Annotated in this window: 30 protein-coding genes; 12 read left to right on the forward strand and 18 right to left on the reverse strand. The window is 55.8% G+C overall.

All coding sequences use genetic code 11. The annotated features are described in order from the left end of the window. Positions 1 to 785, reverse strand: a 785-nt coding sequence (locus tag H7A81_RS08330; RefSeq protein WP_182057223.1) for a BadF/BadG/BcrA/BcrD ATPase family protein, incomplete at its 3' end; no start/stop codon positions are given. Between the two features lie 267 nt (positions 786 to 1,052). Here H7A81_RS08330 and H7A81_RS08335 point away from each other — a divergent pair. Beyond that, the gene (locus H7A81_RS08335; RefSeq protein ID WP_034826793.1) at positions 1,053 to 2,213 is read left to right on the forward strand and encodes a Gfo/Idh/MocA family protein; all 1,161 of its coding nucleotides are present in this window, start codon (positions 1,053 to 1,055) and stop codon (positions 2,211 to 2,213) included. A 101-nt stretch (positions 2,214 to 2,314) separates the two neighbouring features. Here H7A81_RS08335 and H7A81_RS08340 read toward each other — a convergent pair whose 3' ends face one another. After that, positions 2,315 to 3,553, reverse strand: a complete 1,239-nt coding sequence (locus H7A81_RS08340; protein ID WP_182057224.1) for an MFS transporter — start codon at positions 3,551 to 3,553, stop codon at positions 2,315 to 2,317. Positions 3,554 to 3,970: 417 nt separating this feature from the next. On the opposite strand from H7A81_RS08340, the gene H7A81_RS08345 reads away from it, so the two are divergent. After that, on the forward strand, positions 3,971 to 4,570 hold the full coding sequence (locus tag H7A81_RS08345; protein WP_182057225.1) for a hypothetical protein: 600 nt from the start codon (positions 3,971 to 3,973) through the stop codon (positions 4,568 to 4,570). A gap of 283 nt (positions 4,571 to 4,853) precedes the next feature. Continuing rightward, the gene (locus tag H7A81_RS08350; RefSeq protein WP_182057226.1) at positions 4,854 to 7,244 is read left to right on the forward strand and encodes a glucose/quinate/shikimate family membrane-bound PQQ-dependent dehydrogenase; all 2,391 of its coding nucleotides are present in this window, start codon (positions 4,854 to 4,856) and stop codon (positions 7,242 to 7,244) included. Between the two features lie 129 nt (positions 7,245 to 7,373). On the opposite strand, the gene H7A81_RS08355 is transcribed toward H7A81_RS08350, so the two are convergent. The 3 genes from H7A81_RS08355 to H7A81_RS08365 all read right to left on the reverse strand — a co-directional run bounded on the left by H7A81_RS08355 (position 7,374) and on the right by H7A81_RS08365 (position 10,134). Then, a complete protein-coding gene (locus H7A81_RS08355) occupies positions 7,374 to 8,585 on the reverse strand; it encodes an MFS transporter (RefSeq protein WP_182057227.1) in 1,212 nt (403 codons plus the stop codon). Between the two features lie 110 nt (positions 8,586 to 8,695). Beyond that, on the reverse strand, positions 8,696 to 9,586 hold the full coding sequence (locus H7A81_RS08360) for a LysR family transcriptional regulator (RefSeq protein WP_034826801.1): 891 nt from the start codon (positions 9,584 to 9,586) through the stop codon (positions 8,696 to 8,698). Between the two features lie 179 nt (positions 9,587 to 9,765). Beyond that, complete coding sequence (locus H7A81_RS08365; RefSeq protein WP_034826803.1) at positions 9,766 to 10,134, reverse strand: helix-turn-helix domain-containing protein; 369 nt, start codon at positions 10,132 to 10,134, stop codon at positions 9,766 to 9,768. A 291-nt stretch (positions 10,135 to 10,425) separates the two neighbouring features. Between H7A81_RS08365 and H7A81_RS08370 the strand changes: the two genes are divergently transcribed. From H7A81_RS08370 to H7A81_RS08380, 3 genes are all read left to right on the forward strand, one after another. Beyond that, the gene (locus H7A81_RS08370) at positions 10,426 to 11,085 is read left to right on the forward strand and encodes a response regulator (RefSeq protein ID WP_034826805.1); all 660 of its coding nucleotides are present in this window, start codon (positions 10,426 to 10,428) and stop codon (positions 11,083 to 11,085) included. Then, positions 11,082 to 12,440, forward strand: a complete 1,359-nt coding sequence (locus H7A81_RS08375) for a HAMP domain-containing sensor histidine kinase (RefSeq protein ID WP_034826807.1) — start codon at positions 11,082 to 11,084, stop codon at positions 12,438 to 12,440. The genes H7A81_RS08370 and H7A81_RS08375 overlap by 4 nt, the downstream gene beginning before the upstream one ends. Before the next feature lie 444 nt (positions 12,441 to 12,884). Next, positions 12,885 to 13,751, forward strand: a complete 867-nt coding sequence (locus H7A81_RS08380) for a nucleoside-specific channel-forming protein Tsx (RefSeq protein WP_034826809.1) — start codon at positions 12,885 to 12,887, stop codon at positions 13,749 to 13,751. Between the two features lie 115 nt (positions 13,752 to 13,866). On the opposite strand, the gene yjdN is transcribed toward H7A81_RS08380, so the two are convergent. Together yjdN and H7A81_RS08390 are read right to left on the reverse strand one after the other, a co-directional pair. Further along, a complete protein-coding gene (gene yjdN, locus H7A81_RS08385; RefSeq protein WP_034826811.1) occupies positions 13,867 to 14,298 on the reverse strand; it encodes a VOC family metalloprotein YjdN in 432 nt (143 codons plus the stop codon). Between the two features lie 78 nt (positions 14,299 to 14,376). After that, positions 14,377 to 15,279: a LysR family transcriptional regulator gene (locus H7A81_RS08390; protein WP_182057228.1), complete on the reverse strand. Its 903-nt coding sequence runs from the start codon at positions 15,277 to 15,279 to the stop codon at positions 14,377 to 14,379. Positions 15,280 to 15,393: 114 nt separating this feature from the next. Between H7A81_RS08390 and H7A81_RS08395 the strand changes: the two genes are divergently transcribed. The 4 genes from H7A81_RS08395 to H7A81_RS08410 all read left to right on the forward strand — a co-directional run bounded on the left by H7A81_RS08395 (position 15,394) and on the right by H7A81_RS08410 (position 21,486). Beyond that, positions 15,394 to 16,707: an amidohydrolase gene (locus H7A81_RS08395; RefSeq protein ID WP_182057229.1), complete on the forward strand. Its 1,314-nt coding sequence runs from the start codon at positions 15,394 to 15,396 to the stop codon at positions 16,705 to 16,707. Then, positions 16,704 to 18,143: a M20 family metallopeptidase gene (locus H7A81_RS08400; protein ID WP_182057230.1), complete on the forward strand. Its 1,440-nt coding sequence runs from the start codon at positions 16,704 to 16,706 to the stop codon at positions 18,141 to 18,143. Before H7A81_RS08395 ends, H7A81_RS08400 begins: the two co-directional genes overlap by 4 nt. Positions 18,144 to 18,367: 224 nt before the next feature. Then, entirely contained in the window at positions 18,368 to 19,888 is a 1,521-nt protein-coding gene (abgT, locus tag H7A81_RS08405) for a p-aminobenzoyl-glutamate transporter (RefSeq protein WP_182057231.1), read from the forward strand. Positions 19,889 to 20,076: 188 nt separating this feature from the next. After that, positions 20,077 to 21,486, forward strand: coding sequence for an MFS transporter (locus H7A81_RS08410; protein WP_182057232.1), 1,410 nt, complete (start codon positions 20,077 to 20,079; stop codon positions 21,484 to 21,486). 37 nt (positions 21,487 to 21,523) lie between these two features. Here the strand turns inward: H7A81_RS08410 and H7A81_RS08415 are convergent, their stop codons facing one another. The 5 genes from H7A81_RS08415 to H7A81_RS08435 form a co-directional block, all read right to left on the reverse strand. Further along, entirely contained in the window at positions 21,524 to 22,009 is a 486-nt protein-coding gene (locus H7A81_RS08415) for a PIN domain-containing protein (protein ID WP_182057233.1), read from the reverse strand. Further along, on the reverse strand, positions 21,990 to 23,057 hold the full coding sequence (locus tag H7A81_RS08420) for an XRE family transcriptional regulator (RefSeq protein ID WP_034826827.1): 1,068 nt from the start codon (positions 23,055 to 23,057) through the stop codon (positions 21,990 to 21,992). The genes H7A81_RS08415 and H7A81_RS08420 overlap by 20 nt, the downstream gene beginning before the upstream one ends. Before the next feature lie 353 nt (positions 23,058 to 23,410). Continuing rightward, positions 23,411 to 24,730: a cytochrome c gene (locus H7A81_RS08425; RefSeq protein WP_182057234.1), complete on the reverse strand. Its 1,320-nt coding sequence runs from the start codon at positions 24,728 to 24,730 to the stop codon at positions 23,411 to 23,413. 11 nt (positions 24,731 to 24,741) lie between these two features. Next, positions 24,742 to 26,526, reverse strand: coding sequence for a GMC family oxidoreductase (locus H7A81_RS08430; protein WP_058962217.1), 1,785 nt, complete (start codon positions 26,524 to 26,526; stop codon positions 24,742 to 24,744). 2 nt (positions 26,527 to 26,528) lie between these two features. Further along, positions 26,529 to 27,263, reverse strand: coding sequence for a gluconate 2-dehydrogenase subunit 3 family protein (locus tag H7A81_RS08435; protein WP_058962216.1), 735 nt, complete (start codon positions 27,261 to 27,263; stop codon positions 26,529 to 26,531). A 295-nt stretch (positions 27,264 to 27,558) separates the two neighbouring features. Here H7A81_RS08435 and sbmA point away from each other — a divergent pair, with 295 nt between their 5' ends. Then, positions 27,559 to 28,794, forward strand: coding sequence for a peptide antibiotic transporter SbmA (gene sbmA, locus H7A81_RS08440; RefSeq protein ID WP_182057235.1), 1,236 nt, complete (start codon positions 27,559 to 27,561; stop codon positions 28,792 to 28,794). Between the two features lie 103 nt (positions 28,795 to 28,897). Here the strand turns inward: sbmA and H7A81_RS08445 are convergent, their stop codons facing one another. The 4 genes from H7A81_RS08445 to H7A81_RS08460 all read right to left on the reverse strand — a co-directional run bounded on the left by H7A81_RS08445 (position 28,898) and on the right by H7A81_RS08460 (position 33,630). Then, on the reverse strand, positions 28,898 to 30,538 hold the full coding sequence (locus H7A81_RS08445; RefSeq protein ID WP_182057236.1) for a dihydroxyacetone kinase subunit DhaK: 1,641 nt from the start codon (positions 30,536 to 30,538) through the stop codon (positions 28,898 to 28,900). Positions 30,539 to 30,661: 123 nt separating this feature from the next. Continuing rightward, positions 30,662 to 31,711 (reverse strand): YncE family protein, encoded by a 1,050-nt coding sequence (locus tag H7A81_RS08450; protein ID WP_166933880.1) that lies wholly within the window; start codon positions 31,709 to 31,711, stop codon positions 30,662 to 30,664. A 215-nt stretch (positions 31,712 to 31,926) separates the two neighbouring features. Continuing rightward, positions 31,927 to 32,136: a DUF1471 domain-containing protein gene (locus tag H7A81_RS08455; protein WP_034826853.1), complete on the reverse strand. Its 210-nt coding sequence runs from the start codon at positions 32,134 to 32,136 to the stop codon at positions 31,927 to 31,929. A gap of 306 nt (positions 32,137 to 32,442) precedes the next feature. After that, positions 32,443 to 33,630, reverse strand: a complete 1,188-nt coding sequence (locus H7A81_RS08460; RefSeq protein ID WP_182057237.1) for an MFS transporter — start codon at positions 33,628 to 33,630, stop codon at positions 32,443 to 32,445. A 103-nt stretch (positions 33,631 to 33,733) separates the two neighbouring features. On the opposite strand from H7A81_RS08460, the gene H7A81_RS08465 reads away from it, so the two are divergent. Next, entirely contained in the window at positions 33,734 to 34,684 is a 951-nt protein-coding gene (locus H7A81_RS08465; RefSeq protein ID WP_097118970.1) for an AraC family transcriptional regulator, read from the forward strand. Here H7A81_RS08465 and H7A81_RS08470 read toward each other — a convergent pair. Both H7A81_RS08470 and H7A81_RS08475 read right to left on the reverse strand, forming a co-directional pair. Beyond that, positions 34,681 to 36,225 (reverse strand): PAS domain-containing methyl-accepting chemotaxis protein, encoded by a 1,545-nt coding sequence (locus H7A81_RS08470; RefSeq protein ID WP_182057238.1) that lies wholly within the window; start codon positions 36,223 to 36,225, stop codon positions 34,681 to 34,683. The genes H7A81_RS08465 and H7A81_RS08470 overlap by 4 nt on opposite strands. Positions 36,226 to 36,597: 372 nt before the next feature. After that, a partial coding sequence (locus H7A81_RS08475; protein ID WP_182057239.1) for an autotransporter outer membrane beta-barrel domain-containing protein occupies positions 36,598 to 40,863 on the reverse strand: 4,266 nt, incomplete at its 5' end.

The following is a 40,863-nucleotide window of genomic DNA, read 5'->3' on the forward strand; positions in this document are numbered from 1 at the left end:
CGCGTGCGCGGGGCGTCCACCCTGTCCCTCAACGACGCGCTTCCGAGCTGTTTGCCGTGACTGCGTGACAGCAAGGGTTGCACCATCTGCACGATATCGGCAGCGGCCTGCTGCACCAGCGCAATACCATGGGGATCGCCCTGCTGTGCAGCGGCAAAGACTTCAGGTACCACGCTGCCCCACTCGGCGGGTGTTGCCTGCTGTGACCAGAGTAACATCTGTTCCGGACTGTGTTGATGCAACGCCATAATACGTTCAGTCAGCGCCGAAGCAGGCACGATAGCTTCGTGCGCCAGCAACGCTAAGCGCCGTGCACGGCGTCCAAGGATGGCGCCTGAACCGGCATCTGACAGGGCAAAACCCCAGCCACCCAGCAGGGTAAACTGCGCGCCGTCCCAGGCTGCGCCCTGGCTGCCCGTCCCGACAATCAGCACCGCGCCTGGTGCACCATCGTGCGCACCCGCGCAGGCGATCTCGACATCGGTAAACAGATAACGCGCCTGACAACGAGGCTGCCAGCTTTGCAGCCGTGAATGCACCGATGCCACATTGGCACCCGCCAAACCCGCCACCAGCAGGGTGCGGTCACGCGCATCAGCAGCCAGCCCCGCTTGTTGAAAGAGCGTGTCGATGACCGATTCAATGGCGTTGATGGCGGCATCATACTGCGACCAGACATTGGCGGGCCCGCCCGTTGCTTCCGCCAGCACGTGGCCAGCGTGGTCCGTCAGGCGCCCGCGACAGTGTGTACCACCGCCATCAATACCCAGCAAAAGTGATTGCACGCGCTTCCTCCTGCCTGCCACGAACGGCATGATGCTTATAGATGTGCGAAAGATAGGGGAAAAAAACTTAAATCGCAATCATAAATAAATACGCATTCCGTATAGTTAATTAATATTCATTTAAAACATAAAGATAACAAAAAGTACCAATTTGAGATCGGCGTTACGGATTGACATTAGTTTTTCTGCCGTAATAAGTTAATGGTCAGATTATCAGCAGCCTGATGGGTCGGGCAGCTAACAAGCAACGGGCTTCAGGGGTACAACATGAAAGTGGGCATTATTGGTCTGGGCTTTCGTCTTTCTCATGTGGTGAAAGAGTTCAACAAAGCTGACGCAGAGTTCTCCGTGGTGGGTTACGTCGATCCGGCTCCCGCTGGCTTGCCAAATCTTCACACCTTCGGCATTGATGCCGGGCAGGCGTTCGACAGCGTGGATGCGCTACTCCAGCACGGTGGTTTCGATCTGTTGCTGGTAGGGTCACCCAACTTTATGCATCTTGAGCATATTCGGCAGGGGCTGGCAGCCGGTTACACCGTGTTTACCGAGAAACCGGTGGTGATCAATGAAGAACAAACCATGGCGATGGCACAACTGGTACAACAATATGGGCATGAGCGCATTCTGGTCGGCTTGGTTCTGCGTTACTCACCGCTGTATCACGATCTGTTGAGCGCACGCGATGAAAATCGTCTCGGTGAAATCACCTCAATCGAAGCCACTGAACACATCAAGCCTTATCACGGCGCCTTCTTCCAGCGCGACTGGCGACGTCTGGAAAAATACGCCGGCCCTTATATTCTGGAAAAATGTTGCCACGACATCGATCTCTATCAGGGATTGGTCGGTGAACGCCCGGTGCGCGTTGCCAGCTTTGGTGGACGTAAGAACTTCACCCCGCAGCATGCACCCACCGGGGCTGTCACGCCGCAATCAGAGGTGTATCACGTGAAGCCCAGCGGCTGGTCGAGCACGGATGCGGTGTTTGACGGCGACGCCGATATCGTCGATTACCAGACGGCGCTGATCGAATACGCCAATGGCGCAACTCTCGCCTTCCACGCCAACCTCAACGTGCCGGATGAATTTCGTCGTTTCTGCGTGATGGGCACCGACGGCATGGCCGAGGGCGACTTTGTGCGTAACTACTTCCGCGTACACAACGCCCGTACCGGCGAGCGCGAAGTCGATACCACCTACAGCGGCAATGCTTATGACGGTCACTATGGTGCCGATGCGTTGATGGCTGAAGAGATCGTCAAACACATTAAACAGGGAACGCCACTGAAAGTATCCGTGGTGGATGCACTGGAAGCGGGTCTGACCGCGATCAAAATCGATGAAGCACGAAAATCGAAAACCGTGGTGGATATGACAGACAGCTGGAAACAATTTGACGCCAGCCTGGGGAAAACCGCGACCGTATAAGGTCAACCTCCCCGCGCAGATCCCCCTTTGCGCGGGGCTTTTCATGGCAGTGCAGAGTGGTGACATCATTAACCGGCCCGCGAGCCGGTTTTTGTTGGCACTTAACCTGCGTTTTCATTCTCCAGCTTCTGCCGTTTGCGCAGATGCGGGAAAATCGTCATCCACACCGCCACCACCACCAGCGTGCCGATACCGCCAAGTGCTGCGGCAGGCACCGCCCCCATCCACGCCGCCAGCAAGCCTGACTCAAACTCGCCCAGCTGATTTGAGGTGTTAATAAAGATGGCGTTGACCGCATTCACGCGACCGCGCATATCATCCGGCGTATCCAGCTGTACCAGCGCACCGCGAATCACCATGCTCACCATATCGAACCCGCCCAGCGCGGCCAGCGCCAGCAGAGAGAGCCACAATTGCGTAGAGAGCGCGAACACCAGCGTGGCGACCCCAAAGCCTGCCACCGAACCAAACATAATCATGCCGACGTGTTTTTCCAGCTTGTGACGGCTGAGCCACACGCCAACAATGAGCGCCCCTACAGAAGGTGCACCGCGCAGCATGCCCAATCCCCAGGGGCCGGTATGCAGAATATCCTGCGCGAAGATCGGCAACAGCGCGGTAGCACCTCCCAGCAGCACGGCGAACAGATCGAGAGAGATCACACCCAACACATCTTTGCGCTCACGAATAAAACGCACGCCCGCAAACATGGTGGTGAGATTCATCGGCATCCGCGTTTGAGGTGGACGTTCATAGCGAAGGCGGCTAACCAGCACCAGAGAGAAGAGATAAAACAGGGCTGAGACGCCGTAAACCACCTCGGGACCGGCCACATACAGCAGGCCACCCAGGGTTGGGCCGACGATCACCGCTGCCTGACCGCCCACGGAACTCGCCGCCATGGCACGCGCGAGAATCGGTGGAGGCACCAGCGCAGGCAACATCGACGTGATCGACGGCCACTCCAGCGCTTTGGCCACGGAGATCAGAAACACCAGTCCCCAAATTTCAATTTTATCCGCCCAGTGCATCAGCGTCAGTGCCACCAGGCCAAGCAGAGCTAGCCATTCAATCAATTGCCCGACCAGCACAATGCGGCGGCGATCAAACTGGTCGGCAAGATGGCCGGCCGGCAGAGCCAGTAACACCGAAGGCAGGAACTGCATCAGGCCAATCATCCCCAACGCCATCGCGCTGTGCGTAAGGGCGTAGATTTGCCAGCTAACCGCCACGGAGAACATCTGGAAACCAAACGATGAACAGGTGCGCGCCAGCCAGAAGGCGACAAACGACCTGTGCCGCAACAGAGAGTCTTCTGCTGCGGATAACAGTGAAGCCATATTTTATCCCATCCTAAATCATCTTCCGGCCAGCATCATTGCACCAGCCTGGTGAAAAGCCGTTTACCGACTCTCATTATCATTTTGCGGCCACAGAGTGCGACATCTGACGCTGGCAAGCAATGGCTAGCCGTGCGCTTTAAAAACAGTTGCTTATCTAAAATTTAACTAAGCATAGAGTTCTGAATATTAGCAGGCTGATTGTTTTCACCTGAAAATATCTGAATCATTCCAGAAATTCCAATAACTCAATATTAAATACATCTTTTAGCCGCCATATCTCTCTATCAGAGACAGCTAAAAAAGGTGACCTTAACAAACAATTCGGTCTATATTGGAAGCGTAAAGATCACAGCAACCTTGCCGTCCTTATAATAATTAAGACGTTCCAGTTAATTAATTTATTCATAGAGATAAATGGAAAACAGTTCATACAATCCTTATGTTACTGAGCGTATCCGTCGCCTCGACGGGGCACTGATGGGCGTGTGTTATTCAGCACCCTTTATGCATTGTGAACAGGAAAGCACAGCATTACTTAACGGAAGCAACATAATTTCACTGCACAATCAGTTGCCCGATGCGCCCGAACGAATAATTATCCCTTTAGTGGGAAATAGTCTTGCGCGCTTTTTACAGGCGCCAGAAAATTATCCCAGCCTGCAAATGGAAAATGTCTCCCTTGCTATCAATTATGCCAGTTTAGTTAAGCATGAAGCGGCATTGCGAGAAGCCGCACAGCATCACGCATTCTGGCTTTATGATTTGGCTCCGCCAGGAACGTGCTGGAAGAATATTGCCTCTTTTCCCTTCAGGGGAATTGTTCTGAACGACGAATTCTTCCAGGATAATTATCTCAAGTTCAGCTTTCCATTTTTGCTTGGCTCCTGCCGTGAAAGAGAAGCAGAGGTGATATTACGCACTCCGCAATTAACTCTGCCGTTGTCAGTCTATGAAGACCTGCAACTTTCTGGCTGGCAGGAACAACGCACCAGCAACACCCTGTTTGAAGTGTAAACGCTTACACGAAATGCCGCCTCTTGCCGTTATGTCCCGATCTCTTCGGGCATAACGTTGGAATCTCCTCATAAAATGTCGCACTACTACCATTCCACAAGCGCAAAGCACTAAAAAAATCAAACCCGTTAACGTTTTTAAGATAAAATTTAACGCAAAGGGATCATCTGGCGTAACGGAAGCGCTGCGATCGAACATTTTAAGTCACTTCGTACTCTATGTCGGGAAACAACCTAATGCGTTGTTTCCTTTTAAGTTTATGGCAAAGAAAGAGGTTAATATTATGGGGAAAGCTTCCTCATCTTTTGGCGTGATTCGCTTTTTGACGGTGCTGTTCGCACTGCTCACAGGCGCATTTATGCTGGTAGGCGGTGTATGGCTAGCCGCAATTGGTGGTTCCTGGTACTACGTTATTGGCGGTGTGATTATGTTGATCACCGCTGTCCTGCTGTGGCGCCGTAGCGGCGCAGCGATCATGCTGTATGCACTGTTGCTGTTGGCAACGCTGGTGTGGGGCGTTTGGGAAGTCGGTTTCGACTTCTGGGCACTGGCACCTCGTACCGATGTGCTGGTGATCTTCGGCATCTGGCTGATTCTGCCGTTTGTGTATCGCGGTCTGAATCATGCAGGCAAAGGCGCACTGGGTCTGATGGCCGTTGCGCTGATTGCCAGCGTGCTGGTGCTGGCGTGGGCAGTGTTCCACGATCCGCAGGAGCTGAACGGTGAAATCCCAGCGGCGGCAGATAATGCCCCGCAAGCGCAGCCGCTGAGCAACATCAAGGATGCTGACTGGCCTGCGTACGCGCGTGACCAGCAAGGCACGCGCTTCTCTCCACTGAAGCAAATCAACACCGGTAATGTGAAAGAGTTGCAGGTAGCCTGGCAGTTCCAGACGGGCGATCTGAAAACCCCGAACGACCCAGGTGAAATCACCGACGAAGTGACGCCGATTAAAATCCGCGACACCTTGTATCTCTGCTCACCGCACCAGATTCTGTTCGCGCTGGATGCAAAAACCGGTAAGCAGAAGTGGAAATTTGATCCGGGCTTAAAACCGAATCCAACCTTCCAGCATGTGACCTGTCGTGGTGTCTCTTACCATGAAATGCCAGCAGCAGCGGATGCGTCTAACACCCAGCCTGCGCTGTGTTCACGTCGCATTTATCTGCCAGTGAACGACGGTCGTCTGTTCGCGCTGGATGCCGAAACCGGTGAGCGTTGTGCCGCGTTTGGTAACAACGGTGAGCTGGATCTGCAGCACAAACAGCCGGTACTGACCCCAGGCCAGTATGAGCCGACTTCACCACCGATCATCACGGATACCACTATCGTGATCGCCGGTGCGGTCACCGATAACTACTCAACCCGTGAACCGTCAGGCGCTATTCGTGGCTTTGATGTGAATACCGGTAAACTGCTGTGGGTGTTTGATCCGGGCGCGAAAGATCCCAACGCGATTCCAGATGATGAACATACCTTCACCATGAACTCGCCGAACTCCTGGGCACCGGCAGTATACGATCCAAAACTGGATACCGTATTCCTGCCAATGGGCGTGACCACACCAGACATCTGGGGTGGTAACCGTACGCCTGACCAGGAACGTTTCGCGAGCAGCGTACTGGCACTGAACGCCACCACCGGCAAGCTGATGTGGTCGTATCAGACCGTGCATCACGATCTGTGGGATATGGACCTGCCGTCACAACCGACGCTGGCCGATATCACCGACAAAGATGGCAACACCGTTCCGGTGATTTATGCCCCGGCCAAAACCGGTAACATCTTTGTCCTGGATCGTCGTACCGGTAAGCCGGTTGTCCCCGCACCGGAAACCCCAGTGCCACAGGGCGCCGCGAAAGGTGACCACGTTTCTCCGACTCAGCCGTACTCCGAACTGACCTTCCGTCCGAAGAACAATCTGACGGACAAGGACATGTGGGGCGCGACCATGTTCGACCAACTGGTGTGCCGCGTGATCTTCAAGCGTCTGCGCTACGAAGGTCCGTTCACGCCGCCGTCTGAGCAAGGTACGCTGGTGTTCCCAGGTAACCTCGGTATGTTCGAGTGGGGCGGTATCGCGGTGGATCCTCATCGTCAGATCGCGATTGCTAACCCAATGGCGCTGCCGTTTGTCTCTAAACTGGTGCCACGCGGTCCGGGCAACCCGATCGAGCCACCAGCCGATGACAAAGGCGGTTCAGGTACTGAAACCGGTATCCAGCCACAGTACGGTGTACCGTACGGCGTTGAGCTGAATCCGTTCCTGTCTCCGTTGGGTCTGCCATGTAAACAACCGGCCTGGGGCTATGTCTCAGCGGTTGACCTGAAAACCAACGAAACCGTGTGGAAAAAACGTATTGGTACCGTTCGCGACAGCGCGCCGGTTCCGGTTCCGTTCAAAATGGGTATGCCAATGCTGGGCGGCCCAATTACCACGGCCGGTAACGTGTTCTTCATTGGTGCGACTGCCGATAACTATCTGCGCGCGTTCGACACCAACACCGGGGAAATGCTGTGGCAGGCACGTCTGCCAGCCGGTGGCCAGGCAACGCCGATGACCTATGAAGTGGATGGCAAGCAGTACGTTGTCATTGCTGCAGGTGGTCACGGTTCGTTTGGTACTAAGCTGGGCGATTACGTCATTGCCTACGCACTGCCAGATGCTAAATAAGTTTCTGGTTTGATGTGACAAAGGCGGGCTGCGAAGCCCGCCTTTTTTATTGTCTCACTGCCTGCGCTCTGGCGTATCGCGTCATTATGAAGAAGCTAAAGGTTGTTCGAATCGCAATGACTGTCGCCGTTACGGCTTCTTTAACACCCGCGTATTTAACAGCGCGCACAGCGCCATGATCACACAGGTCGCCAGAAACACTGGCCGCATGCCGAAAGCACCACCGACAAACCCGCCAAATAACGGACCTGAGACCTGACCGACATACTGGGCCGAGGTCGAATACCCCAACATTTTCCCCACCTGCCCTTGCGGCACATTGTGGCGAATCAGCGCCGTCACGCACGGCATCAAACCGCCCAACGCCATGCCCATCAGGAAACGCAGCAGCACCAGTTGCCAGGCTTGGGTGATAAACGCCTGCGGGATCAACAACAGCGCACAAACGACCAGGCCGTAAACCAGCACGCGGCCATGCCCTACCCGATCCGCCAGGCGCCCCAAACGCGGCGCAGAGAGAATACTGCCCAGTGCAGCCGCCGCCATCACCACGCCCGCCGTCACCGTAATCGCATGATCGCCCTGCACGAACTGACCGATATACAGCGTGATGATCGGTTCAATCGACATATTGGCAAAAATCAGCAGCATGCCTGACAGCCACATCAGTCGCACCAGTGGCAGATTGACCGGCTTCTCACTCTCATCATGAGTTTGCACCGTCTTTTTACCCGGCTGACGCGGCGCTTCTTTTAATAAAAAGGTGGTGGCAAGGAAGGCGAGGAAAATCACGGCGCCGGTCAGCCAGAAGGTATGGCGAATGCCAATCAGCGGTGGCAACCCCCCGCCCAGCAGTGGCCCCACCACGTTGCCCGCCATAATGCCGGAAGACAACACGCCCAGCGCCCAACCCGTCTGCTCTTTTGGCGTTTGCGCCGCGACCATGATGGTTGAACCCGATGCGTAGCCCCCCAACAATCCCGCCAGCAAACGCAAGGCAACCAGTTGCCACGGCGCCGTCGCCATGCCAATCAGCGACATGGCAATCGCCATTCCGAGGCTGGCACGAATCAACATCAGTTTGCGGCCATAGCGATCCGCCAGTTTGCCCCACAACGGCGCGGTTAACGCGGCGCTGAGGAAAGTGGCACCATACGCAGCCCCCGACCAGCGCGCAATCGCGGCAGGTTCCTGCACACCAAGCTGCTGCACATACAGCGGCAGAAACGGCAGCAGCAACGTCATCGCCACAATGGTGCTGAACGAACCCAGCACGCAGACAAACAAATTACGTTTCCAGTGTTGCTGCTCAGGCGCTAACACTGTTGATGATTGCGACATAGTCATTCCCTGTTTTTGCTTTTTTAGCAGGCTAACAGCGGAGCACGACATAAAACAGGGAGAGAGAGATATTTGCCAACCAGCGTAATATTGTTGTCAGGCAACAACAATTAACTGCCGCTCAAGGCATTAATTAACGCATCACACAGCAACGTCACGGGGGATGAAGGTTGCGGCTGCTCTTTGAGCAGCAGATAACTGTGTAAACGATCCATTTGCCACTCAGGCAACACCTGTTGGATCTCGCCGCGCCCCAGCGCCTCTTGCGTCATATACGCTGGCAAATAAGCGATGCCGGTGCCGGCCAGCGCCGCATTCAGCAGCGCCATGCTGTTATTGGCGCGGAAACGGCTATGCACATCCAGCGCCAGCCGCTGTTTATCGCGGCGAAACGGCAGTGCGGCCGTATGCGCGGGTCCGTGGAACAGTAACAAATCGTGACGTGTCAGGCGCTCTGGATGGTCGATAGCGGGATGCGCTGCCAGATAATCCGGCGTGGCATAGAGTCCCCACTCGATGGTGCTCAGTTCGCGATAATTAGCGACTTCCGGCGCACGCGCACGAATCACTATCGCCACATCTGCGCTGGGCTGTGGATCGTCACTGGTGGTGAGGTCGAGATCGACGTTGATATGAATGTGGCGGCGGATAAAGTCATTCAGAGTGGGGACGACACACTGGCAGCCATAGGTGATTGGCGCCTGTAAGCGCACATTACCCGCGGGCAGTTGATGAACCTGCTGCACAAACGCATCGGCGCGGTGCATCTCTTCCAGCATGCGGGTACAAAACGGATAGTAAGCCTGACCCAGCTCGGTCAACGCCACTTTCCGCGTGGTGCGCTGCAGCAGTTTGATGCCGAGTCGCACTTCCAGCCGCGCGATTTCGCGACTGACATGCGATTTAGAGACACCTAAGGTTCGCGCGGCTTCGCTAAAGCTTTGCCGCTCAACGACGCGCGCAAACAGCATCATGGCGGTGAGATTATCGCTGTTGTCCATGTTCTCTGGTGGGTAACAAACGGAGAACAGCAGCTTAAAAGTAAAAGCCGCAATAAGCACCGAATTTAATCAGCGAACGGGGTGGAGCGGCGTAATTTATCGCGCAATCCCTTCGCGATTTACTGCGCAATAAATTGCGCCGCTACGTCTACTTTGCAGATCAATTTCAGCGTCATCAATCAACTGGCCACCGCCAGCGGGAACAACAAACGTTCCTGTTCAACGCGGCGCTGACGACGCAATTGACCCGGCGTGACGCTGAAGTAGTTCTTAAAGGTGCGGGTATACGCCTGCTGCGTATCAAACCCGTAGCTCATCGCCACCTGCAGAATCGCTTCATCGCTGTTGATCAGCGTGAGCGCGGACTCAGTCAACCGGCGCTGACGGATGTACTCTGCCAGAGAAAAACCAGTGTGCTGACGGAACAGACGTTGCAGATGCCAGCGGGAGTATCCCGAGCGGCGTGCTACTTCATCCAGATGCAAATCGTGCCCTAAGTTGTCTTCAATCCAGTCCAGCAAACTACGGATAAATTCGCGCTGATTCATGGGAACCTCCTGCTTCGACAATATGTCCAGTGCAGTCACTGTAGCGCGTTAAATTTATCCCTTAATTAGCAGAAAATTAGCGCAGAATTAGCAAGGGGGGAAATGGGTGCTCCGCCTAAATAAGTTCAGCGGCAGAAAGGCAGCAAGAGCGTGAATCCTCAGGCGCTTACATAAGTCAGTAACGGGGGTGAACGCTCACAGCTCACGCCTCTGCAGCGGGAAGTATGACGGAGGGTAATTCTGGCCTAATTATCTGGCGCTACACTGCGTCCATCAGTTTGGGAGAACTCTATGCGTGTGCTGCTGGTAGAAGATGATGAAATGATTGGCGCCAACTTGCAGCAGGCGCTGGAAGCGGCGGGCTGGTCGGTGGACTGGGTGCGCGATGGCGTATTTGCCACCAACGCCTGGGCCGAAGGCGGTTATACCTGCGTGCTGCTCGATCTCGGTTTACCGCGGGAAGACGGTATTCACGTATTGAAGCGTGCGCGTACGCGTGGCGATATGACGCCCGTGCTGGTGCTGACTGCGCGTGACACGGTGCAACAACGCATTCAGGGACTCGACAGCGGCGCCGATGACTATTTGCTTAAACCCTTTGATCTGCAAGAGGTACTGGCGCGCATGCGTGCAATCACCCGACGTCGTCACGGAGCGGCGGATTCCCTGTTAGGCAGTGGCGATGTGCAGCTGGATATGATGACGCGCGAAGTGCTGTACAAAGGCCAACGCGAACAGCTAACCGCCCGCGAATATGCCCTGCTCTACGCTCTGCTGGAGCGCCCTGGTGCCATCCTGTCACGCGAACAATTAGAGAACCGCATTTACGGCTGGGGTGAAGAAGTCACCAGCAACGCCGTTGATGTGCTGATCCACGGCATGCGCCGCAAGCTCGATAACGAAGTGATTCGCAACGTGCGCGGTTTGGGCTGGCGAGTACCGGCAATATGAAACCTTTCACTTTTATGCGCTCCCTGCGTAACAAACTGCTCGCCACGCTGGTGCTGCTGCACCTGGCGATGATCGGCGGCGTCACCTGGTATTTCTACCATTGTTATGGCGACATGATGGGCACCATGAAGGACGATCAGCTCGCCAAGATTGCTGATGCCTGGTCCTCCAGCCAGCGCATGCCCGCGCTGATGCCTATGGTGATGCAGCAAGAGAAGCTGAAGAGCACCTACATCGTTCAGCTGTGGGACACCAACAATCATCTGCGTGCCAGCTCATGGCCTGCTTTACAGGCGCCGCTGCAGGCAAAAAAAGGCTGGTCCGATTTAAAAGTCGGCGACTGTGGCGATGACTGTGACTGGCGCGTGTATACCCGCCCCGGCGAACTTGGCAGTGAAATCGGTAATATTCAGGTTTTACACAACATCGGCTACATGAAAAGTTTGATGGTGAAGCGGGTGCTGTCCGCCATCATTCCCTTAATGCTGATGATGCCGCTGTCACTGCTGGTGATCTGGCTGGTAGTACGTGCCATCACGCGAGATTTGCGCGTTGCCTCGCGACAGATTGCCGCACAAGAAACAATGCATCCACACTCGGTATCGCCGGATGGCTTACCGGATGAAGTGCTACCGCTGGTGGCTGCTTATAACTCTCTGCTCGATAAGCTACGGGCAGCCTGGTCATCGCAGCGACAGTTCCTTGAAGATGCGGCACATGAACTGCGCACGCCGGTCACCGCTGTCACCTTGCAGCTGGAAAATCTGCGCCAGCATATTCAGCCTGGTGAAGCCAGTCGCCAGTTTGATCAGCTGGAAGCTGGCGTCACGCGGACGCGCCATCTGGTGACGCAGTTGCTGAATATCTCGCGCCAGGAAGATCAGTCAGTGGTGGCCACGGTGGAAACCATCCAGCTCGATGATTTGCTGAAAGAGAGCATCGAGCAGTTGATGGTGGTCGCCGATAAACGCGGCATTGATATCGGTTTTAATGGCACCACGCACTATCGCCTGCACGCCAGCCGTTCCGATTTGCGTAGCCTGTTTGATAACCTCATCGGCAACGCGATGCTGCACACGCCGGAAGGCAGCCTGGTAGATGTGCTGCTGCATCGCGTGGGCAATCACACCGTGGTGGATATCGTCGATAACGGGCCGGGCATGCCGGAGTCCTTTATCGAACGCGCCTTTGATCGCTTCACCCGTTCGCCAGATGTACAGGCGCAAGGCAGCGGTTTGGGTCTGTCGATTGTGCGCAGCGTAGCGCAGAAGCATCAGATGCAGGTCGCGCTGTCGAACTGCCATAACGCCCAGGGACAAATCTCCGGCCTGCAGGTGCGTGTGACCTTGCCATAACCGACGTGTCGCTACCGCCTTGAATATCCAGCGCGGTAGCGGCACAACGTATTGCGTCTTTTCCTCATCTAAATCGCCCTACACGATGAACCACGTATTTTCCGCCACCAAATTCCAAAGGCGCACGTTCAATCGTGCCGCTACACGTTTTTCCGCATCTAAGATCTTTGTGACTGAACGCGACAACGTAAACGGTTGCGGGGTTCCGTTCACTACATGGCATTTATGTGATCATTATCACATATTCAGTGAATCAAAATGCAACACATTTTGACAAACGTGATCAAAATCTATTTCCTATCGCTCTGTTACAGGCACATTACGCACATTTGAAAATTCGGCGATTCAGACCGGATAAAAACAACACACGGCCCATCCCCTGGGATCGATTTCACTCGATTGCGGCGCAACCGCAGCAATCACTAGCATGTGGTTAATAAAATAATGAAATTTAAAGCATTGATAGCAGGGGCCTTACTGGCCAGCAGCTGGACCGGCGCGGCACAAGCGGCAGACAGCGATCCGCAGTATCTTTCAGACTGGTGGCATCAGAGCGTTAACGTGGTGGGCAGCACCCACACCCGCTTCGGACCTCAGTTCAACAATGACGTGTATCTCGAATACGAAGCCTTTGCTAAAAAAGACTGGTTCGATTTTTACGGCTATGCGGATTTAACCAACTTCTTTGGCGTGGGTAACAGCAACGCCAACGGTATTTTCGACCACGGTTCGCCGCTGTTCATGGAAATTGAGCCACGTTTCTCTATCGATAAACTGACCGGCACCAGCCTGGCGTTTGGTCCGTTTAAAGAGTGGTATTTCGCGAACAACTATATCTATGACATGGGCCGCAACGCTTCACAGCGTCAGAACACCTGGTACATGGGTCTGGGTACCGACATCGATACCCACAGCGATATCGGTCTGTCACTGAACGTGTATGCCAAATACCAGTGGCAGAACTACGGTGCAGCGAACGAAAACAGCTGGGATGGTTATCGCTTCAAAGTGAAATACTTTGTGCCGATTACCGATCTGTGGGGCGGCAAGCTGAGCTACATCGGCTTCACCAACTTCGACTGGGGTTCAGACCTGCGCGATGAGACCGGTCCATCACGTACCAGCAACTCGATCGCGTCCAGCCACATTCTTTCGCTGAACTACGATCACTGGCACGTTTCTACCGTGGCGCGTTATTTCCATAACGGCGGTCAGTGGGCGGATGGGCAGGAGCTGAACTTCGGCAACGGTCCGTTTGAAGTGAAATCAACCGGTTGGGGTTACTACCTGGTCGTGGGTTACAACTTCTAATTAGCGAGTTCCTTAGCGGCGCAATTTTCGCGCGTTTCTGAAACGGCAATATCGCTATCAGAAACGCATTAAATTGTGCCGCTACGTAGGCTGACCGGCTGTAAAACCCTGCCCGTCAAATCTGCGGCTTATAGGCATTCACCATCCACGGCACGCCGAACTTATCGGTAAACATGCCGAAACCGTGCGCCCAGAACGTCGGTTCCCACTTTTTCGTCACTTCCCCACCCTCTGACAACGCGTCAAACCAACGTTTACCCTGCGCTTCATCTGGCGTGGATAGACTCACGGAAAATCCGGCATAACTTGCCTGCTGTGCACCGTCGCTCATCATCAGTTCACCCTGCCCGATGCGCAGATGGGCATGCATGATCTGTTCAGGCGAGAAGGTCACGCCAGAGGGGCAACCTTCATCTTCGACGGTGGTTTCATCTGGCATGTCGCCAAAGGTCATTTTAAACAGCAGTTCGCCGTCGGTGGCCGCGAGATAGAAGGCGATCGCCTCTTCACAGCGACCGTTGTAAAACACATAAGGTGTGATTTGCATGGTCAGTTCTCCACAATTGGAACGTCCAGTGCAAGTGTAGTGCGCAATAAATAATCAGCTGCGAGCCAGGCCGCACTCTTACCTTTGTTGACAATAGCGGCGGAACAGTTGAGCCATATACGCGCTCATTGGGGTCAGCGCCGTGTCTTTCCGCTGGATCAAATAGAAGGTGGCTTTCGGTAACGGATCGTCAAGATCGAGGGCAATGAGCTGCCCACCGTGCGTAGGATCTTCGATCACATCGCGCGAGATGATGCTGACAAAATCACTTTTGGCGACCAGGCTGGTGCAGGCCATAAAGGTTTCGCAGGTCACCACGATCTTCGGTGCCATACCGCGCTCGCCAAACAGATCGTGCAGCAAGCGGTAATAACTGCCCTGCGGGGTCGGCATGGTCCAGTCGCAGTGCTGCAACTCATTCAGTGAGCGGGCATGCGCCATCGGGTGGCCTTTACGCATCACCACCTGATAGTCACGCTCCATTAGCCGCTCAAAAATCAGCTCCTGATCCAGATGATGTTGATCGTAGGTATTAATGGTGAAATCCAGCGCGCCCTGACGCAGTTCATGCACCATCGACACCAGTTGCCCCTCAACGATACGCACCTTCACCAGCGGGTATTCACGATGAAACTGGGTGATCACCTGCGGCATGATAGTGCGCGCAATACTGCCGCCCACGCCGATATTCACCCGCCCCCCTGCCAATCCCAATCGCTGCTGAATATCCTCCTGCGCCACGCGCAATTCTTCCAGCACCAGACTGGCATGACGAAAAAAGTTATCACCGATATCCGTTAGCGTGACGCCTTGCTGACGACGTTCGAACAAACGTGCGCCAAGCGCCAGCTCCAGTTCCTGAATCGCTTTGGTCAGCGCAGGCTGTGAAAGTCCCGATAAGCGGCTGGCAGCGCGAATACTGCCCTGGCGGGTCACATCGACAAAGGCGCGCAGTTGATGAAGTTTGAGGTTGGCAGGCATGATTTTTGTGATAACCGTTGTTTATCAGTGACAAGATATTCGCATCTTATGCGCACCAATACCATTGTGTAGATTCGGGATAATGCATAAAAAACCAACACAAAGGATATGCCGATGAAAACCCTCTCCGACCTCGTCAACGCGCGGATTCCGCAGATGCAAAGCTGGCGTCGCGATTTGCACCATTTTGCCGAATCGGGCTGGCTGGAGTTCCGTACTGCAACGATAGTGGCCGAAGAGCTGCATCGTCTTGGTTATCAGCTCAAGCTGGGGCGCGACGTGATCGACGCTGACGCACGCATGGGTTTGCCTTCTGACGAGGTGCTGGCACAGCAGGAAGCCCGCGCACTGGAGCAAGGCGCACTGCCACAGTGGATCTCGCATTTCTCAGGCGGCTTCTGCGGCGTAGTCGCCACGCTGGAGACCGGTCGTCCCGGCCCGGTGATGGGCTTCCGTGTCGATATGGATGCGCTGGACCAGAACGAAAGCCGTGATGCCGACCACCTCCCTACCCGTGAAGGATTTGCCTCCTGCAACCCCGGCATGATGCACGCCTGCGGTCACGATGGCCACACTACCATCGGTCTGGCGCTGGCGGGCGTGTTGATGGAGATGAAAGATCAGCTCAGCGGCACCATTAAGATCATCTTCCAGCCTGCCGAAGAGGGCGTGCGTGGCGCTAAAGCGATGGTGGCCGCAGGCGTGGTGGATGATGTGGATCTGTTTACCGCTATCCATCTCGGCACAGGCGTGCCTGCTGGCGAAATCGTTTGCGGCAGCGACAGCTTCCTGGCCACCACCAAACTGGACATCAATTTCACTGGCGTCGGCGCGCATGCGGGCGGTAAACCAGAAGAGGGTCGTAACGCCTTGCTGGCCGCCGCGCAAGCTACACTGGCGCTGCACAACCTGCCACAACACAGCGGCGGTGTCGCACGCGTCAACGTGGGTGTGCTGCAGGCAGGCTCCGGACGCAACGTGGTGCCCGATTATGCCCTGATGAAAGTGGAAACCCGTGGCGTCAGCAATCAGGTTAACGATGACATCTATCAGCAAGCCCTGCGCGTGATTTCCGGCGCGGCGGCGATGTATGGCGTTGAGTACGACATCAAACTAATGGGTGGCGCACGCAGCTGTACCCCAAGCCAGCCGTGGGTCGATTTTATCCACCAGCAGGCCGATGCCATGGGGATTTTCACCTCGGTAGTGGATACCAAAAAGCAGGCGGCGGGTTCGGAAGATGCCACATACATGCTGGAGCGCGTGCAGCAGCGTGGCGGTCAGTCATCCTATGTGATCTTTGGTTGCGATCTGGCGGCAGGCCACCACAACGCGAAGTTCGATTTTGACGAAGCGATTATGGCCACAGCGGTGCAAACCCTCGCGACGCTGGCGCTGAACCAGGCACAGTTTGGAGGTCAGCGATGAGCCATCACGATTTTATCGATCGTTACATCAACGAAAACCAGCCGCGCTTCACCGCCCTTAGCGATGCCATCTGGGATGTCCCGGAAACCCGCTTTGAAGAGACGCAATCTGCCGCCATTCTGGCCGATGCGCTGGAGCAGGAAGGCTTTGCCGTCGAGCGTGGCGTCGGCAATATCGACACCGCCTTTATCGCCAGCATCGGCAGTGGAAAACCGGTGATTGCTATCCTCGGTGAGTTTGATGCGCTGGCCGGTTTGAGCCAGCAATCAGGCTGCGCCACACCACAACCACTGGTGGAAAACGGCAACGGGCACGGCTGCGGTCATAATCTGCTGGGCACCGCCGGACTGGCCGCGGCCTTCGCCATCAAAGCCTGGTGGGCGGAGAACGGCCAGCGCGGCACGCTGCGTTTTTACGGTTGCCCAGGCGAGGAAGGCGGTTCTGGCAAAACCTTTATGGTGCGCGAAGGGCTGTTTGATGACGTGGATGCCGCTGTCACCTGGCATCCTGAAGGCTTCAGCGGCATGTTCAACCTCAGCACGCTGGCCAACATCCAGGCCGCATTTCACTTCAAGGGCGTTGCCGCGCACGCCGCTAACTCGCCGCATCTGGGCCGCAGTGCGCTGGATGCCGTCACCCTGATGAACACCGGTGCCAACTTCCTGCGCGAGCACATCGTGCAGGAAGCGCGTGTGCACTACGCCGTGACCAACACCGGCGGTGTTTCCCCCAATGTGGTGCAAGCTGATGCCGAAGTGCTGTATCTGATCCGCGCGCCAGAACTCGATCAGGCACAGGATATTTATCAGCGGGTGATCAATATCGCCAAAGGCGCGGCCCTGATGACCGACACCACCATGACGGTGCGCTTCGATAAAGCCTGCTCCAACTATGTGCCGAATCGCGCGCTGGAAGCGGTGATGGAGCGCAACTTGCATCAGTTTGGCTTGCCCGAGTACAGCGCGGAGGAGCAGCAGTTCGCCGCCGAGATTCGTGCCACGCTAACGAAGGACGATCTGCGCAATGCGCGTTTGAACGCAGCGCGCACCGGCGGCGAGGCAGGCGTGGCATGGACCGAGGCGCTGGGCGACAAAATTTTGATGGATGAAGTGGCACCGTATGCCATAACGCGCGAGCTGCTGTATGGCTCAACCGATGTCGGCGATGTGAGTTGGGTGACGCCAACCGCGCAGTGCTTTGCGCCTTGCTTCGCCTTTGGTACCCCGCTGCACACCTGGCAACTGGTGGCGCAGGGCCGCACTTCGCTGGGCCACAAAGGCATGTGTCTGGCCGCCAAAGTGATGGCCGCCACCGCGCTGACCTTGTTGCAGGACCAGGAAGCGCTGGCGCGCTGCCGCGAAGAGTTCCAGCGCGTGCGCCGCGAACAGCCCTACAGCTGCCCGATTCCGGCAGATGTGACGCCATCAAAATTATAAAAGCCTTAGCGGCATAAAAGATTCAATCCGGCGCAAACCCGGATGCAGTAAACAAAAAAATAAAAACTAAAGCCCCAAATAATTCGAGTCGCAGTAAGGCGGCAAGTGCGGGCAGCTCCAGGAGCTGACATCAGTCAGTGACGGGGGTGCCCGCACGCAGACAACGCATCTGCGGCTTGAAGTATGACGGGCGCAAATACAACAGACATGACGAGGAATAACCGATGGAAGTGACCACGGAGAACCGCAGCCCAGGGAAGCTGTTTAGCTGGATTGAGCGGGTCGGCAACAAAGTGCCCAACCCGTTCTTACTGTTTGTCTATTTGATCGTGGTATTGATGGTCGCCACCGCGATTATCAGCTACTTCGATCTGGCAGTGAAAAATCCCACCAATGGCGAACTGGTGCGGGTCAACAACCTGCTGAGCGTGGCCGGGATTCAATGGATTCTGCCTAACATCATCAAAAACTTCAGCGGCTTCACGCCACTGGGGTCAATTCTGGCGCTGGTGATTGGTGCGGGTTTAGCAGAGAAAGTCGGCCTGCTGCAATCGCTGATGGTGAAGATGGCCTCACGCGTGAGCCGCCGTTACGCCAGCTATATGGTGCTGTTTATCGCCTTCTTCAGCCATATCTCATCGGATGCCGCACTGGTGGTGATGCCACCGCTGGGCGCGCTGATCTTCCTCGCCGTGGGTCGTCATCCGGTGGCGGGTTTACTGGCGGCTATCGCGGGTGTCGCTTCCGGCTTTACCGCTAACCTGCTGATCGTTACCACCGACGTGCTGCTCTCCGGCATCAGTAACGAAGCGGCGAAAGCGGTGAGCGATACCGTGCACGTGAGTGTGATCGATAACTGGTTCTTTATGGCCAGCTCGGTGATTGTGCTGACGATTGCCGGTGCCATCCTTACTGATAAGTTTGTCGAGCCGCGTCTTCCTGCGTGGAACGGCGGCAACAACGATCGCCTGCCGCCGCTGACCGCGCTGGAGAACCGGGGCCTGCGGGCTGCGGGCATTGCCGCGCTGGTGTTTATCGCCCTGATGGCCCTGCTGGTGGTGCCAGAACATGCCCCCCTGCGTAACCCGAAAACCGGCGGCATCATTCCTTCGCCGTTTATTCAGGGCATTGTGCCGATCATCATCCTGTTCTTCTTTGTGGTGGCGATTGCTTACGGCGCCGTGACGAAGCAGATTCGTCGGGCCGATGACATCCCGCAGCTGCTGGTGGATCCGATGAAGAGCATGGCGGGCTTTATTGTGATGGTGTTCCCGCTGTCGCAGTTTGTCGCCTTCTTTAACTGGAGCAATATGGGCAAATTCATGGCGATCGGTCTGACCGATATGCTGGAAAGTGCCGGCATCAGTGGCGCGCCCGCGTTCCTCGGTTTGATGTTCTTGTCGGCATTCTTGTGCATGTTTATTGCCAGCGGCTCAGCCATCTGGTCGATTCTGGCGCCAGTGTTCGTGCCGATGTTTATGCTGCTCGGATTCCATCCGGCCTTCGCGCAGATGATTTTCCGTATCGCGGATTCTGCCGTATTGCCCCTCGCGCCGATGTCACCGTTCCTGCCGCTGTTCCTCGGATTCCTGCAGCGATACCAAAAAGATGCGCAACTTGGCACCTATTATGTGCTGATCTTCCCGTATCCGGTGGTGTTCTTTATCAGCTGGATCATCCTGCTGCTGGCATGGTACGCACTGGGTTTACCGATTGGACCGGGCGTTTACCCCAGCCTGCATTAATCGCATCGCCATGGACGGCGATCACACTTCTGTGAACTGCAACGTAGATTGCGAAAATGTCACCGTTGCCCCTCTCGGCAACCCGCGATGAATTGATTATCCTGCTATTCCTTCGCTTGCTAACGGTTAATTATTTTTAAAACCCATAAAACCGTGCGAGTTCTGCAAACACCGAGGTTTATCCAATAATGACAACAATCACTTCGACAGGGATGGCGAACGATCACATCGCAGCGGATCGCCGCACCTTAGCCGGGCGCATCGATGCACTGCCCTCATCCGCAGGCTTATGGCGTTTTATTACGCTGCTGGCGCTGGGCGGTTTTTTTGAGCTCTACGATCTGTTTGAAACCGGCTATATCAGTTCTGGTCTGCTGGCTGCTGGCGTGTTTCATACCGGCTCGGAAGGGGTCTTCGGCATTGCTGACCAGGCTGCCTTTGCTTCTGCCACTTTCCTCGGCCTGTTCGTCGGCGCCAGCCTGCTAGCCCCATATGCCGACCGCTTTGGTCGTCGTCTGACCTTTATGTGCGCACTGGCATGGTATGGCGTGTTCTCGCTGTTGATGGCCTTCCAGCAGAGCGCTGAAATGATCATCCTGTTCCGCTTCCTGGTCGGTATCGGCCTCGGTGTTGAGCTGGTGACCATTGATACCTATCTGTCCGAATGGGTGCCTGCTCATCTGCGCAGCCGCGCCTTTGCCTACTCTTTCTTTATCCAGTTCCTGTCGGTACCTGCCGTGGCGCTGATGTCATGGTGGCTGGTACCGCAAACTATTCTCAACCTTGAAGGCTGGCGCTGGGTGGTGATCGCCGGTGCGGTTTGCTCGCTGGTGATCTGGCTGATTCGTAAAAACCTGCCGGAATCGGCGCGCTGGCTGGCGCAGCAGGGCCGTCATCAGGAAGCGCATAAGGTGCTGAGTGAGATGGAAAAACGCTGCGGGATTGCGCCGGGTGAAGATTTCTCTGACAGCGATGCCGCAGCAGCGTTGCCAAAAAAAGGTCGCTTCAGCGAGATTTGGTCCCCGGCTTACCGCAAGCGTACGCTGATGCTGGTAGTGATGAACTTCTTCCAGGCGATTGGCTTCTTCGGCTTCGGTAACTGGCTGCCTGCGCTGCTGTCCGGCAAAGGCGCAACGGTGACCCACAGCCTGCTGTATGCGTTCTTTATCACCCTGGCTTATCCGCTGGGCTCGCTGATTTGCAGCCGCTACGCCGATAAGCTCGAGAACAAATGGCAAATCGTTTTCTCCTCCCTGATGACCGTGGTGTTCGGTACGTTGTTCGCGCTGGCAACCAATCCGGTGCTGATGATCATCTGTGGCTTCCTGATCACCTACAGCAACGCGTGGCTGACCTTTAGCTACCACGCCTATCAGACCGAGATTTTCCCGACGCATATTCGCGCGCGTGCGGTCGGCTTCTGCTATTCCTTTAGCCGCCTGTCCACGGTGTTCAGCAGCATTTTGATCGGCATCATTTTGCAGTACGCCGGCAGTCAGGGCGTGATCGCCTTTATCGTGCTGAGCATGCTGATGGTGATGCTGTCAGTGGGAATTTACGGTCCGAAAACACGCGGGCTGGATTTGGAGAATATTTGAGTCATCTATCGGCCGTGGGCGGAAAATAAGCCGCCCACTATTTCGCGAATTTGTCTAACTGCGCGAAGGCAATATCCCATGGCAAGCGCCTGCCACTGTCTCGCATCTGACAATAAGCCCGGCGTGCGCCATCCACTGTAATGATCTGGTGTTCAATCATTTCTTCCACAACCCAAAGCGTTCCACGAACGTCTATACCCTCTTCTCTGGCAACTCGATTGAGCGCTCTGTCACCGGTTAATAGCGGACAGATTTCCTGTTTAGCCAGGGCTAACGCAAAACAATCATTTCGGCTGGGCCCACGCACACGCTCAATGAGTTTTATGGCGTAAGTCATAGTGGTTGAGCTTAATTCGCCAAGTACCAATCCTTTATCAAGCAAGTCGGCATGGTGGGTTTCAAGCTCATCAAAATAGAGTAAATCAGGCACGGTAAATTGGTAGGGCAATTCGAAGAGCGCATCTAACAAATCGCCCTCTTCCATATCAATTAAAATATTGGCATCACTGATGAGAATGATCATCCGACCACCCCAACTGCCGCTCGCGGTGAAAGGCGACTAATGAGACGCCCATCAGCTCAGCCGCTTTACCTTCACTGATGATCCCTTCGCCTAATGCGCGATAAATTAACTGTGGAAAAAGCGTGGTGCTCTCACATGCGACCTGTTCACCAGGTTCCTGCTTTCGCCATTTGCGCGCAGAGAACATCATGATCAGATCTTTGCGTTTGCCCTCAGTTATCACGCTCAGATTGGCAGCGCGGTAAACACAGGCCAGCATGCTCAGACCATAATCCATTTTTTGCAGGTATAGCTCTTGCACCTCAAGACGAGCACGGCGGTGACCAAAGTGCTGAAACACAGCACTTGCAGGGAAAAGCAAAGCCCCCGCAAAGCGATGACAGGCTCTCTCTTCATCAAGATGAGAGGCAAGGCGCCCCTGTAAAATCAAATGCCCGAGTTCATGCGCCAGGGTAAATCGCTGGCGATCGCCGGGCCATTTAGCAGAAATAACGATAACGGGTATGGCGTCAATCATCGCCTGACAACCATCAAACTTGTCTGAGTGATCGACATCCGTGACGATCACCAGAATCCCATGGCTTTCCAGCACACCAATCAAGTGCGTGATCGGCTGCTGGCCAAGTCCCCACTGCAGCCGAAGGTGTTCGGTAATCGTTTCAATCTGCTCATAGTTCTCAACCTGCCCAGCAGGCAGCTGAGGTTGAGCAAAAATTGGAACAGGAAAGTTAGGCCACAGATTGGCAAGTTCAAGCCACCGTTCTGCCTGATCAATCACATCCGCATGGATCTGCGCCAACATTTTGGCTGATAGCGTTTGGCGTTTACGGTACTCAATATTTTTCAGTGCAACCGTCGTCGGGCGGAAGAAATATTCGTTACGCACACCTAGCGCACGCGACATTTTCACCAGCACGGCAGATCCCGGCATACTTTCGTTATGCTCGTATTTCTTGATCATGTTAGCGCTGACGCCCGCTTTCTCAGCCAGCTGCTTCATGGATAAGCCCGCAGCGGAGCGCGCGCGCAATAAACGTTCTCCAAACACACTGACCTCCGTTGGTTTATAAATTAGGTAAATTTTATAAATTCATAAACCGGAATTATGTGCGCTTAACGATGGCCTTGCAACGAGAGGGATGAAAAATGAGACAAGGCTTGTAGGGATTTAAATTTGAGGGGTGTGGAACACAATGATTGCAACGGTATGCATAAATGCTTCATGGGGTCAGTGAATTCAGTGAAACGATGCGCATGGATGCGCACCCTACAGGGATTGGGGGCGGTTTTTCAGGTTTAGATTTGGAGAATATCTGAATACTGCGCAATAAATTGCGCCGCGACCAGATCAGTACGATCTGGTGCGACGCGATTTATCGTGCTTTAAAACGCAGTGTTGGCTTACTGCCCTTCCAGCACCTTAATGTCCGCGCTGCCCTGCTTCGACTCGACTGCCTCGTCTTTACGCAGCTTCGCCACATCCTTCGCCGTCACCGTCGACTTCACGCCATTACCCCAGCTGCCACGGATAAAGTTCACCACATCTGCCACCTGGTTGTCGTTCAGACGCCAACCGAATGCCGGCATGGTGATGGCTGACGGGGCGCCCTGCACGCCAGGCAAGGTACCGCCCACCAGCACGATGTGGATCAGCGAGGTTGGATCGTCCGCCATGACGACCGGATTGCCGCGCAGTGCCGGGTAGAAACGTTGATAACCGCTGCCGTCGGTCTTATGACAGGCCGCACAGCTATCGACATACACCGAAGCACCTGGCTGGCTGTCATCGCCCTTCCACAACGCTTTGGCGACCGCATCATCCTGCGTGAACACCGTCTGGCTAGCGTCCTTCGCGCCCAGCGACTTCAGATATTTGGCAATCGCGCTGATATCTTCATCGTTGAGATACTGCAGGCTGTGCTGCACCACGTCGGTCATGCCACCAAATACGGCGGTGTGATCGTTGCGGCCAAAGCGCAGGAACTGCTTCAGGTCGTCTTCGCTCCAGCGGCCTAAACCATCACGGTTGTCACCGCGCAGATTGCTGGCGGTCCAGCCATCAATCGGTGCGCTGCTACCTGACAGGTAATCATTGCCTTCGCCGTTGGTCAGCGCTTTTTCCTGCATGGTGATGCTACGCGGTGTATGGCAGGCACCGCAGTGACCCAGACCTTCCACCAGATAGCGACCACGCGCTAGCGCCGGATCTTCCTGCGCGGCTGGCTGGAACGCTTTCACGTCTGGCGCGAAGATGCCACGCCAGATGGAGAGCGGCCAGCGCATCGACAACGGCCAGGGAATGTCGCTGTCTTTGTTAGCTTGAGACACCGGCTGCACGCCATGCATAAAGTAGGCATACAGCGCCTGCATGTCGTCATCGCTGACCACCGCGTAGGACGGATAAGGCATCGCCGGATAGAGCGTCTCGCCATTTTTCGCCACGCCATGACGCACCGCTTTCTGGAAATCGTCGTAGCTGTAGTCACCAATACCGGTGGTTTTATCCGGGGTGATGTTAGTGGAGTAAATGGTGCCAATTGGCGTCGCCATCGGTAAGCCACCGGCAAACGGCTTGCCGCCTGCGGTGCTGTGGCACGCCACGCAGTCACCCGCGCGTGCCAGATACTCACCGCGCTTCACCAGAGCGTCCGAACCTGCTTCGTCCGCCACTGCGGCGAACGTCATCGTGCCCAGAAACAGGGCCAAAATGCTTTTGATCATCGCCGTGTTCCTTATGCCTGAACCAGGGGGCCGGGGTTCTTCAGATACTGTTCGCGGATAGCTTTAGCTGACCAATAGCTCAGCGCCGCCACCATGCCGGTTGGGTTATAGCCGAGGCCCTGCGGGAACGCAGAGGCACCTGGCACAAACACGTTAGGCACATCCCAGCTCTGCAGATAACGGTTCACCGCACTGGTTTTCGGATCTTCACCCATGATCGCACCGCCGCTCATATGCGTGGTCTGGTACACGGTGGTATCGAAGTGAGAGCCTGGTCCTTTGGCGCCGCCGATGATCATTTTCGGGTTCATCGCTTCGGTGATCTTGCGCATCTTGCCGACCATAAACTGCGCCATCTTGATGTCGTTGTCCTGCCAGTCAAAGGTCATGCGCAGCAGCGGCTGGCCATAGACATCTTTGTAGTTCGGATCGAGATCGAGATAGTTGGCGCGATACGACTGGTGCGCGCCGTGCGCATCCATCGAAATATGATGGTTATAGGTATCAGCCACAGCGGCTTTCCACTGGCTGCCCCAGTTTGGCGTGCCTTTCGGCGTCGGCAAACCGGAGATCGGTTTGGTACCCGCCTGGTTCACCCAGAACGGGGAGCCGCCAACAAAACCATGTGGGCCGTGGTCGAAGTTGTCTGCGTTGAAGTCATCCACTGCCACGCCCGCACCGCCCGCACCAATAAACGGGTTGGTGGTGGTGTTTTTGTCGAACAGCGCTTTCAGGGTCGAGATGTTCTGATAGGCGAAGTTACGGCCCACCACACCTTCGTTGCTGATCGGGTTGTACGGTTTGCCGATGCCTGACAACAGCATCAGATGCACGTTGTGGAACTGGAACGCAGACAGGATCACCAGATCCGCTGGCTGCACCACTTCACGCCCCTGGCCATCCAGATAGGTCACGCCGGTGGCGCGCTTCTTGTCATCGGTCAGATTGACGCGCAGCACGTAGGAGTTGTTACGCAGTTCGAACTTCGGCTCCTGACGCAGCGCGGGCAGAATATTCACGTTCGGCGAAGCTTTGGAGTACATGTAGCAGGCATAACCGCTGCAGTAACCGCAGAAGTTGCACGGCCCCATCTGCGCACCATAGGTGTTGGTATACGGGCCAGAGGTGTTGGCTGACGGCATATCATAGGGATGATAACCCACTGATTCAGCAGCCTGGGCAAACAGCTGTGCCGAGTAAGTACGCTTCTGCGCAGGCAGTGGGAAAGCACTGGAACGATCCGGCGCGTAAGGGTTACCCCCTTTCTCTTTGCCCTGCAGCTGGCCTTTGATCGACCAGGCGCTGCCGGAAGTGCCAAACACTTTCTCAGCCTGATCAAAGAACGGCTCCAGCTCATCATAGCTGACGCCGAAATCCTGAATGGTCATGCCTTCCGGGATGAAGTTTTTGCCGTAGCGCTGCTCGTAGTGGCTGCGCAGGTTCAGCTCCACCGGATCGACACGGAAATGCACGCCTGACCAGTGCAGACCTGCACCGCCGGTGCCGGTGCCCGGCAAAAACGCCGCCAGCTGACGATACGGCACTGCAGTTTGCGAGGCATCGTGACGGATGGTCACGGTGCTTTTCGACAGATCCTGGAACAGCTTTTTACGGATGTTATAGGTCAGTTCATCAATCGACTGCGGATAGGATCCATCAGGATAGGTATCACGATGTGGACCGCGCTCCAGCGCCACCACCGTCAGACCGGCTTCGGTCAGCTCTTTCGCCATGATGGCTCCGGCCCAGCCGAAACCCACCACCACCGCGTCTACTTTTTTCAATTCATTTGCCACGGTTACGCCCTCTCCCCGCGAATATCCACTGACGGGAACGGATAACGTTCACCGCGCTCCACCCAATCCATAAAGTCGGCACGAGCGCCAGGGAAGCCAATCAGCTTCCAGCCCACCATGCCCTGATTTCCACCGTGGATCGGATCGCTGAAGTAACCCTCGCGGGTGTTCTGCAGCAGGAAGGAAAAGAAGGTTTTGCTATTGAGCTGCGGGAACTGTGCCTCACCGCTCTCAAACGTGGTCAGCAGTGCGTCCTGCTGTTCGCCGGTTAGCTCAGCGAACACTTTGCCGTGCTGCTTTTTGCTCCAGCCATCGGCATCGGCCAGACCCAGACGATAAATCTGCTGCGGCACCAGCGGAGACTGATAACCCAGCTCTTTAGGCAGATCGGGATTGAACGGCCCTTGCATATACCAGTTGCTGCCGGTGGCATACGGCGTGTTCATCTGACGATCGATAAACTCCGGCACACCGGCTTCCAGTGCGCCAGGCCCGCGTTCATCATTGGGGATCAGGCGCGCCACTGCCGCAGTGATAAAAGCGAACTCTTCCGCCGTAAACCAGCTTGGCTGATAAGCGCGTGCTTGTTGAGGTGCGACGGGTTGCTCTGCTGCTCCTGCGGCCATCGGCACCACTAACGCGCCCATTGCCGAACCGCCAACGGCCATGGCTGGCGCCAGGGTGATGGTTCTCAGCAGAAAATCCCTGCGACTGTGACCATTTTTTTGTTCTGACATGACATTGCCTCATTACCACATGAATGCGGTATGAAAGTTAACTCGTTGCGTTGTATTGTTTTTTTAGTTGTGGCTTAAGGGATACAGCGTCACTGTTACCGGTAACAGTGCGCATAGTGTAACACCACAACTGTTATTAATTTAGTTTCTCGAAACAAATGCGCACAAAATACTTAACAAGTCATGGTGTCGCTTTACATCGCAGCAGCGATGCTGTCATCGTCAGATACAACCCACAACAGACAAAGCACTGTCTGACGCGGTATAAAAGAGTACACACAACAGCGGAGTGCCTATGTTTAAGTCCTATTTTCCGCGGCCAGCGCTGTTTTTCAGCTCGGCCGCGATTTGGAGTTTGATTGCGATTTTTGCCTGGTTTGGCTTTTTCAATGATTTTCCAGCACGCTGGCCTGCGCTACAGGCCGCAATGCAGCAGCCATTGCCAACCAATGCCAGCCGCTTTATTCATGCGAGCCAACTATGGTTTTATGCCTATTACTGGATCGTCGCAGCGATTTTCGCCCTTGCATGGAAGGTGATCGATAACCATCCGTGGCAGCGCTGGTCAGTGTGGGGCGCAGCATTGATCATCTTTGTCACCTGGTTTGGTGTGCAGGTCGGCGTAGCGGTCAATGCCTGGTATGGTCCATTCTATGACTTGATTCAAAAAGCCTTAACCAAAGCCGGATCGGTGCAGATTGCTGAATTTTACCGGCAGGTTCTTGCCTTTTTAGGTATCGCATTGATTGCGGTGGTGATTGGCGTGATGAACTCATTCTTTATCAGCCACTGGGTGTTCCGCTGGCGCACCGCGATGAACAATTACTACATGCATAACTGGCAGCGCCTGCGCCATGTGGAAGGTGCCGCTCAGCGTGTGCAGGAAGACACCATGCGATTTGCCAGCACGTTGGAAGATTGGGGCGTAAGTTTTATTCAGGCGATCATGACGCTGGTAGCGTTCCTGCCGGTGTTGATCACCCTGTCACATCACGTGAAAGATATCCCGCTGTTGGGCAATATCCCGTATGCGTTGGTGATTGCGGCGGTGCTGTGGTCGGTGTTTGGTACCGGACTGCTGGCAATCGTCGGGATTAAGCTGCCAGGGCTGGAGTTCCGCAATCAACGTGTGGAAGCGGCCTATCGTAAAGAGCTGGTGTATGGCGAAGACAACGCCGATCGCGCGTCACCGCCGACGGTGAATGAGCTGTTTAGCCGCGTGCGCTTTAACTATTTCCGACTCTATTTCCACTATCTCTATTTCAACATCACCCGCATTCTCTATCTGCAGGTCGATAACGTGTTTGGGCTGTTCCTGCTGTTTCCGTCGATTGTTGCCGGGACCATCACACTCGGTTTGCTCAACCAGATTACTAACGTGTTTGACCAGGTGCGCTCATCGTTCCAGTATCTGATCTCCTCCTGGTCAACACTGGTCGAACTGATGTCGATCTACAAACGTCTGCGCAGTTTCGAGCAGATTCTGTCGGATATCCCGCATCAAGAGATGATGCGCGAGTCGGCGGAGTAAGGTTGTTGTAGCGGCGTTATTTATTGCGCATCTGTCAGCGGTTATATCGCTTCAGGTGTGCGCGATAAATCGCGCCGCTACCCTTCTCATCAATCAGCTGCCATCAGCCTGCTAACACCGTAAACACCTTCTCAACCGCATACGCACCCGGATCTTTCACTCCATCCAGACTTTGTTGGTTCAGATAAGCCGAACGTCCCGCTTTGGCATTCTGCATTTTTGCCGTGGCATCCGCGCCTTGCTGAGCGGCTTTCGCCGCAGCGGCCAGTGACTCACCCGCCACTAACGCCTCCAGCGCCGGTTGCAGCGCATCCACTAACGTACGATGCCCCGGCTGCGCGCCACCGTAATGCTTCATGCGCTCCAGACCATGCATTAATGCCTGCGGCAGTGCGCTGCCCTCTTCCAGTTTTTGCCCGGCGCTGGTGAACAGAATCGACATCAGTACGCCGCTTGAACCGCCCATCACCGTCGCCAGTTGCTCACCGATCATCGCCATTAAGGTCGGCAACTCATCCAGCGGCAACTGCTTGTCACGCAGGCCGCGTTGAATCTTCTTCGCACCCGCAGCAAAGGTTGAGCCGGTATCGCCGTCGCCGACTTTGGCATCCAGCGCGTTGAGTTCGCTTTCCAGATCGATCAACGTCTGCGTCACGCGCTCGACATGTTTTGCCACTTCAGCGTTGTCGGACGGATCGAAATCCAGCACGCTGCCGACTTTTTCCGCGCTCTGCAAACTGATCGGTGCAAAATCATAGACCGGTACCCAGCCCAGCACCTGCACCGGCGCATTGAGTGCCTCAAGGAAGGGTTCCTCCAGCGCCAGCAATGACAGCGAGAAGCCTTTCATATCTAAAGCGCTGACCAGGGTTGCCGGACCGATAAGGTGGGTAACCCGCGCCGCCAGTGGCGATTGCAATACTTCGCGCGTCAACACCGCCAGCTCCAGCTGGGAGAAGCCGCCGAGGTTGTTGATCAACAGCAGCGCCTGTTTGCCGTCTGGCAGCGACTGCGCCAGCTTATCGGTCATAATACTGCTGATTTTTCGACTGTTTTGGGTATCCAGTGTCACCACGCCCGGTTCGCCGTGGATGCCCATGCCCAGCTCGCTGTGGCCCGCTTCGACACGTTCATCACGCTTTTCGCCTGGGATATGGCAGGTCGCAAACGCCAGCCCAATCGATGAGGTGGCGTCGATGGCACGCTGCGCCAGCGCTTTGACTTCATCCAGCGATTGCCCCTGCTCGGCAGCAAAACCGGCGATCTTATGCACCAGCACGGTTCCAGCGATGCCGCGCGGTTGAGGATTTTCGGGCAGCGCAATATCGTCCTGCACCATTACCAACTCGACGTTGTAGCCGAGATTTTTCGCTTTCTCCGCCGCCAGCCCGAAGTTCAATCGGTCGCCAGTGTAGTTCTTCACAATCAGCAGACAACCTGCATCGCCCGTGACATTGATGATGGCATTGAGCACCGCATCGACGCTCGGTGAGGCAAAGATATCGCCGCATACCGCCGCCGTGAGCATGCCTTTGCCGACAAAACCGGCGTGCGCCGGTTCATGGCCCGATCCGCCGCCGGAGATCAGCGCCACTTTGCTCTTATCCCAATCTGTGCGCACCACCACGCGGATCTCATCTCCGAGATCGAGACGGCTCAGGTTATGCCAGGGCGTGCTCAGCAAAACCCCTTCGATGGCTTCGTTCACCAGATCGTTTTTCTCATGCATAAAAAACTGGCTCATTGCTTCCTCTCCATTGGTGTTGTCGAGGTAAAAGGTAGCGTATATCGCGGGGCGAGCGGGGAAGGAAAGTGCGGAAATGCAAAGGGCGGCACACGCCGCCCTTGAGTTTCAGATAACTGCCGCTTACAGCGCGATGCGCAGGACGCTATCCGGGTTTTTTGGTGGCTCTTTACGGGTGCCCGGCTGCTTGATGCTAACAAACAGCGCTTTACCGTCTGCTGACAGCGCCAGGCTGTTTGGCAGGCCCGGTGCTTTCACCGTGCGCTTCACTTTATAAGAGCTGGCGTCGATGATGCTGATCTCGCCGGCTTTACGGTGCGTCACATACAGCTCGTTGCGGTCGGCATTGAACAGCACCGCCAGCGATTCTGGCACATCAATCTTATGAATCACCTGCTGAGTGCGGGAATCCAGCACCAGCACCTGAGGCTGTTTAGAGTCGCTCAGGAAGATGCGATGGCCCTGGGTATCCAGCGCGATATTCAGGAAGAAGTGGTCTTTGTCGCCATCGATTTTCTGACGTTTTTCAATCGCGTTCAGGCGCGTATTGATGGTCACCAGTTCGCCATCGGCGTTGGTTACGTACAACTTCTGTGCCGCAGAATCGATGGCCAGGCCAGTACCCATTTTACCGGTGTTCGGTACGGTGCTAACCAGCTTCAGGGTTTTGCCATCCACAACCCACACCACGCTCTGCTCACCGAGGCCGGTGACATACACGCGGTCGGTGGCCGCATCCGCAACCACTTCACGCGGCTGCAGTGGACGGACGGTTTCGCTGCGCTGACGCGCATCCAGCACCAGCGAGTTCAGTACTTTACCGCTGCTGGCATCGACCGAGGTCAGTGCCGCATCGCGTGTATTACCAAAGAACAGCGTGTTGGTTTTCTGGTTGATGGCGGCGCCAAAGGTCGGCAGATCGGTATTGATGGTCTGCTTCACCGACAGATCCTGCGGATCGAGACGATAAACGGTGCCGCCTTTGGTGCTGGCGTTTTGCGCCGTGGCGAGGAACAGCGCGTTATCGCTGTTGCTGAACGCCAGTTCGTAAGCACCTTTGGAAATCACCCGGTTCAGCGGCTGAGACTCCGCTGCCAGTACCGCAGAGGAAGATAACAGCGCCGTTGCCAGCAGCAATGGACGCAACGCCCATGTTGTTTTAATCGCTTTCATAACTTCTCCATAGCAAATCCACCGCCTCATGGCAGTGAAGTGAAAGCCCGACAATGCAACCAATTTCAGAATGACAGCCCAAGGCGAGCCGACGAAGGATGTTAGTTTTTGAGAATAGTAATCATTTAGGTAGGAAAGTAACAGAATTTTATGCAGTTACCAACGCCGCCAGGGCGCCCTAAGGCACCCTGTCAGCACAGATCGTTAATGCAGACTTATTTGATCAACTCAGCAGTCATGTGCACGCCGTTGTTGAAATTGGCTTCAGTCACTTTATAGGAAGCACCAGCTTTGTGCGCCTGAGCAGCGATTTGCGCTTCTGCACCATCCAGCGTTGAAGCACATGCGGTGACGCTTTGCGCGAAGCTGGCGAATGGCAGAGCAGAGAGAGCGATAACAGCAGCAAAAGTTTTGATAGATTTCATGGTCAATTCCTCAATGATTTTTTATCGGATAAGGCGTCATCGCCTTGTTGAGATAAATAATAGGCGTGAATTCGATCACAAAAAAGCAGAGAGATTTGCCGTAGTTATTCGATTAATTTGAACATAAAAAGCACATTTGGATTAACCTGTGTGCAAAGGGTTAAAAAACTGGGTTTTTAGAGTGGTGCAGGATTTATGTCTGCGTGGTTTGCCAGAAAAAAGAAAGGTCGCCATCAATGGCGACCTACAGGTATGTGAGCTTTTTATAGGATCGACGCTGATGGCGACCCTGACACAGCAAGCTATTTAACCGTGATGACGAACGCGGGTGAAAATAGTGATAGCCGCGAGCAGCATCAGCACGCCGCTGGCGAGGAACACACCGCCCGCGCCGTTGAAATCAAACATCCAGCCACCGGCCGCAGCACCTGCGGTGATCGCCAACTGAATGGTCGCCACCAGCAAACCGCCGCCGGATTCCGCATCATCCGGCACCGCACGGGAGATCCACGTTGACCAGCCGGTCGGCATCGAACCGAATGCCAGGCCCCACATCGCCACGCCGGCACCGACCAGCCACGGCAGATTGCCAAAACTCACCAGCACCACCGCCGTCACACTCATTACCAGCGCCATACCGGTCAGCGTCAGCGACACGCTGCGCGTCACCAGGTAACCCGCCAGTGAGGTGCCGAAGAAGTTCGCCACGCCAAACGCCAGCAGAACCAGCGACAGCTGATTGATATTGAGCTGAGCGCTGCTTTCCAGGAACGGACGCAGATAGGTAAAGAAGGCAAAGTGACCGGTGAACATCATGATCACCGCCAGCATGCCCCAGCGCATCAAGCCGTTACGCAGCAGATCCAGCACGCCGCCGCTGCGCGCTTTATTCTCTGGTGGCATCGCAGGCAGTGTGAAGAACTGCCAGAACAGCGCCAGCATGCCCAATGCACCGGTCAGCAGGAAGATATTACGCCAGCCAATAATGCCGCCGAGGTAACTGCCCAACGGTGCGGCAATGATGGTCGCCAGCGAAATGCCGCTAAACACTATCGACAGCGCCTTTGGCACCTGATCGCTGGGTACCAGCCGCATGGTAATCACAGTGGAAAGCGTCCAGAAGCCGCCAATCGCCATGCCGAGCAGCACACGCGCCAGCAGGATCATTGGCAGATTTTCTGCAAAGGCCACCAGCAGCGCCGAGGCAATCAGCAGCAGCGTAAAGGCCAGCATCACGACGCGACGATCGAGACGACGCGTAAGGTTGCCGACCACCAGACTGGTGAGCAATGCCACCAGCGCAGTCACGGTCACCGTTTGGCCCGCTTGCCCTTCGCTCACCTGCAGCGAGTCGGCAATCGGTGTCAGCAAGCTCACTGGCAGAAATTCGGCAGTGATCAGGCCGAACACGCCAAACGCCATGGCAAACACCGCGCCCCATGCGGGTTTATCCACCGCTATACTTGTTTCGACTACTTCAGTATCCAGACTCATTTGCGATCCCCATCACAAAAATTCAGGTTGTAAGCATAGTGAGATGACGCAAGACGATCTATGATACAAAAACTTTGTTTTTTGATAATTCGTCTGGATTCGTATGAGCCGCTATGAAGATCTGACCAGTGAACTGCTGATGGGCATGCGCCTGTATGGCGTGAAATATCAGCGTATCGCCTTACATAACCCTTTTGGTTTGCAATACGATGACGCGCCGGGCAAAGCACAATTGCACTTTGTTGGACGTGGATCGTTAATGATCCGCTCAGCGTCTGGCGTGATCTATCCGTTGCAGGCAGGCGATGCGATGCTGATCCCGCACGGCAAAGCGCACGCGTTGATCTCCAGTGAAGACGCCATTTGTGAACCGATTGGCACCTTCAACAGCAAACCGATCTGTGGCAGCGTCTGTGACATCGCTGACAGCAGCGAAGGTTGCCCGGACGACAGCGATGTCATTTTATTTAGCGCCTGCATGGCGTTTGAACTCGGCGGCATGCAGCCGCTGGTACACACCATGCCGGATGTCATGCTGGTGAGTACCTTGCTGGCGCAGTACCCGGAAATCCAGCCGATTCTCGATGCGATGGAGCGTGAAACCCGCGAGCGCAAAGCCGGTTTCGCCGGGATTCTGTCCCGACTGGCGGATGTGGTGGCGGCACAGATTGTGCGCGGCTGGGTGGAAAACGGCTGCGGCAAAGGCAGTGGATTAGTGCAGGCACTGCGCGATCCGCGTCTTAGCCTGGCGATGGCAGCCATGCATCGTGAGCCGGGCGAAAACTGGACGGTGGAGCGGCTGGCACGCGAATCGGGCAGTTCACGCTCAGTGTTTGCCGCCCGTTTTCAAACGGCTACCGGCATGACGCCGCTGCGCTACCTCACTGAACTGCGCATGCGGCTGGCAGTGGAACGTATCGTCAATGAGGGCGAAGCGGTGGAAAGCGTCGCCTTCCACCTCGGATACGGCTCGCTGGCGGCGTTTAGCCGGGCGTTTAAACGCATTGTCGGCTCACCACCCGGCGCATTAAGGGCAGCGCGCGAGACGCTTTAACGAAACACGCTGATCGCTTCCACCAGGCGATTCGCCTGACGCGTCATGCGCCCGGACGCTTCGGCGCTTTCCGCCACGCGAGCGGCATTCTGGTGCGTGATATCGTCGAGATCTTCCACTGCAGTACTCACTTCACTTAACGCGATGGACTGTTCCGCCGTGGCAGAACTGATCTGGGCAATCAATGCCGTGACATTTTGCACCTGGTCGACAATATCCTGCATGGTGCGCCCGGCCGCATCAGCGTGATTGCTGCCCGACTGCACGCGACCCGCGCTGGTTTCCACCAACGTTTTGATTTCACTGGCGGCTTTGGCGCTACGCTGCGCCAGGCTGCGCACCTCGCCCGCGACCACCGCAAACCCTTTGCCCTGCTCACCGGCACGCGCCGCTTCCACCGCGGCGTTTAACGCCAGAATGTTGGTCTGGAAAGCGATGCCGTCAATCACGCTGGTAATATTGGCGATGCGCTTCGAACTGTCGGCGATCTCCGCCATCATCCCCACCATCTCCTGCATCACTTCACCGCCTTTCAGCGCGGCGTGGCTGGTATTTTCTGACAGCTTGTTTACTTCATTAGCCGTATCGGTGTTGCTTTTCACCGTGGCGGTCATTTCATTCATGGTGGCGGCGGTCTGCTGCACGTTGGCCGCCGCCTGCTCAGTGCGACGGCTCAATTCGTCGTTGCTGCGCGCTATCGCACCGCTGGCACTGAGTACATTGATCGCCTGGCCGCTCACATCATCCACCAGCCAGCGGAACATCAGGCCGAGCTGTCCGATCGCACGCAGGGTGATCCCGATTTCATCCACACGATCTAACTGATCCACCTTATGACTGGCGCCAGTGGCGACGCTCAATGCCTGGCGGCAGATACGCTCCATTGGACGGGAAATCTGCTGCTCCAGCCATAGGCTCGCCAGCAGCAATAAACCTGCCATGCCTGCGGCAAAGCCGCCCAGCGCCATCGGTGCCATCCCCAGCAGCCAGACGCCGATAACAGACAGCGGCAGTACGGCCAGCAAAGTAGAGCGAATACGCCAGCGCAGCGGCATAATTTTTAACAGTGATCCGAGACGACGCCAGCCGGTGCCAACCAGCAACCCTTTATGGAAACGGCGACCTTTGGCCCGCCCTTCGCGGAAATCACGATACAGCGCTTCTGTCTGACGGATCTCTTCGGCGGAAGGTTTGGTGCGTACCGACATGTAACCCTGCACCTTACCTTCGCGCACCACCGGAATCGCATTGGCTCGCACCCAATAGTGATCACCGTTCTTACGACGATTTTTCACCAGCGCGGTCCAGGGTTCGCCCTGTTTCAGGGTGGCCCACATGTCGGCAAACGCTTCCGGCGGCATATCCGGGTGACGCACCATGTTATGCGGTTGCCCATTGACCTCCTCCGGCTCGAAACCGCTGACCTCAATAAAGGCGTCGTTGGCATAGGTTATGTGGCTGCTGAGATCGGTGGTCGACATCAGCGTGGCGTCATCATCAAAGATAAATTCACGCTGAGTGATAGGCTGGTTGTTCCGCATGTGTGTTGTCCTTGCAAAATGCAGGCTAAAGGAAAAAATCAATTACACTTTTTTACCTTTTCGGCAGCGCAGGGAGCGGTCTTTAGCGATGAGAATTAATTTTTATCCTGAATTAAAGCCACTGTGAACAATATCCCTGTTTTTTGTAGCAGAAATTCATCGATAAAATTTTATTTAGAGTATATGAAATCAAGGTTTTGCCGAGGCGCAAGATGAGAAAGGTGCACAGCAATATGCACCTCAGCCCATCCTGCAATTAATGGCGATCAGGCCGAATACCGTATCCGTTTAACAACGCCATATAACGCGACTTGTCCAAATACCGCAGCCCTTTAATGACGACATTAAAGGCAACGCTTGAAATGTCCTCATTTAAAACTGCCACCTTACTCCCACGTTATAGCGCCACCCCTTGGCCCCGTTGCCGCTGATCTCTTTGCGGTAATCCGCCTCCGCATACAGTGACACATCTTTCTGCAACGTGGCGGTCCCGCCTGCGCCCACTTCCCACATCTGACCAAAGTGGCCGCTGGTGAAAGTGGCGCTCAATGCCGGGTTTTCCACCGAGGAGACGTTGGTGTCCGCCGTGCCGCCCCAACCTTTGTAGTAATTGGCGCGCAGGTAAGGGGTGTACTGGCGGTTGCTGTCATCCGTCCAGGTGCGATCGAGCCGTGCGCCCAAACGTCCGATGGTCTGGTTGTAATCGCCGTAACGCACCTTGTTGCCGTCTTCATCGGTAAAATCGTTCATATTCAGCTTCATGTACATCAACTGCGCCTGCGGTTCCAGTTTGTAGCCATCGCCGAGAGCAAACGGATAACCGCTCTCGAGTGAGGCGGTCCAGCCATGGCCCTTCAGCTTCGCTTCCTGTTTTTGCCGTGCGATATCGGTTTCACCACGATGCCAGTCGAACGACAGCACGCCATCCAGATAAAACCCGTTCTGACGCTGCCAGGTGCCGTAAAAGGCCAGGCTATCGCTATCGAAGGTGGTGCTGCTGTAACCGTCGGCGGCATCCGGACGGATGCGCGTGTTACCTCGGGTATAGGCTAAGCCACCGCGCAGGCTGTCTTTGTCACCGTCGAGGCGTAGCACGTTACCCCCCACCTGCACCGCGCTGTAATCCAGATCGAAGTCATAGCCGTAATCACGGAAGCGCTGGTCACTTTTGTATTTCAGGTTGGAACCGATGTAACGCAGGAACATCTCGCCGCCATCGCCTTCCGGTCGTGTCTGCTCATGACGCAACTCACCAAGACGCTTATGCAAATCGTCGATAATCGCCGAGGTGTAATAAGCAAGGCCAACCGGGGCGGAGATATAGGAAGGCACCTGCGGCACCACAGCGGGACGCGCATCGTAGCTTTGCCCGCTGCCGAACGCATCGGTAATAAAGGTCGATGGGCAGCTGGCGCCATCTTCACACACGTAATAATTCGCCAGCCGGTAATCCCAGTAATTGTTGCCACTGCCGCTGACTAAACGCTGGCTGGGATCGGTACTGCCCGGTGCGAAGGTGTAGAGCCGGTATTGCCAGGGCCCTGCGCCGAGATAACCATCTTTAAGGGCAAAACTCTCAGGGCCAGCATTACCCGCGACCTGTGCCAGTGAAATCCCCTCATTACCCTCAATGCCGCCATTGCGATTCAGATCCGTTAACGCACCGGTACTGCTGTCGGTCAGTTTGACATTCACCAGCGTGGTGCCGGTGGCATTACCCGTGACATTGAGATGGTCGGTGAACTGGTTGCTCAGCGCGCCACCTGCGTTAAGGTCAGTGATCAGATTAAGCTGGCCGCCACTGGAAGCCAGCGAACCATTGATATTCAAGGTGTTGCCCGGCGATCCCGCGCCGTTAGTCAGGTCGAGAATACCGGCGTTGTTCACCGTGAGTGAATCCGCCGTGCCCCCCGCTAACGTCGGATGCACATTGTTGCCCGCATACAGCGTTGAATTCTCATCGATATTAATGGTGCTGTGTGCCAGTTTGAGGTTGTCAGTGAGCGTCCATTGGGTATCGGCAAAATTGATGGTGCTCCAACCGCTGCCGAGGTTTACCCCTTTATTGAGATCGTCAGCGCCCAGGCTGCCACCACGTGAATCGATCTGATTAAACGTCAGCGTGTTTCCGGTTCCGCTGCCGCTGGTGAGGTGGTAGGTGGTGCCGAGATCCACCTTACTGACCTCCGCATTATTGTTATTGTCATTGCCCATGGTCAGGCTGCCGTTAAGCGATCCGCCCGTCCAGCGGAACACATCGGCCCCGCCGCCGGGGTTGATATCGCCGCGCACCTCCCCTTCGGTCAGCAGGATTTCATCATTAGCATTGCTGCCTGCCACTGCAACGGTTTGTGGATTGACGGTGATGATGTTACCGAAGTTTTCGAAGAGGGTTTTACCGCCGCGCAAATCCACCACCGGCGCCGTCAGGCTGTTGGAGGTGAACGTCCCGGTGTTGACGATAGTGCCCGCCGTGCTGGAGATCAGGGCCGATCCGCCCGCCGGATTATCGATCGTGACATCTGCGGCGGTAGTGACATTGCCGGTGGTGTTGGCGCGGATGCCGCTGCCGCCCGCGCCGGTGACATTAAATTGATAGCCGGAGCCCAGTGTTAAATCGCCGCTGGTGGTCGATCCATCCGCATTGACGATGTTCAGGCCCGTACCGCTGCCGCTGACATTGGTGGTGACCGTTGAGGCCGGATCAAACGGCACCGCAGTGCGGATCCCGTTGCCATTCGCCATGTTGAGCGTCAGGTTGCTCAGGCTAACATTGCTGAGTTCTGCGCGGTTTTCGATGCCGTTGCCGCTGCCCAGTACGTTGACCGTGGCGTCGCTGGCGCTAAGCGCGCTGGCACCGTTATCGACCAGGATGCCGTGCGCAGTGCCACGCGTGGTGATCACGGTATCGCTGCCGGTTAACGCCAGCTGTGCGCCGTCACTGATGCGCACGCCTGCCACACCGTTATCGACATTGATCACGCCGCCTTTGGCCAGCGTGCTGCCGCTGCCAGACACATCCAACCCGGTGCCGTTCGCCACATTGACCGTACCGTTATTGGTCAGCGTGCTGCCCGCGCGTGAGCGGATACCGATATTGTTGCTGCCGGTGAGGTCTACCGTGCCGTTGTTGACCAGCGTGGCACCGTTGGTGACATCAAAGCCGATGGCGTTGCTGCCTGCGCCGTTGAGATTGCCATTGCTGGTGACGGTGGTGGCCGCTGAGGTGCCATCCAGCGCGTTGCTCAGATCGGTGCGCAGATTATTGACCAGCACACCGACTGCGTTACTGCCACTGACATTAATGCTGCTGCCGCTATCAAGCGTGGTCGCGGCCCCGCCTTCAGTGCGGATCGCCGTGCTGCCCTGACCACTGGCGGTGAAACTGGCATTCGCCGTGTTCAGCGTGCTGCCACGGCCAGAAACGATCACGCCAGTGCTGTTGGCAGCACTGGCGGTGAGCGTCGCTGGGTTGCTGAAGCTCAGCCCAGCGCCATCATCAATACGGTATCCGGTGGAATTCAGCGTATTCACGTCCAGCGCGTTGGCGGCAGAGTTGATACGTGAACCACTGCCCGCCGCGTGATAAGCAATCTGATCGCTGCTGTTGAAGTTAGGCGTCGAGCCAGTCGCGAGATTCACCAATGCGCCGTTGAGCGCTTCCGCGCCTATCGCACCTGTGCCGTTAAGATTCAAGCTGCCACTGTTGAGGTTAGCAATCGCCCGGCTACCGCTGGCGCTCACGCCCCGGCTGCGGCTGGTGGTGCTGCCGCCATTAACGTCGATGTTGCCGCTGTTGTTGGCCGTGGTATTGGCCGTGCTGCCGCTGCTGTTCACCGCAATGCCGGTACCGCCATCGTTGATGCTGATGTTACCGCTGTTAGTACCGGTCGCACCGCTCTCCACGCGAATGCCAGTGGCGTTAGCGCCGCTGAAAGCAATGTTGCCAGTGTTATTGAGCTGTGCGCGATTGCGCGCCAGATAGCCAATCAATCCACTTTGCGATGAATTCAGTGCCGCAGCAGAACTTAACGTCGTGCTGGTCACCGGCGCACCGCTATTACTGCCTGCCAGCGTATGCTTTTGCCCATCGACAATCGCGCCAATCGCGTTGTTGCCGGTGAGGTTGATGGTAGTGTCATTGTCGATGGTGCCCGTTGCCCCGCCTTCAATATTCACACCAGTGGCGCCTGCACCACTGACGTTGAGCGTGGCATTGCGGGTGTTCACTTCGGTACCGCCGGTGCCGGTGCCGTTCACCGCCACAGAACCCGCGCCCGATGCGGTGAGTGACAGATCGGTGCCGTCAAAATCCGAGCCCTGCTCAACGCGGAACAGTGTCGAGTTGGTGGTGGTGACATTGAAGGGATTGTTGCCTGCTATGTTAATCCGCGCATTGGGGCCATAGGCGAAGAAAGCGATTTGATTACTGCCGTTACTGAACGTCGGTATTGCGTTAGCCGCTACTTCCACCGTGGCATTGCCGCGTGCGTGCACGCCAATCGCGCCCGTGCCGCTCAGATTCACCGGGCCGTTGACGTCTGCACTGGCCTGTCCGGTGCCCTGGCCCTCCACCCACACGCCAAAGTTGCGTGTACCGCTGGCGGGATCGGCCCCCCCGGCAACGTTAATGGTCCC

Source organism: Pantoea sp. ME81, assembly GCF_903970985.1.
GTDB classification, from domain to species: domain Bacteria; phylum Pseudomonadota; class Gammaproteobacteria; order Enterobacterales; family Enterobacteriaceae; genus Pantoea; species Pantoea communis.

What these genes read in the sequence shown, in the direction of transcription:
- H7A81_RS08335 (WP_034826793.1), top strand. Translation starts at nt 1,053, where the DNA reads ATGAAAGTGGGCATTATTGGTCTGGGCTTTCGTCTTTCTCATGTGGTG.
- H7A81_RS08340 (WP_182057224.1), bottom strand. Translation starts at nt 3,553, where the DNA reads ATGGCTTCACTGTTATCCGCAGCAGAAGACTCTCTGTTGCGGCACAGG.
- H7A81_RS08345 (WP_182057225.1), top strand. Translation starts at nt 3,971, where the DNA reads ATGGAAAACAGTTCATACAATCCTTATGTTACTGAGCGTATCCGTCGC.
- H7A81_RS08350 (WP_182057226.1), top strand. Translation starts at nt 4,854, where the DNA reads ATGGGGAAAGCTTCCTCATCTTTTGGCGTGATTCGCTTTTTGACGGTG.
- H7A81_RS08355 (WP_182057227.1), bottom strand. Translation starts at nt 8,585, where the DNA reads ATGTCGCAATCATCAACAGTGTTAGCGCCTGAGCAGCAACACTGGAAA.
- H7A81_RS08360 (WP_034826801.1), bottom strand. Translation starts at nt 9,586, where the DNA reads ATGGACAACAGCGATAATCTCACCGCCATGATGCTGTTTGCGCGCGTC.
- H7A81_RS08365 (WP_034826803.1), bottom strand. Translation starts at nt 10,134, where the DNA reads ATGAATCAGCGCGAATTTATCCGTAGTTTGCTGGACTGGATTGAAGAC.
- H7A81_RS08370 (WP_034826805.1), top strand. Translation starts at nt 10,426, where the DNA reads ATGCGTGTGCTGCTGGTAGAAGATGATGAAATGATTGGCGCCAACTTG.
- H7A81_RS08375 (WP_034826807.1), top strand. Translation starts at nt 11,082, where the DNA reads ATGAAACCTTTCACTTTTATGCGCTCCCTGCGTAACAAACTGCTCGCC.
- H7A81_RS08380 (WP_034826809.1), top strand. Translation starts at nt 12,885, where the DNA reads ATGAAATTTAAAGCATTGATAGCAGGGGCCTTACTGGCCAGCAGCTGG.
- yjdN (WP_034826811.1), bottom strand. Translation starts at nt 14,298, where the DNA reads ATGCAAATCACACCTTATGTGTTTTACAACGGTCGCTGTGAAGAGGCG.
- H7A81_RS08390 (WP_182057228.1), bottom strand. Translation starts at nt 15,279, where the DNA reads ATGCCTGCCAACCTCAAACTTCATCAACTGCGCGCCTTTGTCGATGTG.
- H7A81_RS08395 (WP_182057229.1), top strand. Translation starts at nt 15,394, where the DNA reads ATGAAAACCCTCTCCGACCTCGTCAACGCGCGGATTCCGCAGATGCAA.
- H7A81_RS08400 (WP_182057230.1), top strand. Translation starts at nt 16,704, where the DNA reads ATGAGCCATCACGATTTTATCGATCGTTACATCAACGAAAACCAGCCG.
- abgT (WP_182057231.1), top strand. Translation starts at nt 18,368, where the DNA reads ATGGAAGTGACCACGGAGAACCGCAGCCCAGGGAAGCTGTTTAGCTGG.
- H7A81_RS08410 (WP_182057232.1), top strand. Translation starts at nt 20,077, where the DNA reads ATGACAACAATCACTTCGACAGGGATGGCGAACGATCACATCGCAGCG.
- H7A81_RS08415 (WP_182057233.1), bottom strand. Translation starts at nt 22,009, where the DNA reads ATGATCATTCTCATCAGTGATGCCAATATTTTAATTGATATGGAAGAG.
- H7A81_RS08425 (WP_182057234.1), bottom strand. Translation starts at nt 24,730, where the DNA reads ATGATCAAAAGCATTTTGGCCCTGTTTCTGGGCACGATGACGTTCGCC.
- H7A81_RS08435 (WP_058962216.1), bottom strand. Translation starts at nt 27,263, where the DNA reads ATGTCAGAACAAAAAAATGGTCACAGTCGCAGGGATTTTCTGCTGAGA.
- sbmA (WP_182057235.1), top strand. Translation starts at nt 27,559, where the DNA reads ATGTTTAAGTCCTATTTTCCGCGGCCAGCGCTGTTTTTCAGCTCGGCC.
- H7A81_RS08445 (WP_182057236.1), bottom strand. Translation starts at nt 30,538, where the DNA reads ATGAGCCAGTTTTTTATGCATGAGAAAAACGATCTGGTGAACGAAGCC.
- H7A81_RS08450 (WP_166933880.1), bottom strand. Translation starts at nt 31,711, where the DNA reads ATGAAAGCGATTAAAACAACATGGGCGTTGCGTCCATTGCTGCTGGCA.
- H7A81_RS08455 (WP_034826853.1), bottom strand. Translation starts at nt 32,136, where the DNA reads ATGAAATCTATCAAAACTTTTGCTGCTGTTATCGCTCTCTCTGCTCTG.
- H7A81_RS08460 (WP_182057237.1), bottom strand. Translation starts at nt 33,630, where the DNA reads ATGAGTCTGGATACTGAAGTAGTCGAAACAAGTATAGCGGTGGATAAA.
- H7A81_RS08465 (WP_097118970.1), top strand. Translation starts at nt 33,734, where the DNA reads ATGAGCCGCTATGAAGATCTGACCAGTGAACTGCTGATGGGCATGCGC.
- H7A81_RS08470 (WP_182057238.1), bottom strand. Translation starts at nt 36,225, where the DNA reads ATGCGGAACAACCAGCCTATCACTCAGCGTGAATTTATCTTTGATGAT.